Annotated in this window: 41 protein-coding genes and 6 tRNA genes (1 of these 47 only partly in view); 29 read left to right on the forward strand and 18 right to left on the reverse strand. The window is 59.5% G+C overall.

The window, feature by feature from the left end; all coding sequences use genetic code 11:
- The 6 genes from MSL71_RS22605 to MSL71_RS22630 all read left to right on the forward strand — a co-directional run.
- A protein-coding gene (locus tag MSL71_RS22605) for a FecCD family ABC transporter permease (protein ID WP_180145339.1) crosses the window boundary here: on the forward strand, window positions 1-509 show its end. It extends 610 nt beyond the left edge of the window; only the last 509 of its 1,119 coding nucleotides appear in the window; the start codon falls outside the window, past its left edge; it ends in the stop codon at window positions 507-509.
- Window positions 506-1,297, forward strand: a complete 792-nt coding sequence (locus MSL71_RS22610) for an ABC transporter ATP-binding protein (protein ID WP_180145342.1) — start codon at window positions 506-508, stop codon at window positions 1,295-1,297. The genes MSL71_RS22605 and MSL71_RS22610 overlap by 4 nt, the downstream gene beginning before the upstream one ends.
- A gap of 66 nt (window positions 1,298-1,363) precedes the next feature.
- Complete coding sequence (locus tag MSL71_RS22615) at window positions 1,364-2,467, forward strand: methyltransferase (protein ID WP_180145345.1); 1,104 nt, start codon at window positions 1,364-1,366, stop codon at window positions 2,465-2,467.
- Window positions 2,464-3,534 carry an iron ABC transporter substrate-binding protein gene (locus tag MSL71_RS22620; protein ID WP_180145353.1) on the forward strand — a complete coding sequence of 357 codons (1,071 nt, stop codon included), beginning with the start codon at window positions 2,464-2,466 and terminating at the stop codon, window positions 3,532-3,534. Before MSL71_RS22615 ends, MSL71_RS22620 begins: the two co-directional genes overlap by 4 nt.
- Before the next feature lie 183 nt (window positions 3,535-3,717).
- The gene (locus MSL71_RS22625; protein ID WP_180145356.1) at window positions 3,718-4,326 is read left to right on the forward strand and encodes a class I SAM-dependent methyltransferase; all 609 of its coding nucleotides are present in this window, start codon (window positions 3,718-3,720) and stop codon (window positions 4,324-4,326) included.
- Entirely contained in the window at window positions 4,323-6,278 is a 1,956-nt protein-coding gene (locus tag MSL71_RS22630) for a TonB-dependent receptor (protein WP_180145359.1), read from the forward strand. The genes MSL71_RS22625 and MSL71_RS22630 overlap by 4 nt, the downstream gene beginning before the upstream one ends.
- Here the strand turns inward: MSL71_RS22630 and MSL71_RS22635 are convergent.
- The 3 genes from MSL71_RS22635 to MSL71_RS22645 form a co-directional block, all read right to left on the reverse strand.
- On the reverse strand, window positions 6,268-7,125 hold the full coding sequence (locus tag MSL71_RS22635; protein WP_246317886.1) for a metal-dependent hydrolase: 858 nt from the start codon (window positions 7,123-7,125) through the stop codon (window positions 6,268-6,270). The genes MSL71_RS22630 and MSL71_RS22635 overlap by 11 nt on opposite strands.
- Before the next feature lie 121 nt (window positions 7,126-7,246).
- Entirely contained in the window at window positions 7,247-8,560 is a 1,314-nt protein-coding gene (brnQ, locus tag MSL71_RS22640) for a branched-chain amino acid transport system II carrier protein (RefSeq protein ID WP_180145362.1), read from the reverse strand.
- Between the two features lie 1,730 nt (window positions 8,561-10,290).
- On the reverse strand, window positions 10,291-11,673 hold the full coding sequence (locus MSL71_RS22645; protein ID WP_180145365.1) for a sodium-dependent transporter: 1,383 nt from the start codon (window positions 11,671-11,673) through the stop codon (window positions 10,291-10,293).
- Between the two features lie 705 nt (window positions 11,674-12,378).
- On the opposite strand from MSL71_RS22645, the gene MSL71_RS22650 reads away from it, so the two are divergent.
- The 5 genes from MSL71_RS22650 to MSL71_RS22670 all read left to right on the forward strand — a co-directional run bounded on the left by MSL71_RS22650 (window position 12,379) and on the right by MSL71_RS22670 (window position 20,924).
- Window positions 12,379-14,403: a TonB-dependent receptor plug domain-containing protein gene (locus MSL71_RS22650; RefSeq protein WP_218951116.1), complete on the forward strand. Its 2,025-nt coding sequence runs from the start codon at window positions 12,379-12,381 to the stop codon at window positions 14,401-14,403.
- Window positions 14,404-14,412: 9 nt separating this feature from the next.
- Window positions 14,413-14,988: a YfiR family protein gene (locus tag MSL71_RS22655; RefSeq protein ID WP_180145367.1), complete on the forward strand. Its 576-nt coding sequence runs from the start codon at window positions 14,413-14,415 to the stop codon at window positions 14,986-14,988.
- Complete coding sequence (locus tag MSL71_RS22660; protein WP_180145370.1) at window positions 14,985-17,810, forward strand: hybrid sensor histidine kinase/response regulator; 2,826 nt, start codon at window positions 14,985-14,987, stop codon at window positions 17,808-17,810. The genes MSL71_RS22655 and MSL71_RS22660 overlap by 4 nt, the downstream gene beginning before the upstream one ends.
- Window positions 17,800-19,926 carry an EAL domain-containing protein gene (locus MSL71_RS22665; RefSeq protein WP_180145373.1) on the forward strand — a complete coding sequence of 709 codons (2,127 nt, stop codon included), beginning with the start codon at window positions 17,800-17,802 and terminating at the stop codon, window positions 19,924-19,926. The genes MSL71_RS22660 and MSL71_RS22665 overlap by 11 nt, the downstream gene beginning before the upstream one ends.
- 164 nt (window positions 19,927-20,090) lie before the next feature.
- Entirely contained in the window at window positions 20,091-20,924 is an 834-nt protein-coding gene (locus tag MSL71_RS22670) for a CvfB family protein (protein WP_180145375.1), read from the forward strand.
- A 401-nt stretch (window positions 20,925-21,325) separates the two neighbouring features.
- Here MSL71_RS22670 and MSL71_RS22675 read toward each other — a convergent pair whose 3' ends face one another.
- Complete coding sequence (locus tag MSL71_RS22675; protein ID WP_180145382.1) at window positions 21,326-23,209, reverse strand: sigma-54-dependent Fis family transcriptional regulator; 1,884 nt, start codon at window positions 23,207-23,209, stop codon at window positions 21,326-21,328.
- A 409-nt stretch (window positions 23,210-23,618) separates the two neighbouring features.
- On the opposite strand from MSL71_RS22675, the gene MSL71_RS22680 reads away from it, so the two are divergent.
- From MSL71_RS22680 to dctP, 6 genes are read left to right on the forward strand one after another with little or no spacing between them, the layout of a single operon-like run.
- Window positions 23,619-24,740 (forward strand): NAD(P)/FAD-dependent oxidoreductase, encoded by a 1,122-nt coding sequence (locus MSL71_RS22680; RefSeq protein ID WP_180145386.1) that lies wholly within the window; start codon window positions 23,619-23,621, stop codon window positions 24,738-24,740.
- Window positions 24,733-25,038, forward strand: a complete 306-nt coding sequence (locus tag MSL71_RS22685) for a (2Fe-2S)-binding protein (RefSeq protein WP_180145389.1) — start codon at window positions 24,733-24,735, stop codon at window positions 25,036-25,038. The genes MSL71_RS22680 and MSL71_RS22685 overlap by 8 nt, the downstream gene beginning before the upstream one ends.
- On the forward strand, window positions 25,035-26,456 hold the full coding sequence (locus MSL71_RS22690; RefSeq protein ID WP_180145392.1) for an FAD/NAD(P)-dependent oxidoreductase: 1,422 nt from the start codon (window positions 25,035-25,037) through the stop codon (window positions 26,454-26,456). Before MSL71_RS22685 ends, MSL71_RS22690 begins: the two co-directional genes overlap by 4 nt.
- A 16-nt stretch (window positions 26,457-26,472) precedes the next feature.
- Window positions 26,473-26,967 carry a TRAP transporter small permease gene (locus MSL71_RS22695; RefSeq protein WP_180145395.1) on the forward strand — a complete coding sequence of 165 codons (495 nt, stop codon included), beginning with the start codon at window positions 26,473-26,475 and terminating at the stop codon, window positions 26,965-26,967.
- The gene (locus MSL71_RS22700) at window positions 26,955-28,259 is read left to right on the forward strand and encodes a TRAP transporter large permease (RefSeq protein ID WP_218951117.1); all 1,305 of its coding nucleotides are present in this window, start codon (window positions 26,955-26,957) and stop codon (window positions 28,257-28,259) included. The genes MSL71_RS22695 and MSL71_RS22700 overlap by 13 nt, the downstream gene beginning before the upstream one ends.
- Window positions 28,260-28,301: 42 nt before the next feature.
- Window positions 28,302-29,300, forward strand: a complete 999-nt coding sequence (gene dctP / locus MSL71_RS22705; protein ID WP_180145398.1) for a TRAP transporter substrate-binding protein DctP — start codon at window positions 28,302-28,304, stop codon at window positions 29,298-29,300.
- A 245-nt stretch (window positions 29,301-29,545) separates the two neighbouring features.
- On the opposite strand, the gene MSL71_RS22710 is transcribed toward dctP, so the two are convergent.
- Entirely contained in the window at window positions 29,546-30,736 is a 1,191-nt protein-coding gene (locus MSL71_RS22710) for an MFS transporter (RefSeq protein WP_180145401.1), read from the reverse strand.
- A 457-nt stretch (window positions 30,737-31,193) separates the two neighbouring features.
- Between MSL71_RS22710 and MSL71_RS22715 the strand changes: the two genes are divergently transcribed.
- The 6 genes from MSL71_RS22715 to MSL71_RS22740 all read left to right on the forward strand — a co-directional run bounded on the left by MSL71_RS22715 (window position 31,194) and on the right by MSL71_RS22740 (window position 37,621).
- Window positions 31,194-31,760 carry a flavodoxin family protein gene (locus MSL71_RS22715; RefSeq protein ID WP_180145404.1) on the forward strand — a complete coding sequence of 189 codons (567 nt, stop codon included), beginning with the start codon at window positions 31,194-31,196 and terminating at the stop codon, window positions 31,758-31,760.
- 546 nt (window positions 31,761-32,306) lie between these two features.
- Window positions 32,307-32,852 (forward strand): YaeQ family protein, encoded by a 546-nt coding sequence (locus MSL71_RS22720; protein WP_180145407.1) that lies wholly within the window; start codon window positions 32,307-32,309, stop codon window positions 32,850-32,852.
- A 106-nt stretch (window positions 32,853-32,958) separates the two neighbouring features.
- Complete coding sequence (locus MSL71_RS22725) at window positions 32,959-33,573, forward strand: trimeric intracellular cation channel family protein (RefSeq protein WP_180145410.1); 615 nt, start codon at window positions 32,959-32,961, stop codon at window positions 33,571-33,573.
- Window positions 33,574-33,918: 345 nt separating this feature from the next.
- Window positions 33,919-36,120 (forward strand): PBP1A family penicillin-binding protein, encoded by a 2,202-nt coding sequence (locus MSL71_RS22730; RefSeq protein WP_180145413.1) that lies wholly within the window; start codon window positions 33,919-33,921, stop codon window positions 36,118-36,120.
- Between the two features lie 61 nt (window positions 36,121-36,181).
- Entirely contained in the window at window positions 36,182-36,616 is a 435-nt protein-coding gene (locus MSL71_RS22735; RefSeq protein WP_180145416.1) for a tetratricopeptide repeat protein, read from the forward strand.
- A gap of 3 nt (window positions 36,617-36,619) precedes the next feature.
- Window positions 36,620-37,621 carry an aldo/keto reductase gene (locus MSL71_RS22740; protein ID WP_180145419.1) on the forward strand — a complete coding sequence of 334 codons (1,002 nt, stop codon included), beginning with the start codon at window positions 36,620-36,622 and terminating at the stop codon, window positions 37,619-37,621.
- Between the two features lie 1,237 nt (window positions 37,622-38,858).
- On the opposite strand, the gene MSL71_RS22745 is transcribed toward MSL71_RS22740, so the two are convergent.
- The 6 genes from MSL71_RS22745 to MSL71_RS22770 form a co-directional block, all read right to left on the reverse strand.
- Entirely contained in the window at window positions 38,859-40,358 is a 1,500-nt protein-coding gene (locus MSL71_RS22745; protein ID WP_180145423.1) for a tripartite tricarboxylate transporter permease, read from the reverse strand.
- Between the two features lie 88 nt (window positions 40,359-40,446).
- Complete coding sequence (locus MSL71_RS22750) at window positions 40,447-40,899, reverse strand: tripartite tricarboxylate transporter TctB family protein (protein ID WP_180145426.1); 453 nt, start codon at window positions 40,897-40,899, stop codon at window positions 40,447-40,449.
- A 6-nt stretch (window positions 40,900-40,905) separates the two neighbouring features.
- Complete coding sequence (locus MSL71_RS22755; protein ID WP_180145429.1) at window positions 40,906-41,859, reverse strand: tripartite tricarboxylate transporter substrate binding protein; 954 nt, start codon at window positions 41,857-41,859, stop codon at window positions 40,906-40,908.
- A 345-nt stretch (window positions 41,860-42,204) separates the two neighbouring features.
- Window positions 42,205-43,569: a sigma-54-dependent transcriptional regulator gene (locus tag MSL71_RS22760; RefSeq protein WP_180145432.1), complete on the reverse strand. Its 1,365-nt coding sequence runs from the start codon at window positions 43,567-43,569 to the stop codon at window positions 42,205-42,207.
- Window positions 43,566-45,566 carry an ATP-binding protein gene (locus MSL71_RS22765; protein WP_180145436.1) on the reverse strand — a complete coding sequence of 667 codons (2,001 nt, stop codon included), beginning with the start codon at window positions 45,564-45,566 and terminating at the stop codon, window positions 43,566-43,568. Before MSL71_RS22765 ends, MSL71_RS22760 begins: the two co-directional genes overlap by 4 nt.
- Window positions 45,563-46,954 carry an ABC transporter substrate-binding protein gene (locus MSL71_RS22770; RefSeq protein WP_180145444.1) on the reverse strand — a complete coding sequence of 464 codons (1,392 nt, stop codon included), beginning with the start codon at window positions 46,952-46,954 and terminating at the stop codon, window positions 45,563-45,565. The genes MSL71_RS22765 and MSL71_RS22770 overlap by 4 nt, the downstream gene beginning before the upstream one ends.
- 443 nt (window positions 46,955-47,397) lie before the next feature.
- On the opposite strand from MSL71_RS22770, the gene MSL71_RS22775 reads away from it, so the two are divergent.
- Window positions 47,398-49,401, forward strand: a complete 2,004-nt coding sequence (locus tag MSL71_RS22775; protein ID WP_180145447.1) for a methyl-accepting chemotaxis protein — start codon at window positions 47,398-47,400, stop codon at window positions 49,399-49,401.
- 99 nt (window positions 49,402-49,500) lie between these two features.
- Window positions 49,501-50,193 carry a TIGR04283 family arsenosugar biosynthesis glycosyltransferase gene (locus MSL71_RS22780; RefSeq protein WP_180145450.1) on the forward strand — a complete coding sequence of 231 codons (693 nt, stop codon included), beginning with the start codon at window positions 49,501-49,503 and terminating at the stop codon, window positions 50,191-50,193.
- A gap of 60 nt (window positions 50,194-50,253) precedes the next feature.
- Here MSL71_RS22780 and MSL71_RS22785 read toward each other — a convergent pair.
- From MSL71_RS22785 to MSL71_RS22805, 5 genes are all read right to left on the reverse strand, one after another.
- Window positions 50,254-50,330, reverse strand: a tRNA-Arg gene (locus tag MSL71_RS22785).
- A 29-nt stretch (window positions 50,331-50,359) separates the two neighbouring features.
- Window positions 50,360-50,436 (reverse strand) — tRNA-Arg (locus MSL71_RS22790).
- Between the two features lie 54 nt (window positions 50,437-50,490).
- Window positions 50,491-50,567 (reverse strand) — tRNA-Arg (locus MSL71_RS22795).
- A 58-nt stretch (window positions 50,568-50,625) separates the two neighbouring features.
- A tRNA-Arg gene (locus MSL71_RS22800) sits at window positions 50,626-50,702 on the reverse strand.
- 58 nt (window positions 50,703-50,760) lie between these two features.
- A tRNA-Arg gene (locus MSL71_RS22805) sits at window positions 50,761-50,837 on the reverse strand.
- Window positions 50,838-51,163: 326 nt separating this feature from the next.
- Between MSL71_RS22805 and tadA the strand changes: the two genes are divergently transcribed.
- The 4 genes from tadA (at window position 51,164) to MSL71_RS22825 (ending at window position 55,116) form a co-directional block, all read left to right on the forward strand.
- A complete protein-coding gene (tadA, locus tag MSL71_RS22810) occupies window positions 51,164-51,661 on the forward strand; it encodes a tRNA adenosine(34) deaminase TadA (protein ID WP_180145453.1) in 498 nt (165 codons plus the stop codon).
- 178 nt (window positions 51,662-51,839) lie between these two features.
- A complete protein-coding gene (locus MSL71_RS22815; protein ID WP_180145456.1) occupies window positions 51,840-53,126 on the forward strand; it encodes an adenylosuccinate synthase in 1,287 nt (428 codons plus the stop codon).
- Between the two features lie 60 nt (window positions 53,127-53,186).
- Window positions 53,187-53,263, forward strand: a tRNA-Pro gene (locus MSL71_RS22820).
- Between the two features lie 692 nt (window positions 53,264-53,955).
- Complete coding sequence (locus tag MSL71_RS22825; protein ID WP_180145460.1) at window positions 53,956-55,116, forward strand: tetratricopeptide repeat protein; 1,161 nt, start codon at window positions 53,956-53,958, stop codon at window positions 55,114-55,116.
- 318 nt (window positions 55,117-55,434) lie between these two features.
- On the opposite strand, the gene MSL71_RS22830 is transcribed toward MSL71_RS22825, so the two are convergent.
- Both MSL71_RS22830 and MSL71_RS22835 read right to left on the reverse strand, forming a co-directional pair.
- Entirely contained in the window at window positions 55,435-56,025 is a 591-nt protein-coding gene (locus MSL71_RS22830; protein ID WP_180145463.1) for a GNAT family N-acetyltransferase, read from the reverse strand.
- 535 nt (window positions 56,026-56,560) lie between these two features.
- Complete coding sequence (locus tag MSL71_RS22835) at window positions 56,561-57,214, reverse strand: hypothetical protein (RefSeq protein ID WP_180145466.1); 654 nt, start codon at window positions 57,212-57,214, stop codon at window positions 56,561-56,563.
- Window positions 57,215-57,671: the final 457 nt, after the last annotated feature.

Genomic DNA, 57,671 nt, shown 5'->3' on the forward strand with positions numbered 1-57,671 from the left:
CCATTCTGATCCAGTACTTTGCCTCCGAGGTGGAGCTGGCCGCCGTTGTCTTCTGGACCTTTGGGGACGTGGCCCGCTCCGGCTGGCAGGAACTGGGCATCCTAGGGGCCGTGACCCTTGCCGTGCTTGTCTACTTCCTGATGAACCGGTGGAACTTAAATGCCCTGGCAGCCGGGGAAGACGAAGCCCAGGCCCTGGGGGTCAACGTCACCGGGCTTCGTCTTACCGGGATGATCCTTGCCACCCTGGTGGCCGCTCTGGTCACGGCGTTCCACGGCGTCATCGCCTTTCTGGGGCTCCTGGCCCCCCATATCGGCCGACGGCTCGTGGGGGGCGATCACAGGCTGATTCTTCCCTTCTCCTGCCTCATCGGTGCCCTGCTGCTCCTCGGGGCAGACACCGCAGGCCGCCTGCTTGTAGGTTCCGGGGCCCTGCCCGTGGGGGTGCTGACCTCTTTTATGGGGGCTCCGCTTTTTCTTTTCCTTCTTATAAGGGGGATACACAGATGAGTTTTTCCGTCGATGGTCTCCACGTCGGGTACGGTAAGTCCATGGTCCTGAGGGGCGTCGGTTTCGAGCTTCCCCCGGGATGTGTCTGCGGCGTCCTGGGCGTCAACGGCGCCGGGAAATCCACCCTCCTGAAAAGCCTCATACGGATCCTGCCCCCCTTGAGCGGGGAGGTGCGTCTAAACGGCCTGGATCTTCTCCGCATGCCAAGGCGACAACTCTCCCGGCACGTGGCCTATGTCCCCCAAAGCTCCGGTGTCCAGCTTCTCTCCGTCTTTGACACCGTGCTTTTGGGACGCAAGCCCTATATCACCTGGGCACCGTCCCGCAGGGACCTGGCCTTGGTGGAAAGTATTCTTACCGCCATGCACCTGGACCACCTGGCCCTTCGGCCCGCGGGCAGCCTGAGCGGCGGGGAACTTCAGAAAGTCACCATCGCCCGGGCCCTGGCCCAGGAGCCTGAGCTCCTCCTCATGGACGAGCCCACCAGCAGCCTGGATTTGAAAAACCAGATGGACGTCATGGAACGCATCTCCGACATCGCCACCCGCCAGAACCTTACGGTGGTGGTCTCCATGCACGACCTGAACCTGGCCTTTCGCCATGCCGATTATTTCCTGTTGCTGAAAAACGGCGCCATGCACGGATTCTGCCCCAGGGACGAGGTGACCCCGGAGATGATCCGGGAGGTCTACGGCGTTCCCGTCGCCTTGGAACGCATCCGGGGCCACACCGTGGCCGTGCCCCTGGACAGTCGACGGCAGGGGCCGTCCCTGGTCAAAGCCGGATAAACACACACCGCCGCTCAACGGCGATCTTTACGCTTACCAGCCAACGATAAATGAAAGGGACCTTCAGTGTTTGCTACAGACCAACCGACCACCCACATGAAAGGGGAAGGTGACGCACCCGGAGCCGATGCGCTCCACAGCCTGTTTTACACGGCCTCGCGCCACTACAAAGAGTTTTGTGCCATGAACGCCGCTGTTCGCCTGGGGCTCTTCGATGCCCTGGAAGAGCCCCTCACCCTCACCGGGCTCTGCACGGCCTGCAACCTGAAGCTCCCAGCGACGGAGCACCTTGTGGAGCTCCTCTGCGAGCTGGGGCTCCTTTGCCGGAAAGAGGGACACTACCGTAACACCCCCTTGAGCGCCCTCTATCTCGTCTCCTCGTCTCCCCTGTTCCAAGGGGCGGTGATGCGGGACATCCAGAACGGATTCGCCCTGTGGGAGCGCCTGGACCGGGTGCTCCGGAAAGGCCCCCTGGACGTCATGGAGGAGGCCTTTTTCGAAAACGGCATGGTGGACTCCCTGGCCGCAGAGATCCTCTGCGGAGAGCTCCAAAAAACCGTTGACGCCGTAGCCGCCATCCCCGCCTTTCAACAGGCCCGGAGCCTGCTGGATTTAGGAGGCGGCCACGGGCTTTACGCCATCGCGTTGAGCCGCCTCAACCCCGAACTCCGAGCCACGGTCTTTGATTTCCCGGACATTGCCCGCAAGGCCGAAGAGGTCATGGCGGCCCACGGCGCAGACCGGGTCCGGTTTGTGTCCGGCAACCTCTTTACAGACGACCTGGGAAGCGACCACGACGTGATTTTTCTCTCCTACAATCCGGGGGGCAAAAACCCGGCCCTTTTAAAACGGATCCACGACGCCCTGAAGCCCGGAGGGCTCTTTGTGACCAAGCACGTCTATTACAGAAAAGGGGAGGGCTCCAAAGACCGGCTGCTCGACCTGGAGTGGAGCCTGTCGGCCTTCAAGGGCGTGGGCAAAGAGGACAACATCTACCGGTTCACCGGCGACCTCTCCTGGGAGGCGTACAGGGACCTTCTGGAACGCCACTTCACCATCCGGGAGATCCTGGAAGCCGACGCCTTCTCCGGCCACCCCCTGGCCAAGTTCGGGGACAGGCTGGACTCCCGGATGATTGTAGCCGTCAAGAAAAGGCAGGGCATCGTATGAAACGCATCGTAATCATCCTGTGCCTGCTCTGCCTGGGATTCATCTCCCCGGCCGGTGCCGTGACGGTGCAGGACATGGCCGGACGCACCGTCACCGTTGCGGCCCCTCCGCAACGCATTGTCTGCCTGGCCCCCGGCACCCTGCGCCTCATCATCTACCTGGAGGCCAAGGCAAAGGTGGTGGGCGTGGAAGCCATTGAAAAACGGTTTCCCACCACGCGCCCTTACTGGGTCGCCAACAGCGAGCTGTCCCGGCTGCCGTCCGTGGGCCCCGGAGGCCCCGGGTCCATCAACGGCGAACCGGATCTGGAGGCCCTGCTCGCGGCAGCCCCGGATCTCATCTTCATCACCTACCTTGAACGGCGCAAAGCCGACACACTCCAGGCCAAGCTGGGGATTCCCGTGGTGGTCCTCTCCTACGGCCCCTTCGGCCGGTTTGACGAAACCATGTACCGCTCCCTGCGCCTTGCCGGAAAAATTCTCGGCAAGGAGGCTCGGGCAAGCGAGGTGGTGACCTTCATCCGGAAGGCCGAAGCGGATCTTGCCCAACGGGTGGAAGGAGAGAATTCCGAGGAACAACCCGGGGTGTTTGTGGGAGGCATCGGGTTTAAAGGCACCCAGGGCATCGGAAGCACCGAGACCGCCTACGCCCCCTTTGACTGGGTAAAGGCCAGAAACGTGGTGGCCGGGCAAAGCACCACCGGTCATCTGTTTGTGGGCAGGGAAGCCCTCCTTGCCATGGACCCGGACATCATCTTCATCGACGGCGGAGGGCGGGGCAACGTGGCCCGAGACATGCGGGCCAAACCCGCTTTTTACCAGGGTCTCACCGCTTTCCGGGAAGGGCGTGTCCACACCCTACACTCCTACAACTGGTACATGACCAATATCGGCACGGCTATGGGAGACGCCTACGCCATCGGCAAGATCCTCTACCCGCATCGGTTTGCCGATATCGACCCCGCAGCCAAGGCCGACGAGATCTACACCTTTCTCGTGGGAAAACCGGTATATGGGCAGATGAAAACAGCCTACGGCCCCTTGGGGAGCAAGCTGACCATGAAATAAAAGCTTCCGGCGGCAAGGTGTACCACCGCTGAAAGCGGGGTACAAATGTGCTCTCCCCTTTCCCTCCCAGGGAAAATCACATTTGCCTTTCCTTCGGCCTTGCCGGGATCAACCTCTTGGAATGGTGGCCAAACACCGTAAGTGTGTGGCCGGAGACGTTTTAAAAGAAAGGATTCAACCCAAATGTATGCACGCAAGGCGGATTTTTTTGATTCACAGACAGGCGCCCCCTGGGCAACCGAGGCATATGGCCCGGAGGAGCTGGCAAAACTGGACCGGGTGTTTGCGTCTGCCGGTCCTCTGGAGGGAAAAACCGTGGTGGAGCCGGGTTGCGGCACCGGTCGTCTCACAGAGATCCTGGCACGCAGGGTGGGGCCGTCGGGTCGGGTCATTGCCATGGATATCAGCCGCGGGATGGTGGCATCAGCCAAAGAAAGACTCGCGGATCAGGTCCATGTGGAGCTTCGGCAGGGACGCCTCGAAGCCTGTCCCCTTCCCGGGGAAGGGGTGGACCTGGCCCTCTGCCACCAGGTCTTTCCCCACCTCGAAGACCAGGAAGGGGCCCTGTCCCTTCTCACGCGCAGCCTGAAGCCCGACGGACGTCTCATCATCTGCCACTTTAAACCGCTGTCCGTCATCAATGATGTACACCGCAAGGCTGGAACAGCCGTTGAACAGGACATGATCCCCGAACATGGGGAGATGGAGGGCATGTGCACCGAAGCAGGGCTGCGAATCATTGAGTTGAGCGATGATAAAAGGGGGTATTTCCTGTGTGCAAGAAAGGCATGACCCCTTCTGACAGATACGTAAAATCTGGCCTTATCATGATCCTGCTGCTCATCACCGCGGCGCTGCCCGGCATTGCCGCGGCAGACGAGGAGCCGGCGCTTCTTCTGGACGATGTGACGGTCACCGCGTCCCCTGTCATCGAAGCAAACATCACCGACGCCTATGGCGCCAGGAAAACCCGGGTTACCCAAGAGCAGGTGGAAGACCTCAATGCCCAGGACCTGGAAACCGCCCTCCGGCGCACCCCCGGGGTCAATATCTCCCGATACAATCCCATCGGTTCCTTCGGCGGGGCAGAAGGGGGAGGGGTCTTTATCCGGGGCATGGGCTCCAGCAGGCCCGGGGCTGAGATTAAAACCCTGTTTGACGGTATTCCCATGTACTTAAGCGTCTGGAACCACCCCCTCCTGGACACCATCCCCGTGGACGCCGCCCATGCCATTGAGGTGTACAAAAGCCCTCAGCCCCAGCACTTCGGCAACGCCTTCGGGGTGATTAACGTGGTGCCCAAACGCATGGAGACCGAAGGCTTTGTCACCAAGGGCCAGGTAGCGGCCGGGCGTTGGTCCACCCTGGTGGGAACCGTGGAGCACGGCGGAAAAAAAGACAAGGTTGATTACTACATCGGCTGCGGCTACCGAAGCTCCGACGGCCACAGGGACGAAGCCGACGGCGAGCTGAAAAACGTCCACGCCAGCCTGGGTTTTGCCTTAAGCCCCAACTGGGACCTCAACATCGTAACCCTCTGGAACGATAATGAGGCCAAGGACCCCGGCGAAGAGGGGGCGGACCCCGCCCTGCGTGAAGGCAGCTTTGAAACGCGGACCTGGCTGGCCGAGGCCATCCTCTCCAACAGCTTTGACGCTGCCGACGGCAGCGTCAAGGTGTACTGGAACGGCGGGGAAGGGGACTGGCTGGACTACCCCGCGCCCACCCCGGGGGTCAGGGAGAACCTCTACAACGATTCCCTGTTCTACGGGGTCAAGGCCCGGGAAACATTCTACCTGGACCATGGCCTGGAGTGGCTTGTGGGGTTTGACTGGGATTACAGCGAAGGAGAGTACGACAAAACCTTCAGCGACGGATCAACCGACAGGTGGGACGGCCACGACGTCACCCTCTTTTCGCCGTACACGGCCGTGAGCAGGCAATTCGGTTCCCAGAAGGGGTTCTACGCCGTGCCGTCGGCGGGGGTGCGCTATTACGACAACACCGACTTCGATGACGAATTCGCACCCCACGCAGGGCTTGTTGCCGGATACAAAGAGACCGAGCTGCACCTGAGTTATGCCCGGGGCGTGGTCTACCCGGGCCTTGAGGTGGTGGTCTTCTCCGAGAAGGTCATTCCCATGCTCAAAGACTCCTGGAAAGACCTGAACGCGGAAAAGGTGGACCATTTCGAAGCCGGAATCACCCAAAAATTCGGGGACCGCGCCGTTGTGGACGTCACCTTCTTCTACGACGACGGCACAGACCGGTACGTCATCGTGCCGCCCCCGCCGCCTCCCCCCGTGTACGACAACATCGAAGAGTTTACCATCAAAGGCTCGGAGATCACCGTCAGCGTCAACCCCACCCGGGACCTCTCCCTGTTTGCCGGGGTGACCCTCCTGGACACCGATCCCGGGGACATGCCCTACGCCCCGGAGACCTCGGTCACCGGCGGACTCAACTGGCGCTTCCTTAAATTCTTTACCCTGAGCCTGGACGCCTCTTACCTGTCGAGCATGACCGTCAGCTCCCAGGCGCGCAAGGCCGGCGCTACCAACAATTCTCCGGTGGACTCGTATACCCTCGTCAACGGCCAGCTGAGCTACGCCTTCCGTATGCCCGGCATGGAAGGGGAGCTTTTTGTGGCAGGGGAAAACCTCACCGATGAGTCCTACGAATACCTGCCGGGTTATCCCATGCCCGGATTCAATCTTATGGGCGGGATCCGCTTCACCTTGTAAGGGGGGTGTTCATGCGGTGAAAGGAGGGGTCCCCGGCAGGTTTGCCGGGGGCCCCTTTTGGTTTGGTCTGCCAGCGACTGAGGTAGGTTCGGTAGAGGTGCGTAAACCACCCCTTGTCCGGAAACACCCGCAGGGATGCAAAACTGTCCGGAGAAAAATAGGTACGCACAAAAGGGGTGTAGTCCGGGGTGGCTGCAAAGAGGAGAGCGGCCAGGCCGTAAACCGCCACCGTGGATTTCAGGTCCCTGGGGTTGGCAAACTTAAAGGCGGTGCCCGAGGAGCGCTTCGGGCCGTTGCCAAAAAGGTCGAGACTCACCAGCTCGTCTAAGAGGAGGTGGATAAGAAAGCCTCCAAAGACGAAAAACCCTGCCATCCAAACGGTTTGCATAGAAAAGCTGAAGAAATGGTAGAGGATGAGGGTGGATGAAAACCAGAAAACAAAACTGGCCGGTACCGAATGAATGATCCCGCGATGCACGGTGATGCGCGTGAACATGGAGAAAAAGAGAAAATTGACCACGAAAAAACTCACCAGCCAGATGGTGAACAGCTCTGCTGCGGAGTTATCGGCCCCCTGGTTGAACATGATGAGAAACGAAATCACCGTGGCGATGAAGGTAAAGAGGAGCCGCACGGGAAGGGAGCTGTCCGAGTCGATGTCGGGCAAGAGGCCGCCCACAACGCCCATGATGAAAAAGAGCAGCACCTCATCGGGGGTGGCAAGGGAGGCGGCAAGCAGAAAGGTAGCTGCCGCACTGCTGCAGAAACTGGAAACCGTAAGATGTGTTTTGAATTCCGCCACGCTGGTATCGCCCTTTTCGTTCATCATGTATCCATGAATCGTCAATGGTTTCCTTATACACCATTGACGGGCGTTGCGTAAGGCGGGGCGGTAAATAAATGAGGGGGAGGGGACAACCCGCCTTCCCCCTGTCAAAGAAAGGAAGGCGGGCTTGAGGGGAAAGGGATCAGCTCTTGGGCATGGTGCTCTGGTTCAGGGGCTTGTGATGCATGGTGGTGCGGATCAACTCCATCACAACCGCACAGAAGATTGCGGGCAGCACCCAGGAAAATCCGGCATCGGCAAAGGGGAGTTTGGCGATGAGCTTGCCTGCGGCCCCGGTGTCCACCTTCAGGAAAGACAGGGCGTCGAAGACGCTGACAATAAGGCAACCGGCGACCGCGCCCTTGTACACGGCGGAGCTCAGCTTGCTTCCCCAGAGGGTCAGGGCGATGAGAACGATGACGATGGGGTAGGCGATGATGAGAAGGGGAACCGAAAAGGTGACGATCTTCTCCACGCCGGATACGGAGATGAGGGTGCTGAAGATGGCCGTGATAATGACCACGGATTCGTACTTGAGCTTTCCATGGGAGAGCTTTTCAAACCAGGACCCCACCACGGCGGTGAGGCCGATGGCGGTGGTCAGGCAGGCGGCGGACACGGCCAGGCACATGGCGGTACGACCAGCGCTGCCCAGCACGGTGTTGGTGATGGAGACGATGAGATCGGATTTGGAGATCCCCTCCTCGAACATGCCGCTTCCCGTGGCCCCCAGAAAAAGCAGCCCACCGTAGACAAGCATCAGGCCCGTCCCTGCGATGAGGCCTGCCTTGCAGGTCAGGGAGATCTGCTCTTCGGCGGTTTTGTAACCCTTTGCCGCGATGGCCGAAAGCACCAGCCCTGCAAAGAGAATGGAGGCCAGGGCATCCATGGTCTGGTAGCCTTCAATGAAGCCGCGGCCCAAAGGCTGGGTGAGCCCCTTGGCAACGGGGTGGCCGATGGGACTTGCCACGCCCTTGACGATGATCAGGCCAATGATGAGGAGAAGGACCGGGGTCAGGTACTTCCCGATCTTGTCCACGATGCTGGAGGGCTTGAGGGCAAAAAAGAGGGTGACGACAAAAAAGGCCACGGAGGCGGTTAAAGGCGAGACACCTGAAAAGAGAGGCTTGATGCCGATCTCATAGACCGTGGCCCCGGTCCTGGGGATGGCAAGGAACGGGCCGATGGCCAGGACAATGGCCGTGCCCATCACCTTGGCGAACACCGGGCTCACCCGACCGGCAAAACGGTCCAGGGACCCGCCGGATTTGGCAAGGGCCGCCACACCGAGGATGGGCAGGCCCACGCCGGTGATAAAAAAGCCCAGCATACAGAAAAACCAGGAGGTTCCGGACAAAAAGCCCAGGGCAGGGGGAAAAATCAGGTTTCCCGCTCCAAAAAACATGGCAAACAGAGCCGCTCCCGCAACAACGATATCCTTCATCTCTTTATTCACAGGTGTTACCTCCACCGATTCGAGCACTTGTTTGGGAGTTGCTTTCCAACTCCACTTTGACACAGAAAAGGGAGGGTAACACAATCTTTTGCGGGATGACAGGGGTGGACCCGATAGGCACTATCTCTAATAAATACAAGTCTTAAAAAAGATAGAACCGCGACTCACCAGATAAAAGGAAAGTTTTTGGCGAGCTTTCTTTTTATTCGTAAACCGGACACCGTTCATGTTTTCGATTTTTTACCCGCCCATCAAAAAAAAGACGGGAAAGCCCTTGTGAGAGCCCTTCTTCTTTAAGAAATGAAAGGGAGAGGCGGAAAAGGGACCACATTCATGGTGGCGGACCACCGGCGCGGCTCGATGCGTTTGACCGTAGGATGGGCAAAGCGAAGCGTGCCCATCGTTGGCTGGCACCTCTATTCAACCGGGTGGGCTTGTGGCGCTCGATGGGCACGGCGCAAAGGGCGTCGCCACGCCAATGGATTCGGCTTGCCTTTGCCCATCCTACATGGTCTCGCTCATCGACGCGGGTCGGTGTGTTTGGTCGTAGGATGGGCAAAGCGAAGCGTGCCCATCGTTGCCCGGCAACCCCATTCAACCGGGTGATTTGCGGCGTTCGATGGGCACGGCGCCAAGAGCGTCGCCACCCCAATGGATTCGGTTTGCCTTTGCCCATCCTACATGGTCTCGCTCATCGACGCGGGTCGGTGTGTTTGACCGTAGGATGGGCAAAGCGGAGCGTGCCCATCGTTGCCCGGCAACCCCATTCAACCGGGTGGGCTTGTGGCGTTCGATGGGCACGGCGCCAAGGGCGTCGCCCCCCCAATGGATTCGGCTTGCCTTTGCCCATCCTACGTGGTCGCGGATTATCGGCGTGGCTCGGTGTGTTGACCGTAGGATGGGCAAAGCGGAGCGTGCCCATCGTTGCCCGGCAACCCCATTCAACCGGGTGATTTGTGGCGTTCGATGGGCACGGCGCCAAGGACGTCGCCACCCCAATGGGTTCGGCTTGCCTTTGCCCATCCTACATGGTCTCGCTCATCGACGCGGGTCGGTGTGTTTGGTCGTAGGATGGGCAAAGCGGAGCGTGCCCATCGTTGGCTGGCACCTCTATTCAACTGGGTGGGCTTGTGGCGTTCGATGGGCACGGCGCCAAGGGCGTCGCCACCTCAATGGGTTCGGCTTGCCTTTGCCCATCCTACATGGTCGCGGATTATCGGTGCGGCTCGGTGTGTTGACCGTAGGATGGGCAAAGCGGAGTGTGCCCATCGTTGCCCGGCACCTCGATTCAACCGGATGGGCTGGTGGCGTTCGATGGGCACGGCGCCAAGGGCGTCGCCACCTCAATGGGTTCGGCTTGCCTTTGCCCATCCTACATGGTCGCGGATTATCGGCGCGGCTCGGTGTGTTTGACCGTAGGATGGGCAAAGCGGAGCGTGCCCATCGTTGGCTGGCACCTCGATTCAACCGGGTGGGCTTGTGGCGTTCGATGGGCACGGCGCCAAGGGCGTCGCCACCCCAATGGATTCGGTTTGCCTTTGCCCATCCTACGTGGTCGCGGATTATCGGCGCGGCTCGGTGTGTTGACCGTAGGATGGGCAAAGCGAAGCGTGCCCATCGTTGCCCCAAAATCCCACAGCACAGATCTTTAGCCGGTTTGCCGGGCAAACCAAAAAAGCCCCCGGCACAGCCGGGGGCTTTTTTTACGTAACGCAATCTCAGGTTCGGTATCAGCCGCCGAACTTCTCAATGTACCCGCCGATGAAGACCACCAGGATGATCAGGGGCAGGATGTATTTGACGTAGAATTTGGTTTTCTCCGGGTAACGGAGCCCCTGGCCTTCGTTGGCCTCTTTGACGAAGGAGTCCCAGCCCCATCCTATTTTATAGCTGCAGAAAAAGGCAAAGATCAGGGAGCCGATGGGCAGCAGGTTGTTGCCCACGATAAAATCCTCCAGGTCGAGGATCACGGTGCCTTCGCCCAGGGGGTTGATGCCGCTCAGGACGTTGAAACCCAGGGCACAGGGCAGGGAGAGAAGGAAGAGGAGCACCCCGTTGTTCAGGGAGGCGCGCTTTCGGTTCCAGCCCCACTCTTCCATGGTGAAGGCCATGATGTTTTCAAACACGGCGATGACCGTTGACATGGCGGCAAAACTCAGGAAGAGGAAGAAGAGGGTGCCCCAGATACGGCCGCCCTCCATGGTGTTGAAGATGTTGGGCAGGGTGACGAAGATCAGGCCGGGCCCGGCGCCGGGATCTTTTCCGAAGGCAAAGCAGGCCGGAAAGATGATCAGGCCGGAGAGGATGGCAACAAAGGTGTCCAGGCCGATGATGTTGAGGGATTCGCCGGTGAGGGAGCGGTCCTTGCCGATGTAGCTGCCGAAGATGGCCATGCTGCCGATGCCGAGGCTCAGGGTAAAGAAGGCCTGGCCCATGGCCGCGTAGACAGTCTCCCAGACCCCGGTCTCCATGAGGCGGCCGAAGTCGGGCATTAAATAAAAGGAGAGACCGGCGGACGCGCCGGGCAGGGTGACGGACTTGACCACCAGGGCGATAAGGATCACAAACAGAGAGGACATCATCCACTTGGTGATGGTCTCCACCCCTTTTTGAAGCCCCAGAGAACAGGTGAAAAAGCCTAACACCACGGTGAGGCCCATCCAGAACACCAGGGTGCCCGGGCTTGCCAGGAGCCCGCCGAAGAAGCCGCCCACCGCATCCGGGGAGAGGCCCGCCAGGTTGCCTGTGAGGGTGTGATAAAAATAGGCAAGCATCCACCCGGCAACCGTGGTGTAGAACATCATGAGGATCAGGTTACCGAGGATGGCAAAATAACCGTAGAGGTGCCAGCGGCTTCCTTTGGGCTGCAGGGCTTTCAAGGCCCCGGCAATGTTCTTCTGGCCACCGCGGCCGATGGAAAACTCCATGACCATGATGGGCAGGCCCAGGATGAAAAGGAAGAGGAGGTAGATCAACACAAAGGCCGCCCCCCCGTACTTTCCGGTGATAAAGGGAAAACGCCACACGTTCCCCAGGCCGATGGCACACCCGGCGGAAATAAAAAGGAAGCCGATGCGGCTTCCGAGCTGCTCTCTCTGCTTGACTAAACTCACGAAACGCTCCTTCTCTGATTTGGTCTTGTCACTATGTTGGTAACCCCTTGTTTGATCACTGTTTTCCGGTACCTTATCGAGGGCATGGATAGCTGGTTCCCCATGGATTCAATGTTTTCATTAAATTCAACGGGTTCGGTTTCGGTTTTCTCAAAAAAAGCTTCGGATTCTGTGTATAGTAACGTATATGCCCTCTGATTTCCAGCTTTTCGAAATATTTCAACCCATAGCCCACCCATGGCGGCTTTACCGCCACCTGACTGAATTGTTCCCCCGGGAAGATTTCAATACCGGTGTGGCAGGCTGAGCCCATGGGAAGTGCCTTCAATGGGGGCTGACCGGGCCGTGCCATCTGTTTTTCATCTGGACTTTTTGAAAAATCGATGAAATTATTAGTAAATAATCATCTTTGACCATTGCCCGATGCGCGCACCTCGCCACGAGAACTCATGCGCCCCCTACCTGCGGTGATCTTTCATTCAATCCGGCAGACTTCCCGTGGCCGACAGCCCCGTGGATGTCTCCATCGCACGCGAAGCACCCCTCTCACCCTTTGCCGGGCAAAGACCCGCCCGTCGCTTTCGGTGATGCAGGGTCTTCTCCGTATCCCCCCATGTCCCTCTCCCTGTGATGCGGAAGCCGAACCCCGCCGGGCCGATCACCGGACCACCATGCACCCTTTTCCCAGCACCGAGGGAATTGATCATGAACAGAACGTCCAAGGGATCTCCGGGCCCCCGGGCCCGATATTTCATGGCTTTGTCTCTTCTCCTGCTTCTCGGCTCTCCGCTTCGGTCCTCCGGACAGGAGGTGGTTGATTTGAGTATCGAGGATCTCATGAACATCAACGTGACCTCGGTGGGCAAAAAAGAGCAGCACCTCTCGGACAGCACGGCCGCAGTGTTCGTCATCACCAACCAGGACCTGAAACGATCCGGGGTCACCAACATCCCCGATGCCCTGCGCATGGTGCCCGGGCTCACCGTCTCCCGCATCGACTCCAACAAGTGGGCCGTGAACAGCCGCGGCGCCACCAGCCGGTTTGCCGATAAGCTGCTGGTCTTCATCGACGGACGCACCGTCTACACCCCGTTTTTCTCCGGGGTCTACTGGGAGGTGCAGGACGTGATGCTCGAAGACGTGGATCGCATCGAGGTGATCCGGGGCCCCGGGGCCACCCTCTGGGGGGCCAACGCGGTGAACGGGGTGATCAACATCATCACCAGGCAGGCCTCGGACACGGTGGGGGGCGTGGTCACCGTGGGCGGAGGGACCACGGAAGAGGGCTTTGCCGAGGCGCGTTACGGCGCGGCCCTGGGCAAGGCCACCCACGGTCGGTTTTATGCCAAGGGGTTCAAGCGGGATGAGTTCGAGCGCGCATCCGGGGACGGGGCAGGGGACGACTGGGAAATGGCCCAGGGAGGGTTTCGGGTGGACACCCGGCGAACGGCCAGGGACAGCTTCACGTTCCAGGGAGATCTCTACGACGGGGAGATCAACCAGGAGGTGGTGCTGCCCTCCCTTGCGCCGCCCTATGCCGAGATCGTGGAGGACACCGCCGATGTGTCCGGGGGCAACCTGCTCACCCGCTGGCAACGGGTCCTCTCCTCCACATCGGACCTCTCCCTGCAGCTCATCTACGACGTGTCCAAACGGGAAGAGGCCTTTACCAACGAAGAAAAAGAGAACATCGACGTCGATTTTCAGCACCATTTCAAGGCCGGGGAGCGGCATGACATTGTCTGGGGAGCCGGATACCAGCGGATCCACGACGAGCTGGCCGACACATCCGTGCTGACGTACTCCCCGGAGAGTCGCACCGACGACCTGTTCAGCGCCTTTCTCCAGGATGAGATCCTCCTTTCCGACAACAGGCTCTGGCTCACCCTGGGCAGCAAGGTCGAGCACAACGAGTCCACGGGCTATGAGGTCCAGCCCAGCGCGCGCCTCCTCTTTTCCCCCCGCCCGAACCACAAACTCTGGGCAGCGGTCTCCCGCGCCGTGCGAACCCCGTCACGGGTGGAGCGGGACGGGGAGGTGACCCTTTATGTGGTGCCCCCCTTGAGCGCGGAGAACCCCTCGCCGCTGCCCGTCGTGGTCACGGGAATCGGTGTGGACGACGAGCAGTCCGAAGAGCTCATCGCCTACGAAGTGGGGTACCGGTTCATGCCCAGGCCCACCATCTCCGTGGACATCGCAGGCTACTACCACGACTACGACCACCTGCGGGTCACGCGCCAGGGCGCCCCCGAGTTCCAGGGGACTTACATCAAACAGCCCTTTCTCCTGGTGCATGAGTTCTCGTCCCGTGCCTACGGCGCGGAGCTGGCAACGGCCTGGCAGGTGACGGACTGGTTGAAGGAAGACCTGGCCTACACCTACCTGAACAGCAACCTGGAAGAGGAGGGGCAGGTGGGCAGGGAACCCACCCATCAGGTCTCCCTCCGCTCGGCGGTGGATATGGGAAAGGACCTGGAGCTGGACCTCTGGCTCCGGTACGTGGACGACTCCAGCGCGGCCTATGCCGCGTCCCCGGACGGCACGTATGAGATTGACGATTACCTCACCCTGGACATCCGCCTGAGCTGGTCTCCCGCCCCGGCCCTGGAGCTCTCCGTGGTGGGGCAGAACCTTCTGGACGAGCGCCACCCGGAGTATGTCATGGAAAACTACGGTCTGCCCACAGAGGTCCCTCGCAGCGTGTACGGTAAAATCACCTACCGTTTTTAAGGCTATCGGATGACCTATGCGAAATACATCCGCCGTACCTGGCGTATCGTCTCGTGTACGGCCCTGATCTTTCCGGCCCCGTTCCCCGTCGGGTCCAAAGACACCCTTGCAGCTGCCATGGACGAACCCACGGTCAAAGCGGCTTTCGTCCTCAACTTTGCAAGGTACACCCAATGGCCCGAGGATCACTTTGAGACGGCTGATGAGCCCTGTGAGCTCGCCGTGTTCGGGGGCAGCGGCATGGAGAAGGCCTTTCAACGCATTGAGGGCAAACCCATTGGGTCCCGGCCGTTGAAGGTACGGTTCACAGACGATCCCGAAACACTTGAAGGATCCCATATCGTTTTTTTCTGCAGGGAGACGTCCCTGGAGAAGCGCCTTGCGGCCCTTGACGCGGTCAAGGACGCCTCCACCCTGACCATCGGTGACGACATGCCCCGCTTCCTGGGATCCGGCGGGCTCATCAACATGTTCAAGAAAAACGACCGGCTGCGGTTTGAAATCAACGTAGAACGTGCCCTGCAGGTGAGGCTGAGGTTCAGGTCCCGGCTGCTGCGGCATGCTATCATTGTGGGTGGCCCATGAGCGGTGGCGACGCAGTACGACAAATGAAAAACCTGTCCATCCGGACCAAACTGGTCCTGCTCTTCAGCCTGCCTGCGGTCCTGACGGTGATCCTTCTGTCCACGGCCCTTGTGTTCAAGGAGAAATGGACCAGCAGGAAGAACCTTGCCCGAGAGCTCAGCTCCATGGCCGGTGTCGTTGCGGTGAACAGCGGCCCGGCCCTGCTTTTCAACGACGAGTTGTCCGCCCGGGAGACCCTCATGTCCCTGGAGGCCAAGCCGGAGATCGCCGCCGCGCTCCTCTACGATGCCCGTGGCAGGCTCTACAGCAGCTACACCACACTGGAAACCGACCGGCAGGCCCTTACGGCCGAGCTCAACGAAGCCTACCCGGACAGGACCGCGCTTTTCCGTGAGGTCCTCGAAAAAAAGAGAACCATCTTCCTGGTGTCCCACCACGCCCATGTGCTTCGGCCCGTCATCGCCAACGATGAGGTCATCGGTGCCATTCACCTGGTGGATAACATGCAGCAGATGCGCATCCGCCTGCACACGGATTACATTGTCTTTGCTTTTTTCGTGGCCTTTACCCTTGCGGTCATCATGGTGATGTCGGTGAAGATGCAGATCATCTTCACCGGCCCTGTGCTGGGGCTCATGCAGTCCATGAACCGCGTGATCCGGGAAAAAAACTATGCGGTGAGGGTCCGCAAGGAGAGCGACGACGAGTTCGGGACCCTCATCGACCGGTTCAACGACATGCTCGAAGAGATCCAGCGGCGGGACAACGAATTGAAAACGCACAGCCTGGGCCTCAGCCGAGCTAAGGACGACGCGGAGAAGGCCACCCGGGTCAAATCCCAGTTCCTGGCCAACATGAGCCATGAGATACGCACCCCCATGAACGGGGTGCTGGGCATGGCGGGCCTGTTGCTGCAAACCAGCCTGACCCCGGAGCAGGAGCGATTTGCCCGCACCATCCGCAATTCCGGGGAATCCCTGCTCACCATCATCAACGACATCCTCGATTTTTCCAAGATCGAGGCCGGCAGGCTTGAGCTGGAGACCATCGACTTTGACCTGCGAACCCTCGTCGAGGGCGTTGTGGACCTGCTCCTGCTGCGCGCCCACGCCCAGGGCAACGAGCTGAGCGTTCATATCCCCGAGGCCACCCACACCCACCTGCGCGGGGATCCCACCCGACTGCGCCAGGTACTCACCAACCTTCTGGGCAACGCCGTTAAATTCACGGAAAACGGGTCGGTGGTGATCCGGGCGTCCACCACCCTGAAGACAAAGGAGACCGTGGAACTCAGTGTGTCCGTGGAAGACACCGGCATCGGCATCAAGCCCGGTGACCGGGCCAAGCTCTTCAAGCCCTTTTCCCAGGCCGACGGATCCACCACGCGAAAATACGGCGGTTCCGGCCTGGGCCTTGCCATCTCCATGGAGCTCATCTCCCTCATGGGGGGCTGTCTTGACTGCGAAAGCACGCCGGGAAAGGGGTCCCGCTTTTTTTTCACCGTGCCCCTGAGGCCAGGGCAGGGAACGTGGCGAAGCACCCGGGAGAATCGAACCGTGGACATCTCCGGCCTGAACGTCCTTATGGTGGACGACAGGTTTGAGCCCCACCGGGCCATCATCGAGCCCATGCTCTCGTCCTTGGGGGTTCCCCGCACGATCATTGACGACGGCGCCGCCGCCCTGACCCTCCTGAACGACGCCAGGGCTTCGGACCGGCCCTTTGACCTGGTGATCCTGCTGGACAGCCCTGCCGAAACCGACGTCCTGGGACTGGCCCGGGCCATCAAGGCCCGCCCGGAGCTGAGCCGTCTCCCCATCATCCTCATCACCCCTCCGGGGTTCCGCGGGGAGGCCAGGCTGGCGGCACGGGCAGGGGTTTCGGCTTATCTCACCAAACCGGTGAGCCGCACCGACCTGCACGCGGCCCTGGTGAAGGCCATGTCGGAGACACCCCAACACTCCGACCTGCCCTTGATCACCCAGCACTCCATCGCCGAAGAGATGCGTCGGTTTCACCGCCATGTGCTCGTGGCCGAGGACAACGAAACAAACTGTGAGGTGGCTGTCTCCATGCTGAAACTGTTCGGATGCCGTGTGGATGTGGTTGAAAACGGCAGGCAGGCTGTGGAAGCGTTCCGGGAAAACAGCACCTATGACCTCATCCTCATGGACTGCCAGATGCCGGTGCTGGACGGGTATGGCGCTGCCGAAGAGATCCGCGGCATCGAAGCGGAAAAGGGGTTTGACCGGACGCCCATCGTGGCCCTCACCGCCCATGCCCGGGATGAAGACGACCGGCGCTGCCTGGCGTCGGGCATGGACGGCTACATCAGCAAGCCCTTTGACATCGACAGCATCGGAGCCGCGCTGGAGCGATGGTTCGGCAAAGGGGCGGACACCTCTCCCGTGCTCTCCGCCCCCCCGCAGGACCGGGAAGAGGCCGAGGAGAAACCGGACCGCCCAGACCTCATCGACCGGAAGCGCATCGCGGCCCTTCAGGAACTCCAGACAGACGGGGAGCCCGACATCCTCGTGCAGGTCTTTACGGCCTACCTGAAAAATTCCGAGGCCATCCGCACGCAGATGACGCAGGCCCTGAACCCCCTGGACATACCCGCCCTCCAACGGGCGGCCCACAGCCTTAAATCGAGCAGCGCCAACATCGGCGCATCCGGGCTGGCCGACCTGTGCAGGGACCTTGAGGTGAGATGCAGCAGGCAATGCGGCGATGATGCCGAGGCACGGGTACACGCCATCGAATCGGAACTCATGTTGGTCAGAAACGCCCTGGAAGAGGAGATAACATCCCATGATGTATGAAAAGCATGCACGGAAAAAACCGCTGGCCCTCATCGCAGATGACGACCTGTCGCTGCGTCTTTCCATGAAGGCGGCCTTGAAAAAATGCGACTTCGATGTGCTGGAGGCGGAGAACGGGCGCCAGGCCCTGGCGCTGTTCCACGCGGAAAAGCCGGATTTTATCATTTTGGACGTCATCATGCCCGAGATGGACGGCTTTGACGTCTGCGCGGCCATCCGCAAATCCCTGTACGGCCGGTATCCCCAGATTCTCATGGTGACGGGCCTGGACGATGTGGAGTCAACGGCCAGGGCCTTTGAAGTCGGGGCCAATGACTTTGTCTCCAAGCCCATCAACTGGGTGATGCTGGGCCATCGGGCCCGATACATGCTCCGTGCCGGATACGCCTTTCGGGAGCTCTACATGAGTCAGAGCCGCCTTGCCAAAACCCAGGAGCTGGCCAAACTGGGGAACTGGCAAATCGACCTCAACAGCAACGATTTCCACTGTTCCACCGAGGCCAGTCGCCTGCTGAGGCTCGACACGGCCAAGGCACCTGTCTCCCTGGATGATTTCCTGGTGCCCATCATGGGCCATGAAAAGGAGAAGGTCCGAAAGGAGATAAACGATGCGGTCAAGGCGCGGAAAAACATGAGCGTGAGCTACAGCGTTCTCTATCCCGACGGCACCCAGAAACACATCCTCAACCAGGGGGAGATCCTCTTCAACGAGCAGGGCATGCCCGAGATGATGCTGGGGGTGGTGCAGGATGTCTCCCAGCTGAAACGCGCCGAAGAAGAGATCATGCACCTTGCCTTCTATGACGGGCTCACCGGGCTGGCCAACCGCATGCTCTTTCTGGACCGGCTGGACATGGCCATCAAGGACGCCACCCGCAATGACCAGAAGTTTGCGCTCCTCTTCCTGGACCTGGACCGGTTCAAGCGCATCAACGACACCCTGGGCCACCACATGGGCGACCTGCTGCTGAAGCAGGTGGCGGAAAAGATGCAGGCTTGTATCCGGAGCACGGACCTGGCCACCCGGAATGTCATGGACCGCTCCGAGCCCACCATCTCCAGGCTGGCAGGGGATGAATTCACCATCATCCTCTCCAACATAAGGTCCCCGGAGAGCGCGGCCCTGGTGGCAAGGCGCCTCATCAAGGAGATCTCCACCGAGTACGACCTGGAAGGGCAGGAGGTGTCGGTGTCCGCCAGCATCGGCATCAGCGTGTTTCCCAACGACGGCCAGACCGCGGACATCCTGCTTCGAAACGCGGATTCGGCCATGTACAACGCCAAGAACAGCGGAAAAAACCAGTTCCAGTTCTACATCGAGTCCCTTAACATCGTGGCCACGGAGCGTTTTTCCCTGGAGCGGGACCTGGCCCGGGCCATCGACCGCAACGAGCTCGTGCTCTACTACCAGCCCCAGATCGACCTGGCCACCCGGAAGATCGTGGGCGCCGAGGCTCTGATCCGGTGGATGCACCCCCAAAAGGGCATGGTCCCCCCCGACAAGTTCATTCACGTGGCCGAAGAGTCGGGCCTCATCATCGACATCAACAAATGGGTGCTCCTCACGGCCTGCCGCCAGAGCGACGGCTGGATAAAAAACGGGTTTCCGGACCTCAATATCGCCGTGAACCTTTCGGGCTACAAATTTGCCCACCAGAACATCGTCACCAGCATCCGGGATGTCCTGGAAACAACCCATCTGGATCCGGCCAACATTGAAATAGAGATCACCGAGACCATCCTCATGCAGGAGACCGAAGAGACCATCGAGACCCTTAAAGAAATCAAGGACCTCGGGGTACGCATCGCCCTGGACGACTTCGGCACGGGATACTCTTCCTTAAGCTACCTCACCACCTTTCCCGTGGACGTCATCAAGATCGACCGCTCCTTTGTCATCGGCAGCACCATCCACAAAAACAACCGCATCATCATCAAGGCCATCATCGCCATGGGCCACAGCCTTGGCAAAAAAATCCTGGCCGAAGGCATCGAGACCGAGGAGCAGTACGAGCTCCTGAAATCCTACGGCTGCGACGAAGCCCAGGGCTATTATTTCAAAGCCCCGGTCCCGGCCACCGAGTTTTCCCGGCTTCTCAAGATGGGATCCCTCTAATCAACCGGTCTTTTTCGCCTTCCTTTCGTCAAATCCCTCGATTCGGTGGCCCATTGCTGATATGTAACGGGGCGAATCGGCTGTGGAGCCGGTGTGAATCAAATAGAAAGTCAACGCCGAAGGCCCTTATTCAGTGGGTTACGGCTTTTGAAGGACGGCAGGATATGCTCAAGATCGGTCAGATGAACTCGCTCGTTGCCGAGCGTTACATGGAATTCGGCTTCTACCTCAACCCCAGGGAGGAGCAGGTTCTCCTTCCCAACAAATACGTGCCCGAAGGCTTCAAGCTCGGGGACCGCATCGACGTCTTTGTCTACACCGACTCCGAAGACCGCCCCGTGGCCACCACCCTGAAGCCCAATGCCATGGTAGGGGAGTTTGCCGTCATGACGGTAAAGGACGTGAACCCCTTCGGCACCTTTTTTGACTGGGGCCTGGAAAAGGACCTCCTGGTGCCCCGAAGCGAGCAGCAGAAGCCCATGGCCGTGGGTGAAAAGTACGTGGTGTATGTGAGCCTGGATGAAGAGACCGGCAGGGTCTTCGGATCCACGCGCCTGGGCCGCCACTGCGCCAAGGTGGCCACGGACCAGACCGTGGGCCAGGAGGTCTCCCTCCTCATCTACGGCATCACCAAGCTGAGCATCCAGGCGGTCATCGACGACACCTGCCTGGGTATCCTCTACCGCAATGAGGTGTTTAAAAAGGTGTCCATCGGAGAGCGCCTCACCGGCTACGTCTCCCGCATCCGGGAAGACGGCAAGATCGACCTCACCCTGAAAAAACCGGGCTACCAGTCCATTGAAGGCTCTTCTGAGCGGGTGCTGGAGATTCTTAAAAAAGCCGGAGGCTTTGTGGCCTGCCACGACAAGAGCGCCCCGGAAGAGATCAAGGGCGTCTTTTCCATGAGCAAGAAAGAGTTCAAACGCACGGTGGGGGCGCTTTACAAAAAAGGGCTCATCGAGCTGAGCGATACGGGGATCCGCCTGAAAGAGGAGTAAGTCCCACGGATTGGGAGCGCCGCACTCCGGTGCGGCAGATGCTCCGTCCCACGAAAAAAGCCGCACAAAAGTGCGGCACTCCATATGACAGCCCCAGCCGTGGCTTTTTCATCCAGGCCCGCAGTGTCAAAAACACCCCGGAGAACCACACATCCCGGAGCGCCGCACTCCGTGCGGCATACGCTTCATCCCACGAAAAAAGCCGCACAGGAGTGCGGCGCTCCATATGACAGCCCCAGCCGTGGGTTTTTCATCCTGACCCGCAGTTTCATAAATACCCCGGAGAACCACACATCCTGGCGCGCCGCACTCCCGTGCGGCATACGCCTCGCCCTGCGAAAAGAGCTAAACAGGAATACATAATAAATCTTTTCAATAATTTAAACACTCAACCTAAAGTATTACATCGCATATTGCTTCAGCTTCCGGTAAAGGGTCGCCCGGGAGATCCCCAGGATCTTGGCGGTGCGGGCCATGTTGCGGGAGGTGGCCTCCAGGGTGTCCTGGATCATCTTCCGGTTCATCTCCTCCAGGGTTCCGGCCTGGCTGGGCTGATCCGCCGGGGCAGGGGAGAGGCTCAGGTGCTCGGGCTTAAGCTCCCGGCCTTCGCAGAGGTGCAGGGCGCGCTGCATGCAGTTTTCCAGCTCCCGGACGTTTCCCGGCCACGGGTGGGAACACAGAAGGTCCCGGGCCTCCTGGCTGAGCCCCGGGGGCTCCTCGGCGTTTTCCGACAGAAAGAGGGCCGACAGGGCAAGGATGTCCTCCGGCCCTCGTGTGTTCAGGGGCGGGATGGCAATGGGAAAGACGTTCAAGCGGTAGTAGAGGTCCTCCCGGAACCGGCCCTCCCGGATGGCTTCGAGAAGGTTCACGTGGGTGCTGGCGATGATGCGGGTGTTGATCTTCACGGGCTTGTCGGCGCCGATGCGGTAGACCTCCCCGGTCTGGAGCACCCGCAGGAGCTTCACCTGCATCTTGTGGGGCATGTCCCCGATCTCGTCCAGGAGGATGGTGCCGGTGTTGGCCAGCTCGAATTTTCCGGGTTTTCCCCCTTTGGAGGCGCCGGTAAAGGTCCCTTCCACGTACCCGAAGAGCTCGCTCTCCAGGAGGTTGGCGGGGATGGCCCCGCAGTTGATGGGCACAAAGGCGTTCTGGCTCCGGTCGCTCTGGTTGTGAATGGCCTGGGCAAAGAGCTCTTTGCCGGTGCCGGTTTCCCCCTGGAGCAGCACGGTGGTGTCCGATGTGGCGGCCCGCTTGGCAAGGTTCAGGGCCTCCACAAAGGGAGGGCAGGAGCCTACCAGGCTCTCGAAGGTGAAGTGGGCCCGGGTCCCTGCGATGGTGTCGGCCAGTTTGTAGATCTCCTTGACCTCGGAAAAGGTGATGAGGGCCCCCAGGCGCTCTCCTTCCGGGGACATCACCAGCTGCACGGTGTGGATGAGGGTCAGGGTCTGGTTCTGGATCTTGAGGCGGCTCTCCTTGTTCACCCAGGACTCAGGGCGGGTCTGCACATCGTCCAGGTCGATCTTCAAGCCCTTTAAGGCTGTGATGGGCTGGCCCGCCAGATTGTCCATTTTAAGGATCTCGGCTCCCCGCCGGTTGACCCGCCAGATCTGGTTCTCGCTGTTGATGATGATAAGCCCAGTGCGGGAGGTGTCGATGACCTGATCCAGAAACCGCACGTTCAGGGCCAGCTCTTTGTTGCGCCGAAGAACCCGGAGCTGCTGTTCGGCGGCCCGGGCCGCGGTGGTGACCATGTAGAGGGTGTGGGGATGGGCTTTGGTGGAGGGACCGGACACGGCGATGACGCCGAGGAGTGTTCCCTTTTTCCCAAACACCGGGGCTGTGGAGCTGGTCAGGCCGTGGGCCTGGCGGCAGTAGTGCTCATCCCCGATGAGCTGAATGGGACTCCCCAGCTTCAGGCACATGGCGATGGCTGTTGTGCCCACGTCTTTTTCCGTCCACCGGTACCCGGGGATGCAGTTTCGCTTGGCCGCGCTCTCAATGAGATTGCTGCTGCCCTCGATATGGAGGATATAGCCCTCGGAGTCCACGGCGGCGATGACAAACTCGTTGGGTGACAGAAAATTGTAAAACTCCTCGAACTGCGGCAGCAGCACATCCAGAAGCTCGCTGTTCTCATTGCGTTTCGCCTTAAGCTCGGAAGGGGAGAGCAGGGTCTGTTTGGTGTTGCGCAGGATGGGATTGATCCCCCGAGCTGCTGAGCGCCGGTGTGACAACGCGATCTGTCGGCGCATCTCATCGACGCCGAGAATCTGTCCTTGTTTCATGGGCCTCCGGGTGTGTGTCTGGGGTCATCGGTCACAGGGAGTCTCATTTTGACACATGTCGCATTTTGAATCAAACCTTTCCTCTCTCTTTAAAAACAAGCCCTTTACGCGGCCTTTCCTTCGGGGCTTTCTCAAAATGAAACAGTTTGACCGCGTCCTCCCGGGGGCGTGGGCAGCCCGGCCACCGGGCTTTTTGCCGTAAAAACACCTTGATATCAAATCAATAAGGCGGGTTACGTCCAACCCCTGATCCCGCGGTTTAACCCGTTGGTACACCCTTTGCTTTGTTTACCGGGTAACTCAATTTTCCATTCACACAACAAAGCACGGGGCAATCCTTTATGAAGACACCACGCTTCCTTCCCCACAACGGTGTGCCGCCCAGGGCCTTCCACCCGGGAGGTGCCTTGTGAAAACCGTTGATATTCTCGTCATCGGCGGCGGACTCTCCGGTGCGGCCACGGCCCTGGGCCTCATGCGCCGTGCCGCAGGCAGGGTCGTGCTCCTGGACGAACAGCTTCCCAGCCAGCGCCTCTCCCGAGGCAACTTCGGCCTCACCTGGTTCATGTGCAAAGGCACCGGCAACCCCGATTATGCACGGTGGTGCCGCATGGCCGCACGCCAGTGGCCCGAGTTTGCTGCCCAGCTCAAAGAAGAGTCCGGCTACGACGTGGAACTCGAGTGGACAGGGGGCGCGGTCCACGCCTTTGGCGAAGACGAGCTAAAGGGCTATGCCGATTCCGTTGCCAGCCTCACCCACACCTGCGCCGAAGCCGGGCTCGATTACCCGGTACGCATCCTCAACCGCGCCGAATTTGCGGACATCGTGCCGGAGATGACCCTGGGTGACGAGGTCTCAGGGGCCATGTACACCAAAGAGCAGGGCCACGTGAACCCCTTGAAGCTCCTGGCTGCAATGCGGTGCGCCTTTCAGCGAAAGGGCGGGGAATACCGGGCCGCCGAAAGCGCCCGGGCCGTTGTCCCCCTTAAAAACGGCACGGTGAAAGTGACGACCAGCCGGGGCGACTACCTGTGCGGCAAGGTGGTCATCGCCGCAGGTCACGGCTCCTCCGGCCTGGTGGCCGCACTGGGCGAAAAACTCGCCATTTACCCCCAGCGCGGCCAGCTCATGGTCACGGAGCGGCACAAGCGCCTGCTCCGGGTGCCCCTGCTCAGCGTCCGCCAGACCGTGGACGGCACCTTCATGATCGGCCTCTCCTCGGAGGACACGGCCCTGGACACCCGGGTCACCCCCGAGGCCATGCAGTCCCAGGCAAAAAACGCCATCCGGCTCTTTCCCATGCTGGGCAAGCTCAACTGGGTCCGCTCCTGGGGTGCCATCCGGGTCATGACGCCGGACGGGGCTCCCATCTACAGCCGCATCCCCGGCCATGAAAACATCACGGTCCTGGCCCTGCACAGCGCCGTCTCCCTGGCGCCCCTGCAGGCCAGCGACATTGCCGCGTGGATCCTGGACGAGGGCGAAAACGATATCATCTCTCACTTCAGCAACGGACGCTTTCATGTTTAAACTCGACAAAAAAAAGACGCACCAAACCGTGTCGGTGACCCTGGACGGGCGACCCGTGACACTGCCCGCCGGGGTGAGCGTGGCTGCAGGTCTTCTGGGCATTGGTGAGATCCTCTCCCGCACCTCGCCGTCCTCCGGCAGACCGTGTTCTCCCCATTGCCTCATGGGGGTCTGCTTTGAATGCCTCATGGAGATTGACGGGGTCAACCGCCAGGCCTGCATGACCGAGGTCCGGGAGGGCATGGTGATCCGTCGCCACCTTCAGGACACAGACGACGAAAAAGGAGGCCGCCCATGAGCCGACACGTGGATGTCATCGTCATCGGTGCCGGACCGGCCGGGCTTGCCGCCAGCGCAGCCCTTGCCGAGATGGGCCTCGATATCCTTACACTGGACGAACAGCATCGGGTGGGAGGGCAGATCTACCGTAACGTGGAAGAGGCTCCCAAGGCGGCCCACGCCCTTTTCGGGCCGGACTACACCCGGGGCCTCGACCTCACCCAACGATTCAGGAAAAGCGGCGCCCGCTACGAGCCGGGAGCCTGTGTGTGGCAGGCCGAATCCGACGGCACGGTCTGCTATTCCCAGAACGGCGTCTCACGGCGCGTGGTGGCCAACTACATCGTGGCCGCCACCGGGGCCATGGAGCGGCCCATGCCCATCCCGGGCTGGACCCTCCCCGGCGTCATGGGGGCAGGGGCGGCCAACAACCTGGCCAAGGAGGCGGGGCTGACTCCGTCGGGGCGTGTGGTCCTTGCAGGCAGCGGGCCCCTGCTGCTCCTGGAGGCCTCCCTGCTGGTGAAAAAAGGGGTGAACATCGCCGCCGTACTGGAGACCACCCCGTCGATGCCGTCTATCCGGGCCTTGCCCCGGGCTCCCCAGGCCCTGCTGAGGGCCGACTTTCTCCTGAAAGGGGCCTTTATGCTCCGAGAGATCAAACGCTCAGGCGTGCCCCACTACAAAGGGGTTACCGGGATCCGCGCCCTGGGCGAGGAGGCCGTGGAGTCGGTGGAGGCCACCTGCGGTGAGAAAAAGCTGCATTTGAAGGCCGACATGCTCCTGCTCCATTTCGGGGTGATCCCCAACACCCATATCTTTCGGCAGATGGGGTGCCGCATGGCCTGGCACGCCGGGCAGCGCTGCTGGATTCCCGCCTGTGATCCCTGGGGGCGCACCAACTTTGAAAACGTTTTTGCCGCGGGCGACGGCGCCGGGGTCTCCGGGGCTCCGGCAGCCCGGTACAAAGGGGAGCTTGCCGCCCTGGAGATTGCCCGCTGCCTGGGCATCCTCTCCGAAGAGGAGCGCAACGCCCGGGCCCTGCCTCTCCGCAAGGCCCTGATGCACGATGCCTGGCCCCGCCCCTTCATCGACGCCCTGTACGCACCCAGGCCCGGTCAGTTCCTTTTTACCGACGACACCGTCCTCTGTCGGTGCGAGAATGTTACCGTGGGCGACGTGCACAAGGTGGTGAAAGAGGGCGTACGGGACCTTAACGAGATAAAGATCATCACCCGCTGCGGCATGGGCCCCTGCCAGGGGCGCATGTGCGGACCGGCCCTGGCCGAGGTGGTGGGAGCGGCCCTGGGGGTCTCCCCGCATCGCACCGGACAGCTTTCGGTGCGTACTCCGCTGAAACCGATCCCCTTAGAGGAGATCGCCGCCATGGACCTCAGCTCAGGCCCCGACGGAGGCAACTGGTTGCTGGACAAGAAATAACGAGAAGGAGTGTGGAATGGAAAAACTTTTCAAGTACACGCTGACCGCCCTGATCACCATTGTCGCCGCCCTTGAGTTCTACCAGGTGGTCATGCGCTACGTCCTGGAGCTCCCGGTCATGGGGCTGGACGAGATCCTCGTGTATCCCACCTTGTGGCTCTACTTTTTAGGCAGCGTCAACGCAAGCCGGGAAGACACCCAGATCAAGGCAAACGTCCTGGATATCTTTCTGAACAGCCAGCGGTCCCGGCTGGTCGTTCGGGTCATCGCGGACCTCATGTCCGTGGTGGTCTCCATCTGGCTCACCTACTGGGCCTGGGACTACTTCCTCTACGCCCGAAGGGTATGGAAGGAGAGCCCTACCCTGTACATCCCCACCTTCTGGGCCGAGTGCGCCTTTTTCCTCGGCATGGGTCTCATGACCCTCTACACCGCCTGGCACCTCGTGAAAAACACCCGGGAGCTCATCTCCCTGTCCCAAAACGCAAGGAGGCTCGCATGGAAATCGTAACTGTCTCGTTCATCGCCCTGGGACTCCTTGTCCTCATGCTGAGCTTTGGCGTGCCCCTGCCGTTTTGTTTCGGCGGCGCCCTCATGACCATGGTGGGCCTGGGCGGCGCCACCATGAAAGGCACCATGGTGTGGGGATTCAGCCAGCTGGCCAACCCCGTGCTCCTCTGCATTCCGCTTTTTGTCTTTGCCGGGACCCTCATGAGTGAAAGCGGCATCGCGGCAAGCCTTCTGCGTTTTGTCAACGTCTTCGTGGGACGTATCCGGGGCGGCCTGGGTGTTGTGGCCACGGTGAGCTGCGCCATCATCGGGGCCATCTCCGGCAGCGGGCTTACGGGCGTGGCCGCCACAGGCCCCATCCTCATCCCGGAGATGGACTCCAAGGGCTACCCCAGGGGCTATGCCACGGCCCTGGTGGCCAACTCGTCCATCTTGGGGCTCCTGATCCCGCCCAGCGTCACCATGATCATCTACGGGTGGGTCACGGATACCTCCATCCTCGCCTGTTTCCTGGCCACCATGGGGCCGGGCCTGCTCATCACCTTTCTCTTCTCCGTGGTGAACATGGTCCTCTCCCGGAAATTCCCCCTGGTACTGGACCCGCCCAAGCCCGTGGAAGAGACCGTCCGCCAGGGCGTGAGCCTCACCTCCAAGGCCATTCCGGCCCTGGTGATGCCCCTCATCATCCTGGGCGGCATCTACGGGGGCATCATGACCCCCACCGAAGCGGCGGCCGTGGCCGTGATCTACGCACTTCCCGTGGGGTTCCTCGTCTACCGGGGCCTCACCTTCGACACCTTCTTCAAGGCCGCCAAGAACTCGGCCACCTCCGTGGGCGCCATCATGGTCATGATCGTCTTCAGCCTGATGCTCAGCCAGATCTTCGTCATGGAAGACGTGCCCCAGGCCCTGGTGGACGGCATCTTTACGGTGACCCAGAACAAGGTCCTGCTGCTCATCCTCATCAACTTTCTTCTGTTCTTCGTGGGGATGATTGTCAACGACATCACCGCCATTATCCTGCTGGCGCCCCTGCTTTTGCCCCTCATGGGCGCCATCGGTGTCAGCCCGGTGCAGTTCGCGGCCATCATGGGCGTCAACACGGCCATGGGCGGAGTGACCCCGCCCTACGCCAGCATCCTCTACCTCGGGATGCGCATCGGCAAAGTGGAGTTTTCCGAAGTGATCAAACCGGCGATGATCCTCATCATCTTCGGGTACGTTCCCGTGGTCTTTCTGACCTCGTTATGGCCGAAACTATCCCTTTTCATCCCGGGACTGTTCGGCTACTAAAGTTATGATTTTGGCAAGAAACAACGTAGGAGGAGTGACGCAATGACCAAGACGTTAAGGTACAGCCTCATGGCACTGGCAGGGTGTTTTGTGTTGATGATCGGCGGAGCCGAGGCACGCACCTGGAAGATTTCCCATGTCCGTCCCCAGGGCACGGCCATCGACAACGACTTACGGTGGTTCTCCGACAGCATCAAGGAGGCCACCGGCAAAAAGATCCGTACCAAGGTCTACCCGGCCAGCGCCCTGGGCGATTACACCGTGGTCCAGGAGAGGGTGAGCCTGGGTGCCGTGGACATGGCCTGTCAGCCCCCGTCATCTGCCGCGGACAAGCGGTTCCAGCTGCCTTATTTCCCGTACATGGTGAAGAACTGGGACCAGGCCCGAAAAAACTACTCCCCGGGCGCCCCCTTGCGCGGCACCGTGGAAACGCTGTACGCAGAGCAGGGCATCAAGCTGCTGGCCGCCTGGCCTGTCTACTTCGGCGGCATCGCCCTGAACACTGCCCCCGTGGCCCAGGGCGACCCGGACGCTGCCAAAGGGATCAAGCTCCGCGTCCCCCCCATGAAAACCTTCCAGCTCATGGCTGACACCACCGGCTACCTGGGCACGCCCATTCCCTTTTCCGATGCCTTCACCGCCGTGCAGACCGGTGTGGTGGACGGTGTCATCGGCTCCGGTGCCGAAGGCTACTACGCCTCCTTCAGGGACGTGACCAAGTATTACATCCCGGCCAACACCCACTTTGAGGTGTGGTACTTCATCATGAACCAGGAACTCTACGACACCCTCTCTCCCGAGCTTCAGGCAAAGCTGTCCAAGGTGGCCGCCGAATTTGAAACCCGCCGCTGGAACGCCGCCGAAGAGGACCAGAAGGCCAATGAAAAGCGCCTGGCAGACAGCGGCGCCCAGATTGTTCCCATCAGCGAGTCTGAAATCGCCGCCATCGCCAAAAAGATCCAGAGCCAGGTGTGGCCCGTTGTCCTGAAAGACGTGGGTGAAGCCTGGGGCCAGGGCGTCCTGGATGCCATCATCAAGTAACCCGATACCTCTTTTGATCCCCACCGGGATCCACATCACATAAAAAAAGCCCCGGGCAAATGCCCGGGGCTTTTTTGGTTCACGAATGCTCCCGGCCTTCGCCGCTAAGCGCATAGTCCCTCGTTCCCAGGCTCCGCCTGGGAACGCTGTTTTTGGAGGCTCTGCCTCCATGTTCAATATAGCGAATCCCTGTCGTCATGCCCGTATGCTCCCGAAGCGCAAGGACAATGAGCTTTCGAGGTGGCTCACCTCGCCGCCGGAGGCAATTTTTTAAGAAAGGGCAGGGCAGCCAGGGCAAAGAGGGTCATGGCGCCCACGGCGGCAAAGCCGTAGCCGAAGTGGCCCCGGTCTCCGCACCAGCCCAGGAGGGTGGGAATGATGCCCAGGGCCACAAAAATGGCCACGGGCATGGTGAGGGAGAGCACCAGGGATTGCTCCTTGACACCGAAGACCTCCGTCACGGACTTGAAGACCGCCGGGAACATAAGGGCAGGCATGGAGGCCTGCACCATGATGGAGACGCTCAGGCCGGACCCATCCAGAAACCCCATGCCCGCAAGGGAGAGGGCGCTGCCCAGGATGGTGGCGATGAGGATCAGCGGGATCCGTACCCGGTCGGCCAGCCAGCCCCCGGCCAGAGCCATGAGGGGTGTCACCAGGCGGGAGGTGGAGAGCAGATGGTTGGCTGCGGACGGGCTCATGCCCTTTTCGCTGACCAAAAACAGGGGCGTCAGGCTGTAGGGGCCGGACTCCAGGCCCACGCCAAGGCCGATGAGGACCATGATGGCCCAGAAGGCGGGCCTTTTCACCATGAAGGGCAGCGTCTGGGTATCAGGGGCGGTGCCAAGCTCGTCGCCGCCGCGGCCGAACTTCAGGAAGAGGGCGCTCCCCAGGAAACAGGCTGCCCCCATGGCCATGAGGATGCCCCGCCAGTCCACCACGCCCAGGGCTGCCTCCACGGCCACCGGAGCCACGATAAAGGCGATATTGGGGGCCAGCTCATGGATAGCGATGGCGCGGCCCCAGAAGCGGCCGTCTGCCACCGAAGCCAGGGTGGCCATGCCGCTGGGAAGGTAGAGCCCGGAGCCCACGCCAAAGATAAAAAAGGCGAGACGGGCTGTCATCAGCCCCGGGGCCTTGGCCAGGAGCACCAGGGAGATCCCCAGGGTGATGATGGCCATGACCAGGACGTTTCTATGACGGATTTTGCTGGAGACGATCCCCGCCAGGGCCAGGGCCGAGCCGAACCCCAGGGAGAGAAAGAACATGAGCCCTGCGGTTTCCGCGTGGGACGCGGCAAAGGCGCCCTCCATGGGCACCAGCAGCGGGGAGAGGATACTTCGGGCAAAAAAGCTCAGGAAATACATGGCGGTGATGATGAAAATCCAGGGCAGGGTGCTCCTGAATCCAACAGCGGCGGTGTGACTTCGGGGCATGGGTAAATCCGTCCAACTCAAGAAGATGACAAGGGGCCGAAAACCAGGGAAGGATTCGGCATAAAGCCTTGGCTTACAGGGTTTCCAAAAGGATGTAAAGCATGATGCTCCGCGTGACCTCACAAGCAACAGCATGGCAGCAGTCAAAGACAGCCGTTTTCCCGCGGGCCCGGAACGTACCCGCTTGTATTTTTTCCACCGCCTGCTAAAACAGACCGTAACCATTCAGCTCTTAAATCACCCCCGAACGCCCTTGGCTCCACGATAACCAAGGTCCAAACGTCATTGAAAACGAACAATTAAGACGTGTTTAATGTTTTGAACGGTTAGCCCCCGGGGAGGCTTAAGCTGAATAGTGACAACAGACCGTTATTGGGGGCAGGCCCCCTGATTGCAGCAACAAACCACCATGAACGTCATAATTACAACTTGTTACAAAAAGTTATTGAGGTGTTAAATGAAAATTTTGACCTTGCTTGGCAGCCCGCGCAAAAAGGGCAACACAGCCTGTGTCCTGGGATGGGTGGAAGACGAACTCAAGGCCCTGGGCCATGAGGTGGAACGTGTGGACCTCGGAAACAAGAACATCAAAGGGTGCCTGGGGTGCGCAAAATGCAAGGAGGACGCCACCTCCATTGCCTGCGTGCAGAAGGACGATGCCGAAGGGATCCTTGAAAAGATGATCGCCGCAGATGTTACCCTTTTTACCTCTCCGGCCTACTTCTGGGGATTCACCGCACAGGTCAAATCCCTCATGGACCGCAGCTGGAGCCTGGTGACCGGATACCACACCCCGGAGCACGCTTCCCTTGTAGAGGGCAAGGGCCAGGCCCTCCTCGTCACCGGTGGCGGCCAGTACGACAACAACGTGGAGCCCCTGTTTACGGCCTTCGATCGCCTCCGCGCCTTCTACAAGGCAGAGGACGCGGGGGACCTGTTCATCGGCGGCTGCGCCATGGACGGCCAGATGCCCGGGGACGCCAAAGAGCGCGCCCTGGCCTTTGCCCGTGCCATGGTGAAGTAGAGCTGAAAAGAAGGCCTTCCAGGGTTAAAGTCTGGAGCAAAAGCAAGCCTCCGGCGGCGAGGTGAGCCACCTCGAGAGCTGATTGCCCTTGCGCTTCGCCCGAAACATATGCTGATGGCTTCTACGAGCGATACGACAAGCCCTGACGGGTTAGAATCCGTTATCGTAACCCGTGGATTATCAACTTTAACCGGGCTGCCTCCGGCCGCAAGGTGTGCCACCTTGAAAGCACAGTCGCCCTTGATTTAGATTCTCTTGAATGTATTTGCTGAAACCTCTTTGCCCTCGCTCCCAGGCTCTGCCTGGGAGTGTTGGCTGCAAGGCGCCGCCTTGCTGGTGTGAAATATAGAGAGTCCTGGCAAAAAATTCACAGGGTAAGGCGAGCTCAATCGTGGAGGCAGAGCCTCCATGCATCATTCCCAGGCGGAGCCTGGGAACGAAAGAAACGTTTGAAAGCGTTGCCCTCGTTAAAGCTGAATAGTTACAAAAACCCCGCAAAAACGTTTCCATCGCACTCACACATTACCAGAAACACAGGATACGACGTTGGCCCTTAAAGCGACCATTTACAAAGCCGAACTTCAGGTCAGTGACCTGGACCGGCACCATTACGAGACCTATGCCCTCACCGTGGCAAAGCACCCGTCTGAAACCGCCGAACGGATGATGATCCGACTCATGGCTTTTGCCCTCTATGCGGACGAGGGCCTGGCCTTTACCCGCGGGCTCAGCACGGACAGCGAACCCGAACTCTGGAAGATGAGCCCCCAGGGGGATATCGACCTCTGGGTCGAGCTGGGCCAGCCCGATGAAAAGAGGATCCGCAAAGCCTGCGCAAAGGCAGGGGAGGTGGTGATTGTGGGCTACGGAGAGCACAAGACCGAGCCCTGGTGGCAGAAGAACCGCGAGGCCCTAAGCCGCTGCAACAACCTCACCGTGATTCACCTTCCCATGCCCCAGGAGACGGACTTCGAGGCCATGGTCCGGCGCACCATGCCCCTCCAGGCCACCATCGACGACGGCACCCTCTGGTTCACGGCCGGAGAGGCCACCCTCCATGTCCAGCCGACGGTCTTAAAACCGCCAGCCTGACGGTTTTCAGCATTTTTTGATTCATCCATTGACACATCCCGCAGTTTCATGTTTATCTCCTGCGTTTTTTGGAAATTGATCAGCGTTTGAAAGGAGAAAACGTCGCATGATCCTGCATCATCTCTACATACTGGGCATTACCGTGGAGGCCATCACCGGGGCCTTGAAAGCAGGCACAAAAAAAATGGATGTATTCGGGGTGATTATCATCGCCTGCGCCACGGCCATCGGCGGTGGAAACATCCGGGACGTCCTTTTGGGCAACCATCCCATCTCCTGGGTGGGGCACCCGGAGTACATCGTCATCACCACCTGCGCGGCGCTGATCACCATCCTGTTGTCCCCCTTCATGAAGTATTTTCACCGGGTTTTTCTGGTACTTGACGCCCTGGGACTGGTGACCTTCACCATCATCGGGGTCCGCATGACCCTGGCCCTGGGCCACGGGTTCATCGTGGCCTCCATCATGGGGGTGATCACAGGGGTCTCCGGGGGCGTGATCCGCGATGTCCTGTGCCGGGATATTCCCCTGGTCTTCCAGAAAGAGGTCTACGCCGGGGTCTCCATTGTCTCGGCCTGGCTCTTCCTCTTCCTCCAGGCCCGCGGCCTGCCTGAACTCTCGGTGCTCCTCATCACCCTGGGCACGGGATTTTCCCTTCGTCTCCTGGCCATTTACTACAATCTGGAGATCCCGAAATTTAATTACACCCCCATGGACTGAGGTCTTTGTTACCGGGCCGGGGAAACTCGGCCCTGTTCATTCGTCCAAGCTTCGATTATGATACCTGCATTCAAGAACGGGTCTTGAACCGTCACGCGGCCGGAAATAACCTCAGCGCCGGGTGTTACGGCCGGTGCAGGGATTGCCTGTGCGGCAGGTTCAGGCCCACCGTCTCCCGTACGGGGCCGGGCCCCTGAGGGCCTTGCCGTCTCTGCGGGTGTTCCTTCATGACTCAGGCTTGGTTGTATGATTCTCTGGATAAAAAGACTGATCAAGATTGCCCTGGTGGCTGGTATTTCAGGGTTTTTGATCGCTTCACTTTATTGTTGGCATTTGACGGGTCGGGTGGAAAAGCGATTCTCCGGGAGGCGATGGCAGATTCCCTCGGTCATCTACTCGGACACCACCCTGCTTTACCCCGGCCGAAAGATCCACTGGCCCTCCCTCCGCGAAAAACTCATCGGCATCGGCTACCGCGAATCCTCGGGTGCCCCCGCCAGTAAGGGGTATTACCGCCCCACGGACGACGGCCTCGAAATCTACCTCAACGACCTCACCCTGCCGGGCAAGGTACGCTACGGGTTTCCGGCGGTCCTCACCTTTAAGAAGGGGACCATTCACTCCATGGCCCGCAGGGACTCGGGCCAGGATCTCCCCATCCTGGAGCTGGAGCCCGAAGTGCTCATGCGCTACTTCGGCAAGGAGAGAGAAATCCGCCAGGTGGTTCCCATCGACGAGATCCCCGCAAGCCTTCAGCATGCGGTGATGGCAGCGGAAGACGCCCGGTTCTATACCCACTACGGCGTGGACCCCCGGGGCATCCTGCGGGCTGTCTACACCAACCTCAAGCACGGCTCCATCCGTCAGGGCGGGTCCACCCTGACCCAGCAGCTGGCCAAGAACTATTTTCTCACCCCGGAGCGCACCTTCACCCGCAAGCTCAACGAGCTCTTCATCTCCTTTGCCATCGAACTCAAGTACGACAAGGAAGAGATCCTTGGCATCTATCTGAACGAGATCTACTTCGGGCAGAAGGGGTCTGCCTCGGTGAACGGGGCAGGGGAGGCGGCACGGTTCTACTTCAACAAGCGGGTGCAGGATCTCACCCTGGCTGAATCCGCCACCATCGCAGGGCTCATCAAGGGGCCCAACCTCTACTCTCCCTACAAGGACCTGGAGCGAAGCCGCAAGCGACGCAACGTGGTGCTGTCCTCCATGCAGAAAAACGGCTGGATCACCGAAGAGGAGCGCGACGCTGCATCGGCCGAGCCCATCACCGTGGCAGGGTACGAGGCCTACAGCCAGAAAGCACCGTACTTCCTCGACTACGTGTCGTCCCAGCTCCGGGAACTCTACCCTGCCACCAGCCTCACCAGCCTGGGTTTCTCCATTTACACCACCCTGGACACCCAGGTGCAGAAGGCCGCAGAGCGAGCCCTGAAGCGTGGCCTCGAACGTCTGGAAAACAACAACCCCAAGCTCCGGCGCAACGACCCCGCCAAGCGGCTCCAGGGCGCCGTGGTGGTGATCCAGCCCCGCACGGGCAACATCCTGGCCATGGTGGGAGGGCGGAATTACCGAATCAGCCAGTTCAACCGCGCCACCCGTGCCAGGCGGCAGTCCGGGAGCTGCTTCAAGCCCGTGGTGGCCTCGGTGCTCCTGGACAAGTTCACACCTGCGGACCTGCTCTCCAACGAAAAAACCGACTACGAGGTGGACGGCAAGATCTGGACCCCGAAAAACTTCAGCGAAGAGCCGGAAAAACAGCTCTCCGTGCGGGATATGCTGCGCAAGTCCAGCAACCGGGCTGCTGTGGACATGCTGATGCGCGGCGGCCTGGAGCATGCCGTGGACAGGCTGGAGGCCTTTCACTTTTCCACCCCCGTGGCCCCCTGGCCCTCCATGGTGCTGGGCGCCTCGGAGGTTGTTCCCATGGACCTGGCCCGGGCCTACGCCGTGTTCGCCTCAGACGGCATCCAGCCGTTTCCCCTGTCCCTCAAAGACGTGGTGGATGAAAGAGACGAGCTCCTGGTGGGACGCCACATGCAGATCGACTCGGTCCTCTCTCCGGGGGAGGCCTTCCTCATCACCTCCATGCTGGAAGGTGCCGCCAAGAGCGGAACCGGGCGCTCCCTGGCGCGTTACGGCATCGATTTTCCCGTGGCTGCCAAGACCGGCACCACCAACAACTACCGGGACGCCTGGTTCGTGGGCTACACCCCCGATCTCCTGGCTCTGGTCTGGGTGGGGTTTGACAACAACGACCCCATTTACGCCACCGGCGCCACCGCGGCCCTGCCCATCTGGGCGGAGCTGGTGTCGGCCCTTCCCGGGTACATTTCTGGCAACGGCTTTGTCCCGCCCCCGGACGTGGTGAAACTCAAGGTGTGCCGGGAGAGTGGCAAGCGGGCCGCCGGGCTCAAGTGCCCGGACGTTTATGAAGAATACTTTCTGGAGTCCAACACCCCGGACGAGACCTGCCCCATCCACAGCAAGGCCTCCCTGTGGGAGCGCATGGGCAGGGGAGTCAAAGGGCTTTTCAAATGATCGTAAGGCGGAATAGGCCCACCGCACAAATCTTTAACCAACGCATGAAAGAGATGGTTCCATGTCATTGAATGCAAAGACGTTTTTCCTGGTATTTCTTCTTGCCATCATCGGATCCGGCTGTGCCACGCTTCCGGGAGGAGCCCCGGACGGATCCCTGCCTGCACCGGAGCTCATTGCCCCGCCGGACAAAAGCCGGGGGTACAGCGATTCCCGCACCATGGCCTCCCACAGCCTCACGGCCAAAGGCTACGAGCGCCTTGAAAAAGGAGACGTGGACGGCGCATTGAGGCTTCTGGAAAAGGCCGTGGGCATCAACCCGTCGGACGGTCCCGGCTACTACTATCTGGCCGAAGCCTGGATGGCAAAGGGGAACTACGGTCAGGCCGAGCGGTTCAACAAGCTGGCGGAGATCTACCTGAGGCGGGACCGCTACTGGGCCGGGCAGGCCAGGGACCAGAAGAGGCGCATCAATAGAAAAAAAATTGGAGAATAAGCCATGATGAAACTGAGGCCGTTGGGGAACACAGGCTGCCTTGTCTCGCCCATGGGGCTGGGCATGGCGGCTCTGGGGCGGCCCGGGTACATCAACCTGGGCCATGGCGCAGACCTTGAAGGCCGCACCGACGTGGTGAACATGGAAGCCAACGCCCACGCCGTGCTGGACGCGGCCTGGGAGCACGGTATCCGATATATGGACGCGGCGCGTTCCTACGGCAAGGCCGAACTCTTTTTGAGTTCCTGGCTTGCCACACGCAAGATCCCGTCAGGCGGCACCGCCGTGGGCTCCAAGTGGGGGTACCGCTACACCGCGGACTGGCAGGTCACCGCAGATCACCACGAGATCAAGGAACACACCCTGGATCACTTCTCGTCCCAGTGGGAGGAGACGCAGGCCCTTTTAGGCTCCCACCTCGACCTCTACCAGATCCACTCCGCCACCCTGGAAAGCGGGGTCCTCACCGACACCCGGCTCCTGGCCCGCCTCTTTGAAGTCAAGCAGACACAAGGGGTGCTTATGGGACTCTCCTTGAGCGGCCCCATGCAGGCCCAGACCCTGGAGACGGCCCGTACCGTCACCTTTGACGGCGTGCCCCTCTTTGACGCGGTGCAGGCCACCTGCAATCTCCTGGAACCATCGGCCCAGACCGCCCTTGCCGAAGCAGCCGACGCGGGCATGGGGATCATCATCAAAGAGGCCCTTGCCAACGGCAGGCTCACCGGGCGCAACACCCACCCGGATTTTGCCCCCGTAAGCAAGACACTCACAGCCCAGGCTGAGCGTCTCTCCTGCACCATGGACGCCCTGGCCATGGCCTGGATCCTTTCCAAACCGTGGGCCCACGTGGTCCTGAGCGGCGCATCCACCACCGAACACCTTGCCTCCAACCTCACCGCCCTTGACGTGGCCTGGGACGCAGAAGCCGAAGAGGCCCTTTCTCCCTTGGCCGAGTCCCCGGAGGCCTATTGGGCTTTTCGGAAAAGCCTGGCTTGGAATTGATTTTTTTCCTGGGGGGTGGCCTGCGTGCTGCCCCTGGCGGAATGCGGGCCACCGACTCACCTCAAAAACCCTTCCATATCGGGACCTTGAACGTTTTACGGTGCGCACGGCGCACCCTACAATTCACCGACCGGTTTCGCAGGCTGTAGGGTGCGGCCCCCGCACCGCCTGGCGTAACGCGGACCACCAGTCCGTCTCTCAAAACCCGATCCATATCGATATCTTGACCGCTTTTCGGCACGCACGGCGCACCCGACAATTCACCGACCAGTTTCGCAGGCTGTAGGGTGCGGCCCCCGCACCACCTGGCGTAACGCGGACCACAGACCCACTTCAAAAGCCCTTATATATCGATACTTTGACCGCCTTTCGGCACGCACGGCGCACCCGACAATTCACCGACCGGTTTCGCAGGCTGTAGGGTGCGGCCCCCGCACCGCCTGGCGTAACGCAGACCACCAGCCCACTTCAAAAGCACATACATATCGATATCTTGACCGCTTTTCGGCACGCACGGCACACCCGACAATTCACCGACCAGTTTCGCGGGCTGTAGGGTGCGGCCCCCGCACCGCCCGGCGTAACGCGAACCACCAGCCCACTTCAAAAGCACATACATATCGACATCTTGAGCGCTTTTCGGTGCGCACGGCGCACCCTACAATTCACCGACCAGTTTCGCGGGCTGTAGGGTGCGGCCCCCGCACCGCCCGGCGTAACGCGGACCACCGGCCTACCTCAAAAGCCCATACATATCGCTATCTTGACCGCTTTTCGACACACACAGAACACCCGACAATTCACCGACCGGTTTCGCAGGCTGTAGGGTGCGGCCCCCGCACCGCCCGGCGTAACGCGGACCACCGGCCTACTTCAAAAAACCCTTACATATCGACATGTTGACCGCTTTTCGGCACACACAGCACACCCGACAATTCACCGAGCGGTTTCGCAGGCTGTAGGGTGCGGCCCCCGCACCGCCTGGCGTAACGCGAACCACCAGCCTACTTCAAAAACCCCTACATATCGAAATCTTGACCGCTTTTCGGCACACACAGAACACCCGACAATTCACCGACCAATCTCGCAAGCTGCACCGCCCGACGTAACACGCCCCATCGCCCCACCCCAAAATCCGTCCCAAAAAAATGCCGCAGCCCATTGCCCCTCATTTTCCGGGGCAACGCGCTGCGGCATATACTTTTTCAAGGTGGCCATGCGCCACCGGATGTTTCGTTTAAACCGGTTGCAGGGTATCGGCTTCTTTTTTCTCCCGATGCCGTTTCACGGCCTGGTAGGCGGGGGGAACCAGCAGCAGGATGATGAGGAACCAGAGGGCCATGGCCTGGGGCCGGTTAAAGAAGATGCGGTAGTCTCCGTGGCCCATGATGAGGGCCTGGGCAAAGCCGCTCTCGGCGATGGGGCCGAGGATGAGGCCCAGGATGAGGGCGCCCAGGGAGAACCCGGTCTTGTGGAGCACCACGGCCACGATACCGCAGGCCAGGGCCACGTAGATATCGAAGATGCTGTTGTTCATGGCGTAGGAGCCCAGGACCGAAAAGAGACAGACCACGGGGATGAGAAGCCCGGTGGGGGTCAGGGAGATCCTGGCAAAGTGGGGTGCCATGAGCAGGCCCATGATCAGGAAGACCACGTTGGCCAGAAAGAGGGAGAGGATAAAGGCGTAGGTCATGACCCCGTACTTGGTGAACAGCTCCGGTCCGGGGATAAGGCCGTGGACCAGCAACCCGCCCAAAAGGGCTGCGGCAACACTGTTGCCGGGAATACCCAGGGTGAGGGTGGGGATAAGGGAGCCGCCCACGCACCCGTTGTTGCCTGCCTCGGCAGCGGCGATGCCCTCGGGGTTGCCCTTGCCGAAGAGCTCTTTTTTCTCGGAGCGCTGGCGGGCCACGTTGTACGAGAGAAAGGCGGCGATGGTGGCCCCTTCGCCGGGGAGGATCCCCACGATGGTGCCCACCAGGGAGCCGGTGCCGATGTACTTGCCCAGGCCTTTGGGCATGGGCTCTCTCTTAATTTTGGTGATGACGCTGGTATCGGCCACGATGCTCCCGGAGCCGGTGAGTTCCAGCATCTGGGAGATGGAGAAGAGGCCGATGAGGGCGGGCATGAAGGCGATGCCGTCGAACAGGTCCGGGTTGTTCATGGTGTAGCGCAGCATCCCGGACATGGGATCGGTGCCCACCACGGCCAGGATCAACCCGATGAGACCGGAGATCAGCGCCTTGACCAGGCTGCTTTCATCGTCGGCCATGGAGACGATGCCCGCCAGGCCCACCAGGGCCAGCAGGAAATACTCAGGGGGCCCGAAGCTCAAGGCGAACTTGGCAAGGATGGGCGCCACAAGCAGCAGCACAAAGGCGGAGAAGGTTCCCCCCACAAAGCTTGAGATCACCGACACCTTCAGGGCAAGGCCCCCTTTGCCCTTCTGGGTCATGGGGTAGCCTTCCATGGCCGTGGCAACAGCCGCCGGGGTACCGGGTGTCCGCAGCAGGATGGCGGGGATGGAACCGCCGTACATGGCACCGCAGTAGACCCCGCCCATGAGGAGCAGGCCCGTGAGGGGCTCCAGGGCAAAGGTGACGGGGATGAGAAGGGCCACGGCCATGGTGGCGGTGAGCCCGGGCATGCCTCCCACCAGCACCCCGGAGACGGTTCCGATGAAGACCGCCAGAAGGGAGTAGGGGTTTGTGAGGGCAATTAACGATTCAACGATCATAAGTGATGTCCTTTGTAGGGCCTCCGTGTGATCCGGTCTGTGGTGTGTGTTGCAACCGGATCACACGTGGTGTGGAGGCCCGTCGTGCTTAAAACCAGAGTCTCTCGGGCAGGGGTACGGCCAGCAGCTTTTCAAACACCAGAAAGACGAACAGCAGGACCCCTGCGGTGGTCGTTCCGATGGTCAGCGGCTTTTTCGCCCCCTGGGTCACCATGGCCACGGGTAAGAAGATAAGGGATGCCAGGTAGAAGCCCAAAGGCTCCAGGAGCAAGGTGTAGACCACCAGCTCCGCGAGAAGGCCCCAGAACCGAATCGGTGCTGCGGTAATGTTCAGCTTCTCACTGATCTCCTGCTCCCGTGACTTGAGCCACATCCCCACTTCCACGGCGCACAGCACCCCTAAGGAGACAGCAAGGAATCGAACATACATGGCCGTCGACCCCTGTACAGCCTCGGGGTAGGCGGCGGTGCTGCGGTAGAGCAGCAGGGCCAGGAGCATGAAGCCCCCGAGAATGAGCAACTCAGCGACACGTTTTGTCATGTGTTATCACCATGGGTTCTTATCGTAGAAGGTCTGGGTTTCGGCCTGCAGATCGGTGAGGTAGGAAAGGTAATCCACACCGTTCATGGGCAGCAGGAAGAAGACATCTTTGGTGCACTCGGCGATGAACTCTTCGTCCTTCTGCACCTTGGCCAGGAGATCGTCGAGCTTGGCCAGGATCTCTTTTTTCACACCGGCCGGAGCAACAAACCCGCGGGTGGCGGTCATGTTGACGGGGAAACCCTGTTCGGCGGCGGTTTTCACATTGGGAAGGATCTCGGAGCGGTTCTCATCCAGAATGGCGATGATGCGTGCGGTGCCTGCCTTGTGCTGGGCCTGGAGCTGGGAGAGGTTCATGACGCTGGCGTCCACGTGGCCGCCCAGGATCATGGCTTTCTGCTCGGTGGAGCCCTTGGTGGGCAGGAGGTTGAAGGTCACGCCGGTCTGGCGCTCCAGCTTCTTGGCGGCGATGAAGTCATCGGAGCCGATGCCGTTGACCGCGGTGGTGAGGGCACGGGCCTTGGCTTCCTTGATGAAGGCGCCCATGTCCTTGATGGGGCTGTCCTTGGGAACCGCCACGATGAGCGGGTCCTGCATGACGTTGCCCATGACGTGGAAGCTGTCCAGGGTGTAGCGGGCGCGCTTGGCCACCACGTGGGCCACCACCTGGGTGGTGAAGATCATGCCGATGGTGTGACCGTCTTTGCGTGCCTTGGCGATCTCTTCAAAGCCTTTCTGGCCGCCGGACCCGGGAACGTTTTTAATGACGAACTTGGCATCGGGCCAGTACTTCTTGGCCGCCTTGATAAAGAGGCGGGCGCCGGTGTCCGTGGACCCTCCGGCTTTGGACGGCACGATGATCTTGATGGGCTTGGAGGGGTACTCCTTCGCAAAGGCGGTGGAAAAAGAGAGTGAAAGAGCCAGGCTCAACGCCAGGACGAGGGTCATCACTTTACGCATCAGGTTCTCCTAAGGTTGATGTTTCTCTATGGGGCAGATGGGTCTGCACGGCACAAAAAAAGGGTCGAACGGTTCCCGCCGATCCTTCATGGGGTGCCCTGCAGGGCGTCACCCGCCCGGGTGCCGGAGGCGTCATCCTCAACGCTCCGGGGTTATTCCTGGCATAATAAATAGCAAATGCCGTGCCAAAGCCGGTAAGACCGAACCTGCCGTTGAAATGACTCGCTATCTTTTCAAGGTGGGAAAAGGGAAGGGGGAAGGGGATGGGTCAAAATCGACCCACAGGGGATGGAATTGACCCACAGGCAGTGCTCCGGGGGCGGGAAACCCCACCCCCGGAAAACATCACTTCCGGATGTCGAATTTTTGCATGCGCAGGTAGAGCCGCTTTCGCGGAATGTCCAGGTCGTTGGCGGTGCGGGTCATGCTGCCGCCGTTGCGGGCAAGGGCCTCTTCGATGAGCTGTTTCTCATAGCGGTTCACCTGCTCGTCCAGCCCGGTGCCTGATGGGCCGTCGGGTGCTACCGCATCCGGTGTGGAGGTGTCGAGGCTCCGGGGCTCGGCCAGGTCCAGGGGCAGCCCCAGGACCAGCTGCTGGGCCACGTTGCGCAGTTCCCGGACGTTGCCGGGCCAGTCGTAGGCTTCGAGGCGCTCCAGCACAGAAGAATCAAGGGAAGGCGGGGCCGTGTGAAACCGATCCGCCATCTTCATGAGGAACCACTGAAGAAGCAGCCGAGCATCGCCGGTGCGCTCCCGAAGCGGAGGGATAGGCACCCGGGCCACGTTAAGCCGGTAGAAGAGGTCTTCGCGGAAGGCCCCTTGGGTCACGGCGTCCCGCAGGTTCACCTTGGTGGCGGCGATGACCCGAAAGTCCACGGAAATCAGTCGATCGCCCCCCACACGCTCGATGGTCCGCTCCTGCAGGGCCCTGAGCACCTTCACCTGAACGGACAGGGGCATGGACTCGATCTCGTCGAGAAAAAGGGTGCCGCCGTGGGCCTGCTCGATTTTTCCGATGCGCCGGGTGGAGGCGCTGGTAAAGGCCCCGCGCTCGTGCCCGAAAAGCTCGCTCTCCACCAGGTTGGGGGGAATGGCCCCGCAGTTTAAGGGGACAAACTTTCCGGCTTTGCGGTTGCCCAGGTCGTGGAGGCAGTGGGCGGCAAGCTCCTTGCCCACGCCGGTCTCTCCAATGAGAAGGACATCCACGTCGATGAGGGAGAGGGATCCGATGGTGCGCCTGAGCCCCGAGGCCGCCTGGGACTCGCCGATGATGCGCGAGCCGATGTCCGCCTCCGACGCCAGGCGTTTTTTCAGGGAACGGTTCTCCAGGCTGAGGCGCCGGGACTCCAGGGCCCGGTTGGCCACATCAATGAGGTACTCCGGGGGGACCGGCTTTTCGATGAAATCGTAGGCACCGGCCTTTATGGCGGAAAGGGCCATGGGCACGTCGCCGTGGCCCGTCTGGATCACCACGGGAAGGTCCGGGGCCATCTCCCGGATGGCGGCAAGGAGCTCCAGCCCGTCCATGCCCGGCATTTTCACGTCGGTGATCACCACCCCAAGCCAGTCCGGGTCGATATGGGGAAGGACCTCTGCCGCCGAGGCAAAGGTCCTGACGGCGTACCCTTCCAGTTCAAAGGTCTGGCTGCTGGCGATGCGGATCTCCTCCTCATCGTCCACCAGGAAAATTTCACCTAAGGGAACTCTCATGATGCGTCTCTCTCTTCTGTTGTGTGTGCCCCAGGGGCCCCGTGGACCCCGGGCAGGGAAAGGGAAAACCGTGTGCCGCCCTCGTGGGGCGTGTGGGCCTTTAAGGTCCCGTCGAAATCCTTGACGATATTGTAAGAGATGGAAAGGCCCAGCCCAAGTCCCTTGCCCACCTCCTTGGTGGTGTAAAAAGGATCGAAGATGGAACCCATGGCGTCATCGGGAATGCCCGGCCCGCTGTCTGTCACGCTGATCACCACCTCCCGGCTGTTGCCGTCCACCCCTATCACAAGATGCCGACTCTCCTGGGGCACCTCCATCACCGCGTCCACGGCGTTGCTGATCAGGTTGATGAGCACCTGCTCCAGGCGGATCTCTTCGGCGCACACCCGCACGGAAAGGTCCGGGTCCGGAGAGGTCACGCAGATTCCCCCGGCCTTGATCTTTCCCGCAAAAAGGGAGAGGGCATGATCAATGACCGGAACCACGGCCACCGGGGCTTTAGCCTCCGAAGGCCAGCGGGCAAAGGTCTTGAGATGGCTGATCATGGAGGCCATGCGCTCCACAAGATCCCCGATGCGGGACAGGTTCTCGGTGTGGGTCTCCATGCGGCCCCGCTCAAGGAGCAGCCGGGCGTTGTGCAGGTAGTAGCGTATGGCGGACAACGGCTGGTTGAGTTCGTGGGAGATACCGGCGGTGAGCTGCCCCAGGGCCGCCATCTTCCCGGCCTGCACCAGCTCGTTCTGGGCCTTGCGCCGCTCCTCGGCCGTCTCCTTGAACACCCGCAGGGCCTCGGCCATCTCCCCGATCTCGTCGTCCCCGGCCTCGGGCACCCCGTAATCCAGGTTCCCTGCAGCAACGGCGCGCATGCTTCGGCCCAGGGCATCGAGACGCTTCACGATGCTGCCCCGCACATAGAACCAGAGCACCACGCCGGTAATGAACAGGCTAAACAGCACCATCACGATGAGCAGCCGCTGAGCCCGGTCCATGGTGTTGCGGATGCCTGCGGCGGCCCGGAACACATCGTGGCGGGTATCGGCCACCAGGGTGTCGATGCGCTTCCTGAGGGACAGGACCAGGGCGCGGTTGTCGGCCAGGATCTCCAGGCCCTCGGCCTCCTTGAGGTGGATGCGTTTTTTGATGGCAAACAGGGCATCCGGCCCTTCGGCCAGGGAAAAAATCTCCGTAAAGAGCTGCCGCAGGGTCAGCATGCTGGAATCCGCGGGCAACTGAGCCAGGTTCACGCGGATAAAATCCATGGCATCGGCAGACAGAGACGACAGGTTGTCCACCTGGGCGTCCCCCTGGACGGTGGCGGCCTGGAGCATCAGGCTCACCAGCAGGATGCCGTTGGAACCGATCTTCTCCACGGTGTCCTTGGTGTGGCGGTTCTCCCGGAGCCTCAGGGCCGAGAATCGGGGGCCTTCCCGCAGGGAGGCGCCGATCATCCGCTCGATCTCGGAGTCCAGGTTGTAGGCAAGGTCCTGATTGAGGGGATCCAGCTCCCCCACAAGATCTGCGTAGAGCCACCGAAGCCGCTCGGTCTGGCGCACGAGAAGGGCCTCCTCCTCCAGGCGACCGGAGACAGCGCCCTGCAGGGCGGCCAGGTTATCGGTGAGATCGGTAAGAAGCCCCTGGATCTCGCCCCGGATCGTGGGGGAGGTGATGCCCAGGGCGTTGATATGACGGTTTACTGACGCCACGAGTTCGTCAAGATCGGCCTGGACGGTGTTGCGGGTGGTCTCGTCCGGTGCGGAGAGAAGAAGAGGGGCCATGGCCATGATCTCTCCGCCCACCCCTTCCAGTTCGGCCACCTGCACCAGCTCCGGGAGGTGCTCGTCGGCAAAGCCGTTGAGGATGGTGGTGGACCGGTTAAACACCAGGAGGGCCGTAACCGCGGCCATCACCGTAATGGCAGCTGAAATGCCGAAGGCGATGAGAAGCCGGGACCAGATCCCGTAACGCACGGGGAACAACATCACACCCCTTATTTTCATGGCCTGCTCCTGATGAGTTCGGACTCCGCCTTTGTGAGAATGGCCCGGGCGCGGTCCAGGCGCTTGGAGAGAAAGGCGTCCCAACGATCTGTCTCGGCGCGCTCCATCTCCGTGGGGGCGGTCCCCCGAGCGGCATGGGCAAACTGGGCCGCAAAATCATGGTTTCTGCTCTGGGCGTCGGAGACCGGCACCTCGCAGAGCAGGCTCGCCAGCTCCTCTTTCATGGGAAGGCCTTCCTCTGCATCCCATCGACGCTCCAGGGCAAGGTAGCGTTTCCACAGGGAGCGGCGCTCCGTGAGCCGGTAGGTGATCATCCGGTCAAAGAGCCGGTTCACCAGGTGATAGCGGCACCGGGAAAGGTCTGCGTCGTAGGGCTTGGCCTGGTTGCTTCGAATAAGGGTCAGCAGCTCCGGGGCCTCGCCGGTGGAGCGGGCGTGGACCTCCCGGGAGACAGGCAAGCGGCAGACCGTGGGCTGCCGAAGGATCTCCTGGCCTTCGGGGGAGAGGATAAAATCAATGAAAAGATCGGCTTCTTTCGGGTTGCATCCCCCGGTGAGCATGCCGATGCCCGCGGGCACGAGAAACACCGGGGTGCCGTAGCGAAACCTGAGTTCCCTGCGGGACTGGCCCAGAAAATCGATGCCGAGGCCCACGCCGAAACGCTCGTTGATCAGCCCTTCGGGCACGCTGAAGCTCCGGGCAGAGACGGTGCGCAGGTTTCCGGCCATGCGCAGCAGCATGGCCCAGCCCTTCTCCCACCCCAGCTCCTGGAGAAGGCTCTCCACAATAAGATGGGTGGTGCCCGAGCGTGACGGCGTGGACATGGCAAGGTGTCCGTAATACACGGGGGCTGCCAGATCTTCCCAGTGCTTGGGTACGGGGATACCTTCCCGTCTTAAGTAAGCCGGGTTCCACATCCAGCCCACGCCGGAGAGGGCAAAGCCCATGACATAGCCGTCCGGGTCGTCGATGGGGATGCCGTCAATGGAAAGGGCAGGGTGACGCCTGCCCCCGGGCACGGGCTGAAGGCGCCCCTCGGCCTTGAGGATGGCAAAAGCGTCAGTGGACGAAGACCAGAACACATCGAACCGGTGGGGGTTGTCCCGGCGGATGTCCACCAGGGCGGAGGTGGTCTTTTTGTTGCGGGTCATCACCTGGATGTCCGGGTATTTTTGTGAAAAGGCAGCGATAAAGGGCGCGTAGAACTCCGGGGGAAAGGAGGTGATGATATCAAGGTAGCGCTTCGGCGCCTCGGCAGCCGAGGCGTCGGCGGCAAAACACAGGATCACGGCGCAGAGAAGCGCACGCGCCGCGCAAAACCGCCGCATGATGGATGGGTGGGCCACACCGCAACCGGATTCAGGAGATGAACAACCGGAACAAGACATCAACGCTTCCCTTCTAACTGAATAATCCATAACACGCGCGCCGAAAAAGCGCGCTGCAAAGAACAGGACAGCCCCAAAGGTACCCGGATAAGGTGCCGTCACCCTTGGACATACAAAAAAGCCCCGTCTTCACACCAAACAAAACCGATTCGTAACACGCAGGTCCCGGGAAAACAAGCTTATCCCGCCCCTGACGGCCCTTCAGGGCACCTGTTTCATGGAACCCTTAACTATTTCCCCCGGTGTTCCGATAAAAAGAACATAACCCTGATATATCAGCAGTGCAGCACCCCCATATTCAAGGCATCAGAGCGGCAGATGGTGTGGTTTATCCCAACGCTTTGATAACGCAGAAGATGGGTGGGAAATTCGACCAGAAAACGGTGAATTGCCTTTGTATCAGGGAATACCAGAGCACGATAACCGAAACAACGGAGACATGCATGAATTTGACCATCCGCAAGAAGATTATCGCCTCGTTCATGGGAGCTGTGATGTTCCCCCTGCTTATCATCGTCGTGATCATGGGGGTCTCCCTCAGCCGACACGCCATCCGGTCCTATCACGCCAGCAGCGCAAAGCTCCTCCACCGCATTTCAGACCACTACGCCTCCTTTCTCACCGAAGCCAAAGCCAACACCCGCATGTTATCGCAATCCCCATTGAAAGAAGCGATCCATCCGGGCATGACAACCTACATGGACAACACCGAGCCCGTGGAGGTGGACTACCTCCGGGCCGGAGAGCCCGATGCGGCATTTTACAAGCTGGCCAGACTCATCCATGAAACCCACCCGAACTATATCGAGGTCTACCTTGCCACGAAGGACGGCGCCTTCATCACCTCCATCGACATTGCCATGGCCGCCGGGTACGACCCCAGGGTGCGTCCCTGGTACAAGGCACAGGCAGCCCAGCCTTCAACAGATTTAGTGTCCGAGGCCTTTCTCTCGTCAAACGGCGAAACCGTGGTGGCCATCACCTCGGCCATCAGGCGGGGAGGCGAGGTGGTGGGCGTCTCCTCCATCGAATGCTCATTAAAAGTGCTGACAAAACTCATCAATGACATCAAAATAGGAGAGACCGGGTACCTGATGCTGGTCCAGCCCAACGGGGTGATCCTGGCCAACGCCGACGATCCGGCCACCAACTTCAAGAAACTGTCCCAGCTTGGTTCACCGGGGTTTGCCACCCTTGGGACCATGGCCGAAGGCAACGCAGAGATCGCCGTGGGGGACACGGCCTACCGGGCCGTGGTGCATACCATCCCCGGGGTCGGCTGGAAGGTGATCTCCATGATCGAGAACCGGGAAGTCATGGCAACCACCTACGGCCTCATCAAGGTAATCGCCGGGGTCGCCGCCTTCATGTTCCTCGTCTTCTGCGTCCTGGGCACCCTCATCGCCAACAGCATCGTCACCCCCATTCACCATGCCCGTGAGATGCTCAAGGACATTGCCGAAGGCGAGGGGGACCTGACCCGACGCCTCGACACCGGTACCCAAAATGAAATCGGGAGGCTCTCCAGGTGGTTCAACACCTTTGTGGGTAACCTGCAGAAAATCGTCACCGGGCTGGTCCGGAATTCACAGACCCTTGAAGGCGTCTCCCGGGGGCTCACGGAATCCGCCGAGGTGATGAACCAGACCATGTCCGCCACGGCCCAGCGTATCGACCGCATCGACGGCGAGGCCTCCGAGATCTCGGCCAACATGAACTCCATTGCCTCCGCCATGGAGCAGACCGCCACCAACACCAACATGGTGGCAAGTGCCGCCGAGGAGATGACCGCCACCATCAACGAGATTGCAGCCAACTCGGAAAAAGCCCGCCACACCTCCACCGAGGCCGTGGCCGAAGCGCAGCAGACCTCTGAACAGATGGACGCCCTGGGCCAGGCAGCCGAGGCCATCGGCAAGGTCACCCAGACCATCACCGAGATCTCGGAGCAGACCAACCTGCTGGCCCTGAACGCCACCATCGAGGCGGCCAGGGCAGGGGACGCGGGCAAGGGCTTTGCCGTTGTTGCCAACGAAATTAAAGAGCTGGCAGGCCAGACAGCCAGGGCCACCCAGGACATCAAAGAGCAGATCGGCGGGGTCCAGGCCACCACCCACGCCACGGCCCGGGGAATCACCAACGTGGTGGGCTCCATCAACCACGTCCATGAGACCATCAACTCCATTGCAACGGCCGTGGAGGAGCAGTCCGCAGCCACCAAGGAGATTGCCGGAAACGTGGTCCAGGCGTCGGTGGGGCTCCGGGAGATCAATGAAAACCTGGCCCAGAGTTCGGACATCGTCTCCCACATGTCCGCAGGGATATCCGAGGTGAACGGAGCCGTTGCCCTGGCCTCACAGCACGCCGACGAGGTGGTCGGCCATGTGGACAGCCTGAACCGTGAGGTGGCCACCATCAACACGGTAACGGGCGCGTTCCGGGTCTGACCCCATCGCTTTTTCCGTTACGTATCCGGGCTGAGTCCCGGGGTGTTCCGTCCGCCCCGGGCTCCATTGCCATGCCGCGCCCCTTTGTAAAGGAGGACCATGCCACGCATCTCCGTCATCGTTCCCGTGCTGCGGGAACCCCACATCAAGGTGTTTCTGGACCGGCTTCGAGCCCGGTTCGGAGACGCCGTCCATGAGGTGGTTGTGGTGGACGGCGATCCCGGCGGGGAAAGCATTGCCACCCTTGAGGGCACCCATGCCGTCACCCTGACGGCAGGCGGTGGCAGGGGGCCGCAGCTCAACGCAGGGGCCAGGGTAGCCACGGGAGAGATCCTTGTGTTTCTCCACGCCGACACCCGACTCCCGGACCGGGCCTTTGACCGCATCCGGGAGACCCTGTCCACCGGGCGCTATGTGGCCGGGGCCTTTACCCTGCGCTTTTCCGGGGACAAAAAAACGTTTGCCCTGATTTCCCGGGCGGCGGGCCTGCGGTGCCGCCTCACGGGCATTCCCTACGGAGACCAGGCCATCTTCATGCATCGGGCCGACTTTTTCCGCCTGGGAGGGTTCCGGGAGATCCCCGTCATGGAAGACATTGAGTTGATGCGCCGCCTGCGGAAAAAAAAGGAGCGGGTCTGCATCCTGCCCGAGGCGGTGACCACCTCGCCCCGTCGCTGGGAAAAAGAGGGGGTGATCTACTCGCTGGTGCGGACCTGGCTGCTGGCCACTTTGTTTGTCTGCGGCGTCCCGGCCGAACGCCTTGGAAAGCACTATCGGCCCCACGCGCCCTGATTGAGACCAAGCAAAAAAGGCCCTGCATGATAACCATGCAGGGCCTTGATATTTTTTAAGTGGCGCGCTCGGCAGGATTCGAACCTGCGACCACCTGATTCGTAGTCAGGTACTCTATCCAGCTGAGCTACGAGCGCGCAAAGGGGTTTTCGGTTTAAGATAAAAATGGCGCGCTTGGCAGGATTCGAACCTGCGACCACCTGATTCGTAGTCAGGTACTCTATCCAGCTGAGCTACAAGCGCACAAATGGGATTCAAAGGAGAAAAAATGGCTTTGCAGGGGCCGTCCCTTTGAAATGGCGCGCTCGGCAGGATTCGAACCTGCGACCACCTGATTCGTAGTCAGGTACTCTATCCAGCTGAGCTACGAGCGCACATAAAAACCGAAAAATATCTGCGGGATGCGAAACCCGCAAACAGGTAACTTTGAAATGGCGCGCTTGGCAGGATTCGAACCTGCGACCACCTGATTCGTAGTCAGGTACTCTATCCAGCTGAGCTACAAGCGCACAAGGGGACCAAAGAAAAAGCTTTGCGGTTGCGTTCGCAAAGCCCGTCTCTTTGAAGTGGCGCGCTCGGCAGGATTCGAACCTGCGACCACCTGATTCGTAGTCAGGTACTCTATCCAGCTGAGCTACGAGCGCGTCTCAAAGTTGGCTTTCTTTTAATCCAAAGCGCGTCGGCTTGTCAACGTGAAAGTTCCACTTTTTTGACGTCCAAAAACCGCGAAACATGCGTATGACAAGGGTTGAGCATGATATCAACCCCATAGCCCTCCCGATTTTTTTGACACAGGTTCCCTTTGGAGTGGTCCAGCCCCCCAAATCGGAAACATCGGCCCCGGCCAAGAAAGAAGGTGCACCCGTTGGCCCGATGGGGTATAGAGAGGCTTTTCATTCATTCACGGCGCCCGCGGGCGCATTTTTTCCACCAGACATCCGGGTGCCTGTCGGCGTTCGGGGACGGCTCCATGAAAAACGATACCTATTATATGGACATGGCCATTGAAGAGGCCAAAAAAGCTGGACAAAAAGGAGAGGTTCCTATAGGTTGCGTGATTGTGGCAGAAACCGGAGAAGTGATCTCTGCCGCCCATAACCTGACGATTTCCCTGTCGGACCCCACGGCCCATGCGGAAATCCTCGCCATACGGAAAGCCTCGAAAGAACTGAACAATTACAGGCTTCCCGGAATGAGCTTGTACGCCACCATCGAACCCTGCATCATGTGCATGGGGGCCATTGTCCATGCGCGTTTTTCCCGCGTTGTCTTCGGGGCATGTGACGAGAAGTGGGGGGGAGCCGGTTCCCTGTACAACCTGGCCGACGATAGTCGGTTGAATCATTCCCTTGACGTTATCCCTTCGGTCTGTGCCGATGCCTGCCGCACGCTTATGCAGGATTTTTTCCGGCTCAGGCGCAGGGAACAGAAGGCGCGCAAAAAAAGCGCCCTTCAGCAAGACACGTAAGCATGGCACGTGAAGCGCGCCGGGCATCGTCCTCCATGTCATGCCAGGCAGTCGCTCACCGCCCATCAGTTATATATACGCTGGCATGGCGGGGGAGGCGTCCACCCTCCGCTTGTACCATCAAATGAAACGCATGGACGCATCAATTTTAATTTGCACACATGTCAAGGAGCATCTTGTGGGTAACTATGTGATTGTCGGAACACAGTGGGGTGATGAAGGAAAAGGGAAAATCGTAGACCTTCTTTCCGAACACGCCGATTACGTTGTCAGATTCCAGGGTGGGAACAATGCGGGACACACCATGGTTGTTGACGGAGAAAAATTCATCAGCCATCTCGTTCCCTCCGGCATCCTTCAGAAAAAGAAATGCTTCATCGGAAACGGAGTGGTCGTAGACCCCGAAGTGCTCCTCGAAGAGATCGCCTACTTGGGGGGCAAAGGGGTTGACGTCAGCCCCGAATATCTGCGCCTCTCCGATCGGGCCCAGGTGATCATGCCCTACCACAAGCGCATCGACCACGCCCGGGAGATCAAAAAAGGCGACGGCAAAATCGGCACCACCGGTCGCGGCATCGGCCCCTGCTACGAAGACAAGGCCTCCCGTGTGGGCATCCGCTTTCTGGATTTCCTCAACGCCGACGTTCTCCGGGCCAAGGTCACCGAAGCCCTGGAGGAGAAGAACTTCCTCCTGACCAACTACTTCGGCGAAGAGCCCGAAGACGTGGAAGCCACCATCGCCCACTGCCTCAAGCTGGCCGAGGAGCTGAAGCCCTACATCACCGACACCTCCGTTGAGATCAACACCGGCATGGACAAGGGCCAGCACGTGGTCTTCGAGGGCGCCCAGGGCACCCATCTCGACATCGACCACGGCACCTACCCCTTTGTCACTTCCTCCAACACCGTCTCCGGCAACGCCTGTGGCGGCGCCGGCGTTGGCCCGGGTAAAATCACCGGTGTCCTGGGGATCGTCAAGGCCTACACCACCCGTGTGGGTGCCGGTCCGTTCCCCTCCGAGCTGTTTGACGAGGTGGGCTCCTACATGCAGGAGAAGGGCGCAGAGTTCGGCGCCACCACCGGTCGTCGCCGTCGCTGCGGCTGGTTCGACATGGTGGTCCTGAGAAACGCCGTCCGCCTGAACGGCCTCACCGGCCTGGTCATCACCAAGCTCGACGTCCTCGGGGGACTTAAAGAGCTGAAGCTCTGCACCGGGTACGAATACAAGGGCGAAGTGATCACCGATTTCCCTGCCGACCTCGATGCCCTGGACAACTGTACCCAGGTCTGCGAGACCCTTCCCGGCTGGGACGAGGACATCTCCGGCGTGCGTTCCTACGACGATCTCCCTGAGAATGCCAAGGCTTATCTCAAACGCATCGAAGAGCTGGCGGGAACCCCCGTGGATGTTGTTTCCGTGGGCCCCGGCCGTGAGGAAACCATCGTTCTAAAAAAACACTTCTGATCCCTTTTTTGGGTTTGACATTTGGCACGCGTTTCGGTAGAAGTGTGTCCGTAAAACAAACGGGATGTGGCTCAGTCTGGTAGAGCACTGCGTTCGGGACGCAGGGGTCGGAGGTTCGAATCCTCTCATCCCGACCAAAAAAGATATAAAAGGGGACATCGTTTAAATACGATGTCCCCTTTTTTTATTCCCCCGTCGCAAGCCCAACAAATAAAGCGTCAAAACCGCCAGCCACTCCCCTCAGTTATAAATCTCCCCCACAGCCAAAGCCCCTCAAATGAGCCCCACGGCTTTCAGAAACAGTGAACTCACCCCGCAACACCACCATGATTGCCACAGCCTCAAAAAACGCATTTTTTGGCCCATCCGCCAACAGGGAAGGGGAAGCGTGACACGGTTGATTTCATATTGAGCACAGCTGCTATTTTCCAAGAAAGGCAAGAAAGAAGAAGCGGCCCCGTAAAACCAACGCAGGCCAATGGGAAGGGTAGGGTGCGGCTCCCGCACCAGTCAGCGTCCCAAAAGCCGCTCCAGCATCCTTGCAAAGCAAATCGCGACGAACACCAAAAAACAAAGGGTAAGGGCACTCCCCACGCAAAACGATGCCCCCTATGGAAAGACGGCCACGCCGGACATATGGCATGTTGCGATACCACACAAGGGAACAAAAAAAGACGACCGCGATCTGTGGCATCAAAAAAGCATGACAACATGCGAAATGAATTGCTCTCAAGGTGAGCATCAGCTAAAGCTAATTATCGAACATTGTAGCAAAGATTTTGCTCCTGCCGTTTTATTGCGCCCCTCACCCTGAATGAAAAGGCCTACGATGAAATTGAGACTCAGAGCATTTAGCCTGCTAATTTTATGGTTTCTCGCACCGGTTATGGCATCAGCGGCTCCGGAGACAACCGCAGAGTATCAAAAGATGATCACAGAATGGTCCGACGACATTTCAAAGGGGCGCAACCTTTCGTGTGCCTACTATCAACGTGGGCTCGCTCACCTGAAGCACCAGGAATTCAAGAAGGCAATTGGGGACTTCCAGAATGCTCGCCAATTTAAATTAATCATCTGTAAAAATGAAAAGGGCGCATACGGAATAAATATGGGTCATACTCATTACCTTGAGGGGATATGCTGGTATGAGCTCAATACGTTCGATCAAGCTATTTCGCGTTTTGATAACGCAGTGGCAACAGATGGGTACATCGTGTCCAGAACCCTCTACTATCTCATGGGAAAGTCATTCGGGTATCAATCAAAATTTAAGGACGCCATTTCAGCGTATGATAAGGCCATAGCCATCGACCCGAAATACGCTGAGGCCTATTTCGCAAGGGGCCTGATGTACGGCCGTCTGGGGCTTAAGGATAAGGAGAGGCAAGACAAATCCTATTCACGCCGTCTCAACCCTGATTTGACAGCGGAACGAGATCGAACCATTGTTTCTGAGCTGGCTTTCGTTTTCAGCGTGCTTTTGGTTTCCTTTCTTTTTATTCGAACAATATCCGGTATGCTTTTCAAAACACCGGACCCTGTTTTGGTTAAAGGGCGTCCCAGTTATATTGCATGCTTTATATTCATATTTTTGCTATCTATAATGTCTTATGCTTGGTGGGTCACATCACTTTCGTCCAGAGCCGCCTTGTTTTCAAAGGATCCCCAGTGGGGTTCTAACAGCCTCTTTTTTTTTGCGACCTCTTTTGTAGCGGGTGGCTCATATTTGAACCTACTCATGAAAAGATTCATTCTTACGAAGACCCACCTCTATATTCGCTCCATTTTTGGGTTTGGAAGGGTAAGGCAAATTAAACTGTCCGAAATCAGAGATATCAACGCAATAGGCTATCGATGGCCAAGCCCTATTCTCGTAGAACTGAAAACCGGCAAACGGCATCAAATCCAATGGCTTCATGATGCGGATGGACTTGTTGACCGGATAAAGCCATTGCTCCACGCAAGCGATACAGCCCAGGTTGGCCGTTGACAATTGAGACGCCTTTTTTTGAAGGGCCGTTTTATCTTTAGCAAAATCATATGCCTGATCCCGGACTGAAAGAGGGGGGATGTCAATTATCAAGACTCGACCAATTTCCCCAGTAGACCGTTCAAACAGAAAACGCTCGGAAAAATGCGCACATCGCCTTCGGCAGACAGGCTGAGGGGAAAACCCCTCTCAAGCGCGCCTGAAAAGGGAGATACCGCCGTATAACTGAGAGGTGGGACGGGGCTGCGGGGCAGCCCCGGTCTTTAGGGTATTGCCTCCCTATGGGTGGAAGCCTGGCTTATTGGTTCTTCACGCAGGTTACTCCGTTGCCAGAAATCCTTCATGGAAGGTGACCGTACCCCGAGGCACGGTGTCGGCAAGGGGCATGGCCATGAACACGTCCGGGGGGACCCCTTCAACGATCAGGTCCGGAGGATTTCGGAACCCGTGTTTTTTGTAGTATCCCGGATCACCCACCAGCACACAGCCTTTGGCACCCATAGCCTTGAGCCGCTTGACGCCTTCCCGGATGAGATCCCCTCCGATTCCCTGTCTCTGGTGCCCGGGGAGTACGGAGATGGGCCCGAGACCGAACCAGGCTTCGGTGCCATCGGAAATGGTGACAGGGGAGAAGGCCACGTGGCCCACCACCTGCCCATCCATCTCCGCCACAAGGGAAAGGGTCAAAGCGCCTGCCTTTCGAAGGGCATGGAGGATGTAGTGTTCTGTCTGGCTGCTTACCTTGAGATGCATGAAGGCCGCCACCGTCACGCACGTGATGGCAACGATATCATCCGGGGTTTCTTCACGCAGGGCCAGGCCTGTATTCGATGATACGAATTGAGGACCGGCTTCTTTTCCGAACAGGGATGTTTGTTTTGCCTGTAAAGGCCTGGTGTCGTTTTTCATGTGATATCCAGTTATTCTGGCGGCTCACCCACGGCGCATGATAGGCGCAGGGGAATCGCTGTGAAACGTAATGTGCTCTGTGCTTCTTGGTGTTTGGATATCGTTGCCGGAACGGCAGGTGCACTTGGTGCGGGGAATGAAGAGGGGGAAGTGTGTTATGTGACGCTTAAACAAAGCGCCTGACAATACAGCGTGGCGGCCGGGGAATCACCCCGGGCCGAAAGGACCCTGGCTTCATTCGCTACCGAAAGGCAACGAACCAAACAAGCTCTCGTGTGATGATGTTCATAGGTAACATTTACTCCTTTCCGGCAATGCCGACGTTCATGGTTAACAGGGAAAGACAGGGGATAGAATTACGCCTTGAGATAAAAAATGTCAAGGCGTTGATAATGCTTTTATGAGGTTTCTTGGAAAGATTGGGCCGGTTTCCATTGCCCCTTGTCGTCGTACGAGGGTTCGCCAAGGAGTGGATCCCGTTTTAGACAACGATAGCGCTTCCGGCCAGGGAAGGGCATCGGGCCGCTCGAGATTGTCAAAGGCGTAGGCCTGCCCCTTTTATGTGTCTTAAGTTATAATCTATGTCCTTAAGCACCTGAATAACAACCTTTTCAATGGAGATTAACACTGGTGCAAATATTCGATTGTTGCCGTCAAGCTCATCAATTGCATACTCTTTTGTATATTCATAATGCTTAATAATTGGAGCAGGTCGTGAAGGTATATGGTATTGAACTGTACATTCAAAACCACCATAATCGAAACCTGAAGCTTTTAAAAGATTGTATGAATATTTAACTTTGGGATCTTTGAGGATTACTATGATCTCATTACAATTTATCGAACAATCAAATCCAGAATATGTTGCAAGCTGCTTAATCATTGCATTGAAGGTTAAGCCTACGTCTAAGTCGGTTGTAACAGCACTTCCAGTAACGCTATCAGGTTTAACGAAAACCTTTAATTGATTGTTTTCTTGGGATCCTTTGACAATAATTGAACTTGATGTCGATTGTATTTGCCGAGCATCTTGTTCAGCATCGAAACTGACTCTTTTTTCTAATGGTACCAACGATGTACACCCTGTAATGAGAAATAAAACAACCAACAAACTAAAATGCTTCAAAACCTTTAATTCCTTTGTGTAGTTTAAATTACGTATTTTGAACAAACCAAATACCTGGGCCAAAAAAGAAAGTCTTACGAAATAGAGTGATAAAAATCAACACATAGTCAATGTTTAATTAGCGGCAAATCAAAGGCTAACGCTTAAATCATCGGCGCTTTTTGCGTCCGATGAATTTTACTGTTGTGCCTTTATAGTACCGTAGGGTTCAAGTAAAGACACTCCATGCTTGGTTTTTTGTGTATATAAATTGATCCTGACTGAAATACGGTTCTATCAATTTTCTGCATTCATTCTCAGGTTTACGACCACACCAGCTCCCTTCAAAATCGAGCCTTGCAACGATATTTAAACTTAGGTTGCGACTATACTGTTCATTCCAATACACGTCGCATTTAGATGACAAGGAAAAACATAACGCGGAAGAAGGGGTCGCGTCTTGACATTGGACATTCTGTCAAATCCCTTTCGGTTTAGCACTATATGCCACAGCAGGCCTCATTATCTGGTTTGTAGGGCT

This window comes from Desulfoluna butyratoxydans (assembly GCF_900699765.1).
Lineage (GTDB): Bacteria > Desulfobacterota > Desulfobacteria > Desulfobacterales > Desulfolunaceae > Desulfoluna > Desulfoluna butyratoxydans.

What these genes read in the sequence shown, in the direction of transcription:
- MSL71_RS22610 (WP_180145342.1), top strand. Translation starts at nt 506, where the DNA reads ATGAGTTTTTCCGTCGATGGTCTCCACGTCGGGTACGGTAAGTCCATG.
- MSL71_RS22620 (WP_180145353.1), top strand. Translation starts at nt 2,464, where the DNA reads ATGAAACGCATCGTAATCATCCTGTGCCTGCTCTGCCTGGGATTCATC.
- MSL71_RS22625 (WP_180145356.1), top strand. Translation starts at nt 3,718, where the DNA reads ATGTATGCACGCAAGGCGGATTTTTTTGATTCACAGACAGGCGCCCCC.
- MSL71_RS22630 (WP_180145359.1), top strand. Translation starts at nt 4,323, where the DNA reads ATGACCCCTTCTGACAGATACGTAAAATCTGGCCTTATCATGATCCTG.
- MSL71_RS22650 (WP_218951116.1), top strand. Translation starts at nt 12,379, where the DNA reads ATGAACAGAACGTCCAAGGGATCTCCGGGCCCCCGGGCCCGATATTTC.
- MSL71_RS22655 (WP_180145367.1), top strand. Translation starts at nt 14,413, where the DNA reads ATGACCTATGCGAAATACATCCGCCGTACCTGGCGTATCGTCTCGTGT.
- MSL71_RS22660 (WP_180145370.1), top strand. Translation starts at nt 14,985, where the DNA reads ATGAGCGGTGGCGACGCAGTACGACAAATGAAAAACCTGTCCATCCGG.
- MSL71_RS22665 (WP_180145373.1), top strand. Translation starts at nt 17,800, where the DNA reads ATGATGTATGAAAAGCATGCACGGAAAAAACCGCTGGCCCTCATCGCA.
- MSL71_RS22670 (WP_180145375.1), top strand. Translation starts at nt 20,091, where the DNA reads ATGCTCAAGATCGGTCAGATGAACTCGCTCGTTGCCGAGCGTTACATG.
- MSL71_RS22675 (WP_180145382.1), bottom strand. Translation starts at nt 23,209, where the DNA reads ATGAAACAAGGACAGATTCTCGGCGTCGATGAGATGCGCCGACAGATC.
- MSL71_RS22685 (WP_180145389.1), top strand. Translation starts at nt 24,733, where the DNA reads ATGTTTAAACTCGACAAAAAAAAGACGCACCAAACCGTGTCGGTGACC.
- MSL71_RS22690 (WP_180145392.1), top strand. Translation starts at nt 25,035, where the DNA reads ATGAGCCGACACGTGGATGTCATCGTCATCGGTGCCGGACCGGCCGGG.
- MSL71_RS22695 (WP_180145395.1), top strand. Translation starts at nt 26,473, where the DNA reads ATGGAAAAACTTTTCAAGTACACGCTGACCGCCCTGATCACCATTGTC.
- MSL71_RS22700 (WP_218951117.1), top strand. Translation starts at nt 26,955, where the DNA reads ATGGAAATCGTAACTGTCTCGTTCATCGCCCTGGGACTCCTTGTCCTC.
- dctP (WP_180145398.1), top strand. Translation starts at nt 28,302, where the DNA reads ATGACCAAGACGTTAAGGTACAGCCTCATGGCACTGGCAGGGTGTTTT.
- MSL71_RS22710 (WP_180145401.1), bottom strand. Translation starts at nt 30,736, where the DNA reads ATGCCCCGAAGTCACACCGCCGCTGTTGGATTCAGGAGCACCCTGCCC.
- MSL71_RS22715 (WP_180145404.1), top strand. Translation starts at nt 31,194, where the DNA reads ATGAAAATTTTGACCTTGCTTGGCAGCCCGCGCAAAAAGGGCAACACA.
- MSL71_RS22725 (WP_180145410.1), top strand. Translation starts at nt 32,959, where the DNA reads ATGATCCTGCATCATCTCTACATACTGGGCATTACCGTGGAGGCCATC.
- MSL71_RS22735 (WP_180145416.1), top strand. Translation starts at nt 36,182, where the DNA reads ATGTCATTGAATGCAAAGACGTTTTTCCTGGTATTTCTTCTTGCCATC.
- MSL71_RS22740 (WP_180145419.1), top strand. Translation starts at nt 36,620, where the DNA reads ATGATGAAACTGAGGCCGTTGGGGAACACAGGCTGCCTTGTCTCGCCC.
- MSL71_RS22745 (WP_180145423.1), bottom strand. Translation starts at nt 40,358, where the DNA reads ATGATCGTTGAATCGTTAATTGCCCTCACAAACCCCTACTCCCTTCTG.
- MSL71_RS22750 (WP_180145426.1), bottom strand. Translation starts at nt 40,899, where the DNA reads ATGACAAAACGTGTCGCTGAGTTGCTCATTCTCGGGGGCTTCATGCTC.
- MSL71_RS22755 (WP_180145429.1), bottom strand. Translation starts at nt 41,859, where the DNA reads ATGCGTAAAGTGATGACCCTCGTCCTGGCGTTGAGCCTGGCTCTTTCA.
- MSL71_RS22760 (WP_180145432.1), bottom strand. Translation starts at nt 43,569, where the DNA reads ATGAGAGTTCCCTTAGGTGAAATTTTCCTGGTGGACGATGAGGAGGAG.
- MSL71_RS22765 (WP_180145436.1), bottom strand. Translation starts at nt 45,566, where the DNA reads ATGAAAATAAGGGGTGTGATGTTGTTCCCCGTGCGTTACGGGATCTGG.
- MSL71_RS22770 (WP_180145444.1), bottom strand. Translation starts at nt 46,954, where the DNA reads ATGTCTTGTTCCGGTTGTTCATCTCCTGAATCCGGTTGCGGTGTGGCC.
- MSL71_RS22775 (WP_180145447.1), top strand. Translation starts at nt 47,398, where the DNA reads ATGAATTTGACCATCCGCAAGAAGATTATCGCCTCGTTCATGGGAGCT.
- MSL71_RS22780 (WP_180145450.1), top strand. Translation starts at nt 49,501, where the DNA reads ATGCCACGCATCTCCGTCATCGTTCCCGTGCTGCGGGAACCCCACATC.
- tadA (WP_180145453.1), top strand. Translation starts at nt 51,164, where the DNA reads ATGAAAAACGATACCTATTATATGGACATGGCCATTGAAGAGGCCAAA.
- MSL71_RS22825 (WP_180145460.1), top strand. Translation starts at nt 53,956, where the DNA reads ATGAAATTGAGACTCAGAGCATTTAGCCTGCTAATTTTATGGTTTCTC.
- MSL71_RS22830 (WP_180145463.1), bottom strand. Translation starts at nt 56,025, where the DNA reads ATGAAAAACGACACCAGGCCTTTACAGGCAAAACAAACATCCCTGTTC.